We start from the raw sequence: 54,183 nt of genomic DNA on the forward strand, positions 1-54,183 counted from the left end.
ATTGAGCATTAGCAAGCCAAAGAACACCACTAATAACACAAGAATTGATATTTCCATTAGTGTAGCCCCTCAACTGTTGGCATTGTCTGATCGGTACTTAAGTAATACAGCTGACAGCAACCATAGAACGCAATAAGGCTGCCAGAGAACGGAATAATCATGTAGATGTAGGCCATGCGGATATTAAGCGCGGCCGACATCTGATTAAGCTCATAGGTTAAAGCCACCAGATTACCACCGCCAATCACCATTACCGCGACAGCAAAGACGACAACGGCGCTACTCACTAGCATGGCCAAACGCTGCCGATTGCGCGTATTAAAACGTTGCGTCACAATATCCAAACCCAAATGCACGCCGGTACGATAGGCCAGTGCTGCCCCTAACATGCCAATCCAAATCAGCAAGCAACGGGAGAGCTCTTCGGTAATAGAACTTGGGGTATTGAGCAGATAACGCGACACCACCTGCCAGCCCACAACCAGCACTATGCTTAACATTAAGCTGGCGAGGGTCCATTTTAAAGCACTGTCGATACGGCTAATCAGCTTATTCATTGATAGGCTCCTGCGGCTTGGCTGTGGTTGCACTTAGCTCGGCAATACCTTGTAGCAAAGGGCCAATTTGCGTTTGCAGCATTTGCTGATAAAAGGGCGCAACCGCCAGGCGAAACGGCGCTTTATCGGGATAGATCACTGTTACACCCGCCGCCTTTACCGCTGCCAGGGCTTCTTCCGAGGCTTGATGCCAGGCGGCTTTTTGATAGGCAATCGAATCGTTGGCGGCTTGTTGTACCCACTGCTGCTGCTGTGGCGTTAAATCTTGCCAAACATTCAGGCTCATTATCAGTACATCAGGTACAGCGGTATGTTCATCCAGCGAGAAGTATTTGCTCAGCTCATAATGGCGGGATAAATAGAAACTGGGTGGGTTATTTTCCGCGCCATCCACCACGCCTTGCTGAATGGCGGTATAGAGCTCCCCCCAGTCAATAGGGGTAGCAGCGCCGCCCAGCGCCTCAACCATCCGCACCGCGGTTTGGCTATTAAGCACCCGGAATTTTTTGCCACGTAAATCTGCCGGGGTGTCGATGCGGGTATTGCTGGAATAAAAACTGCGACTGCCGGCGTCATAGTAGCCCAGACCAAACAGGCGTGCCGTTTGGATCTCTTTTAACAGCCCTTGGCCAATGTCACTATCCAGCACCCGCCAAAAATGTTCGTTATCATCAAAAATGTATGGCACGCTAAACACTTGCATTGCCGGTACAAAACCTTCCAGCGGACTGGCCGACACCTTGGTCATCGCCAGGCTACCAATTTGTAACAGCTCTACCAGCTCGCGTTCGTTACCAAGTTGGCCACCACTGTAAATTTCGATGCGCATGCTACCGTCAGAATAATGGGCTAAGCGCTCGCCCATCAAGGCCATGGCTTTATGCACCACATGTTCCTGATCTAGTGTGTGCGCTAATCGAAGGACTTTAACATCCTGTTCAACCTGGCAGCCACTGAGTAAAGTAAGGCTTAACCCAAGCAGCATAGCGCCGACGGCCGACCAGCGGTTTCGTTGTTGTTTCATATTGTTACCCTGTTAATAGTCTTTGCAATTGCCGCCGGTTTTATTCTCTGTAAAGCTCAGCGACACAAGACGGTTAGCTAGCGCATCGCGCTGGCTGGGAATTTATCCATATCATGATAATCCAGGTTCTCACCTGCCATGCCCCAGATAAAAGCATAATTACTGGTGCCGCAACCACTGTGAATAGACCAGGCCGGCGAAACCACTGCTTGCTCATTCGCCACCCAAATATGCCGGGTTTGTTGCGGCTGCCCCATAAAATGGCAAACCCCCTGCTCTTCGGCCAAATCAAAATAAAAATAAGCTTCCATCCGGCGATCATGCTGATGCGCTGGCATGGTATTCCACACACTACCCGGCTTAAGTACCGTTAACCCCATCTGTAACTGGCAGGTTTCAACCACGTCGTTAATCATCAGCTGGTGAATGGCACGCTCATTGGAGGTGGCTTGCGAGCCCATTTGCAACACGGTGCATTTGTCCATCGTCAAATGCTTGGTAGGATAGCTATGATGCGCCGGGGCAGAGTTGAGATAAAATTTAGCAGGGGTGGCACTATCGCTGCTTTGAAAGCTGACATCCATTGCTCCCATGCCGATATAAAGCGCTTCTTTGTTGTGTAGCACATAGTCTTTGCCATCAACTGATACGGTGCCGCTGCCACCGACGTTAATAACCCCCAGCTCGCGGCGCTGTAAAAAGTACTCAGCTTTAAGCGCTTCAACAGTTGCAAGCTTTATCGCAGCTTGCACTGGTACAGCACTACCAACAATCACCCGTTCATAATGGGTGTAGCAAAGCACCAGCTTGTCGGCTTGCATTAAGTTCTCGACCAGAAAATGCTGACGTAATTGTTCGGTATCATATTTTTTAACGTCATCCGGATGTGTGGGATAACGGCTTTCGTAAATAACGGTCATAGTGCAGTCCTTAAAAGTATTCTGAATTTGTGATAAATGCTGTCAGTTAGTTTATTAACGGGCTAACCAGCCGCCATCAACCGCCAATACATGGCCGTTCACGTAATCACTGGCCGGGGAGGCTAAAAACACCGCAGCACCGGCCAAATCCTCTGGCTCGCCCCAGCGGTTTGCCGGGATCCGGGCTAGAATGGCACTGTTGCGCTGTTCATCCGCTTGCAGTGCCGCTGTGTTGTCGGTACGGAAATAACCTGGGGCAATGGCGTTAATCTGAATATTATGCTGCGCCCATTCATTGGCCAGGGCTTTGGTCACACCGGCAATGGCATGTTTACTGGCGGTATAAGCCGGTACAGTAATACCGCCGCTGTATGACAGCATCGAAGCGATATTAATAATTTTACCACTACGGCGTTTAATCATTTCGGCGCCTAACAGTTGCGCTAATAAAAAGGCCGCATCCAAATTTACTGCAATCACTTTGCGCCATTCCGCCATGGGGAACTCATGCGCCGGCGCCCGAAAAATAGTGCCCCCGCAATTGACCAAAATATCGACACTTCCCAGCTGTAACGCTTGGCTAGCGAGTTGCCGGACAGAATGTTCATCTGCCAGATCAGCGACCAACTCTTGCGCCGTACCACCGGCAGCGACAATGCTGTCGACCGTGGCTTGTGCGCCGCCAGCACGCGAGCAGGAACAAAGCACCCGAGCGCCTTTGGCAGCCAAGGCGATTGCTATTGCTTTACCGAGTCCCCGGCTGGCACCGGTAACCAGCGCAGTTTTACCCGCTACTGAAAATAAATCTGTCATTTTTTACTCCTTTTCGCCGCTGTCACTGGCATTTTTTGTTGCCACAAGCTCTGCGTTAATCGGTTAAGCCACTATTAACATTGTTCAAATATGGAACAGAGGCAATTTTTAAAAACCCATCAAAACTATTTAATTCAGCAACTTATTAAAGTTTTACTACTTTCAGCCCTATCAATTAGTGATTTAATTTACATCATTAATTGACAGAATTTAGTACTTGGTGTTAGCTTTTTGCCATCGGTGGCACAAAATTGCAAGCTTTTTTTGCCACCGGTAGACAAAACAGCCTATACAATAACGACATAACAATGTCGCCGAATTATCGACAGGGGAGCAGACAAGTTGCTCCTGACAAAGACGAAAATAGCCAGCATCAATTGGCAACAGACAAACACTCAGGACAAGGTGGACAACATGGCAAACCGCAGAATTTCGAACAGTGCAAACAGCACCTTTCGCCCCTCCAAACTATGCCGGGCTTTAACCCTGGCAGGTTTGGCCACGCTGCTAAGCACGCAGGCCCTGGCGCAAGCTCAGCCAACAGAGCAAACCGAACAACAAAAAGCTGAAGAACAGATTGAAGTTATCTCTGTTGTCGGCAGTTTCCGTGGCAGCTTAGCCAGCGCCCTTAATCAAAAACGTTTTGAAACCGGCGCTACCGATACCATCAAAGCAGAGGATATCGCAGACTTCCCTGATTTAAACCTAGCGGAGTCTCTGCAACGTATTCCGGGTGTGGCCATTAGCCGGGTAGCAGGTGAAGGACGGCAAATTTCGGTCCGGGGTTTAGGCCCAGATTTTACCCGGGTACGCATTAACGGTATGGAAGCGCAATCGACCAGTGGGGGTACTGATGCCATTGGCGGTGCCAACCGTGGCCGAGGTTTTGACTTTAACACCTTCTCATCAGATTTATTTAGCGAGCTAACGGTACGTAAAACTGCCTCTGCCAATGTCGAAGAAGGTTCATTAGGCGCTACCGTTGATTTACGTACTGCCCGCCCCTTTGATTATGATGCACTAACCTTTGCTGCCAACGTACAAGCTGGCTATAACGATAAGTCAGAAGAGATCGATCCGAAAGGCTCTTTTTTATTCAGCAATATTAACGAAGATGGCACCTTTGGTTACTTAATCTCTGCCGCTTTCTCTGAACGTAATATTCAGGATGAAGGCTTCTCAACGGTACGCTGGAATAATGTCAACGATTTTGGCAGCTATCGCGGTGCGACCTCTGGCCCGGAGTTAGACGCCATTAACGAAGGTTTTCGCCCTCGTTTACCGCGTTACGACTCTTACATTCATAATGTAAAACGCACTGGTTTAGCCACAGCGTTAGAGTACCGACCAAGCCAGGAAACCCGTTTTAATCTAGATATTTTATACTCAAAAGACGATTCCACCCGTCAGGAAGCCTTTATGCAAGGCATTCTGAACGGTAATGGCCAAACCGGTCCAATGAATGTATTGGATTACGAAATTGATAATACCAATACCGTTACTTATGCCTCTTTTGAAAACGCGCTGATCCGTAACGAGTTACGCTACGATGAACTTTCTACCGACTTCTTACAGTTCACCCTAAGTGGTCAGCATCAACTTACTGATAACCTAAAAATCGATGCGATGGTTGGCCGGGCGAAATCTGAATTTGATAACCCGATTCAAACCACGGTTGTTATGGAAAAAGGCGGGCAGAACTTTAGCTACGATTACCGCGGCAGCAAGCGCGGCAATCCAGAACTGTTATTTGGTGCTGGTGTATTTGACCCTAACGGCTGGACCACCAACAGCGTGCGTTTGCGCCCACTGGGTGCTGAGAATACCTTTGATAACGCGGCAGTTAATGTCGAATATATCCTTACCGACGCCCTAACCCTGCGCAGCGGCTTACACTATAAGAAGTTTGAGTTTGAAACCCGCGAAGCGCGCCGGCAATCTGAAAATGCGGCAGGTGTAGTGATGAGCCCGGATTTAATTAGGCAATACAGTGCCGGCGTAGGCCCCTATGCTAACTGGTTAGTACCAGACTTAGCCGCTATCGATGCCCGCTATAATATTTATAGCAATACTGGCGCCTTTGCTGTCAGCACCGATTTTCGGCGGGTAGATAACTACTCTGCCGAAGAGAAGACGGTAGGCGCTTATATTCAGTTAGCGTTTGACACTGAGTTTGGCGATACCGGTTTCCGTGGTGATATTGGTGGTCGTTTTATTAAAACGGATCAATCATCTACCGCTTGGGCTACTTTAGGTGGCACGCAGCAGCTGATTACTGCAGATCACGATTACAACGAGTTTTTGCCATCCCTTAACCTGGTGTTTGAACCGATGGATGACGTGATTATCCGCTTTGGTTACGCGGAAGTGTTAGCTCGTGCTGGCTTAGGTAGCATTCGCCCGAACGTGTCAGTATCCGTATCTGGCGGGGCCCGTTCTGTTAGCGGTGGTAACCCAACGTTAGAGCCCACTAAAGCCAAAACTTATGATCTGGGTTTAGAGCTGTACTTCGACAACGAATCACTGTTAGGTGTAGCGCTATTCCGGAAAAATATCGACAGCTATGTGCAAGGTTTACGTGAAACCAAACTCTTTACCGACACCGGCTTACCTATTCAAGCCGCTATTGACGCCTGTAATGCGGGTCCGGGCTATGGTACAGATTGTAACGAAAACATTGAATGGCAAACCAACACGCCATTAAATGGCCCTGGTGGCAACCTGTACGGCTTTGAAATTCAGTACCAGATGCCATTTAGCTTCTTACCTGAGTTTTGGAACCGCTTTGGTTTTATCGGTAACTACACCTATGTTAAAGCGCAAATGGACTACATCAACAATACCGGTGTAGTGCTGGCCACCCGCGATTTACAAGGTTTATCAGAAGCTACCCGCAGTGCGACACTTTACTATGAAGATGATAAGTTCGCAGCACGGGTATCATTAGCGGATCGCTCTAAGTATCTGACCAATGCCATTGGTCGTGACAATAACGATATGGAAGGCACCAACGCTACCCGGAATATTGATGCATCGTTATCTTATCAGCTAACCGATAACTGGAAAGTCACCTTCGAAGCGCTGAACCTGACAAACGAAGTGGATGATCAGTGGGTTGATTCTAGCGGTAATCGCTTAACTTACTACCATGCGACGGGTCGTCAATACTATCTGGGTGCTCAGTATAAGTTCTAAGCATGTATAGCGGCTAAAGGTGATACTTTGGCCGCCTTTCTATCCGTCATTTTTAAATGATTCTACTATCGCGTGCCACGGAAGGTCCGATTTTTCGGCAGGGATCACTGAATTAAAAACAGGGTTATTATTGTGAACAAGCGTATCTCTCACTCTCTTCCTATTCTTACGCTCAGCAGCTTGTTATTCGCCTGTGGTCAGCAACAAGCACCAGAAACGGTGAGCTCGCCAAATGCCAGCCCAACCATAACAGCAGCGGTTGCTACTATTGAAATCGCCAATCCCTCTGAGTTTGCCCGACCCCAACAACCGCTTTATTTTAGTTATCAAGATTTGGGTTTAACGGCCGAGCAAGCCACCGCACTAGTCGCCCGGGTAAACAGTAAGCTGGTGCCGTCGCAGCATATTGACCGTAGCGGCGATGGTAACGCTGACACCCTGTTTGTTGCCTTGGATTTTGCCGCGACTGAGCGCAAGCAACTGGCAATTTATGACGACGCTGCAGCCTTAACGCAAAGCAACTGGCCGGTACAAACCCAGGCTGAGATCTCGCATAAAATTGGCGGCGAATGGCAAGACGCTAAGTATATCGGTGGCACCTTTCAAAACGTCAGTACGCTGACACCGCCGCCGCAGTATACCGATCACTCTGAATGGATCCGCTATGAAGGCCCCGGCATTGAGTCAGATAAGGTGGGCTACCGTATTTATCTTGATTGGCGTAATGGCTTTGATATTTTTGGTAAAAAAACCAGCGATATGGTGCTGCAACAGGTAGGACTGGATGGCTACAAGTCATACCATGACATGGCCGACTGGGGCATGGATATCTTAAAAGTGGGTAAATCACTTGGCGCTGGTGGCTATGGTTACTGGGATGGTCAGCAAGTACAGCTGGTTTCCAAAGTCGGCCAGCATACGGCAACGGTTACTAATAATGGTCCGCTTTATTCTGCACTTCAGATTGCATACCAAGATTGGCAGATAGCCGATAAAACGCTAACGCTTACAGCAGACTTATCGATGACCGCTGGCAGCCGTTTAGTGCATACCCGGCTAAACCTATCCGATAATCTCGACAATATTGCAGTGGGCCTGGTTAAACTACCAGATACCCAAGTCATCCAAGGCAATGTTGACATTACCGGCCATGCCTGGACTTACTTAGCGACCTTTGGTAACCAGAGTTTGTCGGCTCCCGACAGTAAACTGGGTATGGCAGTGCTGTTTAAACGCGGTACCTTACTGCAGCAAACCAGTGATGATAACAGCAATGTGGCGGTGCTGCGCCCGGCCGGTAAGGCCTTAGAATACTATTTCCTGGCGGCCTGGGATGGTGAAGCCAACGGCATTAGTACCGAAGCAGAGTTTATTGCTTATTTAGAACAACAGGTTGAAGCTTTAACCTTAACGCCCAGAATGCGGTATAGCACAGCTGCGACACAAGCTGCGTTAGCTACGCCACTTACCGCAGAGCGGGCGCTGTACTGGGGTGAACAATTGGCCTCCAGTGAAATGATCCGCCAAACCCCCTACTATGCTTACGGTGGTTGGGACTTTGAACGCAGCCGGCCAGCAACCTTTGAGTACACTACCGGTCTATTACTGCAAGCCTATGATGATTTGTTGCAGCTAAAACCGAACCCGGAGTGGCAACAAGTGATTAGCGATGTCGTAAACTCTTTTGTGGCTGAAGATGGCAATATTCATACCTACGATATCAACAAATATAATATCGATAGCCTGAACACCGGCAATATGCTGCTACGTGATTACCTGCGTAACCCGACCGAAAAAGCCCGTAAAGCCCTGGATCTATTACGTCGTCAGGTAGAGGAGCATCCACGCACTGCGGGTGGAGCTTTCTGGCATAAAAAAATCTACCCGCATCAACTCTGGTTAGATGGGGTGTATATGGGCATGCCCTTCTATGCTTTCTACACCTCAGAATTTGAAAATGGTAAAGGCTTAGCCGAAGTGGTCAAGGAATTTACCTTAACCCGTGAACTGCTGCGCGATCCAAAAACCGGGCTGTACTTCCATGCCTGGGATGAGTCGAAACAAAAAGGCTGGGCCGATAAAGAAACCGGGCTATCACCCCATTTTTGGAGCCGCGGTCAAGGCTGGTTAACCATGGCACTGGTCGATGTGCTGGACTTCATTCCAGTTGAAAACACTGAGCTGCGCGCCCCTTTACTACAAATGATCACAGAATTGGCTGAAACCCTGAAACAATACCAACACGAAAGTGGTACTTGGTATCAGATCTTAGATATGCCTGAAGCTCCGGGAAATTATTTAGAGTCATCAGGTAGTGCCATGTACGCCTACTTTTTTGCTAAAGCATTAAATAAAGGCTACCTGCCAGCGAGCTATCAAGACACTGCTATCAAGGCGTTTAATGGCTTGTTGCAGGAATTTATTCTGGTACACCCCGACGATACCATTAGTTTAATTAACACGGTACAGGTGGCAGGGTTAGGCTTTGGTCGGGATGGCAGCTACCACTACTATATGAGTGAGCCAGTATTTCGTAACGATGCCAAAGCCAATGGCCCCTTTATTATGGCGGCAGTACAAATGGCAACACTACTGGGCTATAAAGCGCCCTAAGGCTGACTTTGTTTAATACTCTCTGGGTAAAGAGGTAAGCACCTCTCCTGTAGTTTGAGCCGACGTTTGTCGGCTCTTTTTTTACAGAAAGCAAAGCAGTAAGGAGGCTTATGTTTCGTTATGTTTCAATACTATTGCTCCTAACCTTACCGGCACTGGCGGCACAGCCGATTTATCTGACGGTAGCGCTGGATGACTCAGCCGATTTTCGTAGTATTCAAGCGGCAATTAACAGCCTGCCAAACAATGGCCAACAAGCTATTATTCAGCTTGCACCGGGCCTGTATCAGGAAAAACTCTATTTTACCCGTGATAAGGTCGCACTGATAGGCAGCGGCCGCGAACAAACTATTATCAAAATTGCCGAACTGCGTAATAACTGGCTAAAACAGCACCCCAACGATTGGGGTAGCGCGGTGGTCAATATCCGCGCCAGCGATATCGCTTTGCTGCGTCTTACCGTTAAAAACAGCTATGGTGAACTGACCGGTGATAACGAGCATCAGTTTGCTATTCGTGGCTTTGAAAGCGCCACCCGCATCATCACTGACGATTGCGCGGTGATTGCCGGCGGCGCTGACACTTTGAGTCTGTGGAATAAAACCGATGGCATGTACTATCACCGCAATTGCTACTTCGAAGGCTATACCGATATGGTCTGCCCCCGTGGTTGGGCATTTTTCACCGACAGTACCTTTGTCAACAAAAAAGCCTACGCCACCTTGTGGCATGATGGGGAATTAGCCGAAGCCCAAAAACTGGTGGTACGCGATTCACACTTTGATGGCGTGCCAGGCTTTATGCTGGGGCGCCGTCATTACGATGGTAAGTTTTATCTGATTAATAACAGCTACAGCCAGAACATGGCCGACAAGCCGATCTTCCGCCACACCTACCCCACTGAACCCGAGCGCGATCGCGCTAATCTTTGGGGTGATCGTAATTACTTTAGCCATCAGGAGCAAGGTAACGCTATTTATCCCTGGCTTGCCACAAACTTATCGCAGCATCCCGGGGCAATCAGCGCCGAGCAAATAACAGCCCGCTGGACCTTTGCTAATCGCTGGGATCCTGAAGCTGAACTGGGCCAGCTTTACTTACTCTTGGAGCAAAAATAATGCGTTATACACTGCTCGCAGTAGCTGGCTTAACAGCAACATTACTGTTTACTAGCACCTTAGCGGCGAAAGAACAGGCTTATCCCGCCTTAGCCAAAGCCAAATTACATCTGGTGGGTGACTCCACCATGTCGTTTAAACCCGATCTGGCCTATCCTGAGCGCGGCTGGGGTCAATTATTACCTGAGTTTATGTTGCCACAACTTAGCATCGTCAACCACGCGGCGAATGGCCGCAGCACCCGTCGCTTTATCAACGAGGGCCGCTGGCAGCTGTTACTCAGCGATATTAACGCTGGCGACTATGTGCTAATCCAATTTGGTCATAACGATCAAAAACACGACGATCCCGCCCGTTTCGCCGCCGCAGAGGGCGATTATCAAGTGTTTTTACGCCGCTTTATTACTGAGCTAAAAGCACGAAAAGCTATTCCTATGCTGGCAAGCTCCATTTGCCGGCGCAATTTTAGCGCTGAAGGTAAATTAAAACGGGATTTAGCAGAATATGCCAAGGCCGCCGCGCACGTTGCTATAACAGAGCAGATCGCTTTTTTCGATTTACAGCAACAAAGCTGTGATTTTATCGAACAACACGGGCCAGCTGGCAGCCAACCTTATTTTATTCAGGTGCCGGCCGATCTGTATGCAAAATTTCCTGAAGGAAAAGTAGACAATACGCACCTAACGCTGCAAGGCGCCAGCAAAATTGCCCAGCTCTTTGTTCGCGAGTTAAAAGCACAGCAGCATCCGCTAGCGGGGTATGTTTATCGGGAGCTGTTGTAAAGCTACGTAGCTTTAAGCCTCAACCTAAAGCAACCCAAGATGCAAAAACCGGCGATAAGCCGGTTTTTGTTGTAAGCCAAGCTGATATCAAAGCTATTACTCAGGCGCTTTTGATACACCCACCATGGCAGGACGTAATAAACGGCCATTTAACTCATAGCCTTTTTGCATCACAAAGGTCACGGTATTTGGCGCAACATCCGCTGACGGTTGGATACTCATCGCCTGATGTTGCTCAGGGTTAAACGGCTGACCAGCTGGGTCAATTTGTACTACACCGTATTTGGCAACTGTATCTAAGAAGCTCTTCATGGTCAGTTCAACCCCTTCGATAACGCCTTTAAAGGCTTCATCTTCGCGGTTGATAAAAGACAGGGCCCGCTCCAGGTTATCCACCACCGGCAGTAAATCACCGGCAAATTTTTCCAGGGCAAATTTATGGGCTTTTTCGACATCCAGGCTGGCACGACGACGGGCGTTCTCAGCTTCGGCTTTAATGCGCAGCATCAGCTCATGCTGATCGGCTAGCTGGCTTTGGCTTTTCGCCAATTCTTCTTCCAGTTTGGCAATAATGCTTTGCTCAGACGACAACTCAACCGTGTCAGCATTGGCATCGCTGGCGGCTGGATTTAGTTCTTCTACAGGCTCGGAAGGCTTATTTTGCTCAGTCATTGTTACAATACTCCAATTAATGTAGGGGTATTATGGGGATCAATTCTGCCGATTCAAGTTTAAATTTAATTGCGCAGCGCAGGATTCTACCAATGGGATTAATTGCGCATAATTCATCCGCCGCGGGCCAAGCAGTGCAATAAAACGATGAGGTAGTAACTGATAGCTTTGCGCGATAACACTCAGCTGCGCTAACTCGACAAAGCCAGATTCTTTGCCCAAGATAAGTTTTGGCTTATCGTCTTGTGTTACCGCTTGCAATAATTGTATTAAACCTGCAGGCTGCTCTAACATTTGTACCACTTGCTGCAAGGCGGGGTTGGTTTGATAGTCAGGTGTTAACAACAATTGATGTTGACCAAAAATAAGTGGCTGATGCTGTAAAAACTCATCCAGACTAAGCTGACCCAGCACCTTACTAATTAATGTCTGAGTTAAGCCCGTTTCTGTTTTTAACATATTGCCCAAACGGGCAATACCGTCTTGCCACTGATCACCAGCCAAGGCTGCATTTAGTAAACACAACACCTTGCTTAAAGTCGCAGTATCGATACTTTGCTCACAATTTAACACCCGGTGTAAAATATCACCGTCTTCATCGATCACCACCAGCAATAAGCGATCACTGGCCAGACGCACTAAATCAATTTGCCGCACCTCCCGCCCGGCAGCCTTCGGTGCACTGATAATAGCGACACAGCCCGTTAAGTTAGCCAGTAATTGCCCTGCTTGCTGACACAGTAAAGACACCGGCAATTGCGGCACTAAGCGGGTCGTCAATTCACGCTGCCATTTATCCGTAAGGGGCTCTAACTGCAGCATTTTATCAATAAAAAGCCGGATGCCAGCCGTAGTAGGTATTCGCCCCGCTGAAGTATGTGGCGAGCGAATAAGCCCCTGCTGTTCTAATTGCACCATAGTATTGCGCACTGTAGCAGAACTGACTGCCAAAGCCTGATGCTCCGCAATTAGCTTTGATGAGACCGGTTGGCCGTCCAGCAAATATTGCTCAACAATCAGCTTTAAAATCAGTTCTGTCCTGCTTAGTGCCACAACCATCAATATTACTCTTATAAAAAGTCTTAATGGAAATGGGGCTTTTTCTAATTAATTCAAGTAGGCATTTTATAGTTGCCAAGGCTGCCATATACTAATCACGACTATCAAAGGAATTACATCATTATGAGTTATGCTTTTGCCAAAATCGGTCTGATCGGCAAACCCCACCATACCGGTGCTAATCAAACACTGGCTAGCCTCTATCAGTTTCTACAAAAGTTAGGGCTAAGCGTCTATGTCGAAGAGCGGGTAGCACAAAGCTTGCAACTGGCCGGTGCAGAAGTGCTGGATTTAGTGGATCTTGGCAAAACCTGTGATCTGGCTATTGTGGTCGGTGGCGATGGCAATATGTTAGGTGCAGCACGGGTATTAGCGCGCTTTGATGTGGCAGTGCTGGGCGTAAACCGCGGCAATCTGGGGTTTTTAACCGATTTATCGCCCGAGAATTTTGAACAACCCTTAAAAGAAGTGTTGGCCGGCAACTTTGTGACAGAAAAACGTAACCTGCTGGAAATCTCGGTCCATCGCCATGGCAGTATTAAAAGCAGCAATAGCGCCGTTAATGAGGCGGTATTGCATGCCGATAAAGTGGCGCATATGATTGAGTTTGAAGCCTATATCAACAACGAGTTTGTATTTAGTCAGCGCTCTGATGGCCTTATTATCAGCACTCCTACCGGCTCTACCGCCTACTCACTTTCAGGCGGCGGCCCCATTCTAACCCCAGATCTGGATGCCATGAGTTTGGTGCCGATGTTTCCGCATACCCTAAGTAGCAGACCCTTGGTGGTCTCGGGCAATAGCGAAATCCGCCTAAAAGTGGCCGAGACCAACGACGCCCACTTACAAATCAGCTGTGATAGCCACGTTATTCTGGCGGTGATGCCCGGCGATGATATTTATATTCGCAAACATCCCAACCCGCTGCGCTTAGTGCACCCACCGGGTTACAGCTACTACCATGTGCTGCGCAATAAGCTGGGCTGGGGCAGTAAGCTTTATTAAAAAATTTTCTACGTTGCTTGCTTGCAAAACCCGCAATTACTGTATAAATTTACACTGTAACTAAAAACAGTATTCGGAGCGGGTTATGCTGTGTCATCTTCATATCAGTAATTTTGCCATAGTAAGGGCGCTGGAAATTGACTGGGCGCCCGGTATGTCTACCATTACCGGCGAAACCGGTGCCGGTAAATCTATTGCTATTGATGCACTCTCCCTCTGCTTAGGTGAACGCGCTGATGCCAGCGTAGTGCGCCCGGGCGCTGATAAAGCCGATGTAGTCGCAACCTTTGATATCAGTAAGCTGGCTGCAGCAAAAGACTGGCTACAGCAACAAGATCTGTTGATGGGTAATGAGTGCATAGTGCGGCGAGTGGTTAGTGCTGAGGGCCGTTCCCGCGGTTATATCAATGGCGTACAGGTACCGGCGCAACAACTTAAGTTACTGGGACAATATCTGCTGGCGATTCATGGCCAACATGCCCATCAACTTTTGCAAAAAGCCGATTATCAACGCCAACTGGTAGATGCCTTTACCGCCCAGCCCGCGTTACTGCAGCAAACCAAGCAAAGCTATCGCTACTGGCAACAGCTGCAACAAGAGTACGCCGAGCTGCAACAATCGCAGCAACAACGCGATGCCCAGCGTCAGCTATTGGAATACCAGGTCGCCGAATTAGATCAGTTTGCGCCACAAACCGATGAGTTTAGTCAGTTAGAAACAGAACATAGCCGCTTAAGTCATGGTAGTACTCTGCTTAGCCACAGCCAGCAATGCTTGCAGCAATTATACGATGGTGAAGAGCAAACCATTTACCGAGCGTTATCGCAGGTAAGCCAGCAACTAGAACAGTTAGTTCAGCTTGATCCAGCCCTTACCGATGTGCAACAAATGCTGAATGACGCCCTGATGCAAACCGAAGAAGCCAGCCGTGAGCTGCGCCGTTATGCTGATAAAGTAGAACTCGATCCAGAACGTCTGCAATGGATTGATGAACGCTTAGGCTTATGGCTTAACTTGTCCCGCAAGCATCAGGTAAGCTATGAAGGCTTGCCAGCCTTGCACGAACAGCTAGCGCAACAATTAGCAGAGCTTACCGATTGCGACAGCCGACTAAGCGAACTGGAGCTGGGCATAGCGCAAGCGGCAAAAGTGTATCAGGCAGCCGCAGAGAGTTTAACCACAGCACGAACAAAGGCTGCGGCAGAATTAAGCATCCTAATTAGCGAAAATATGCACGAACTTAGCATGGCCAATGCCCGCTTTGCTATTAATGTGCAGAGCCTGCCTTTGGCTCAGAGCAGTGCGAATGGTTTGGATTTGATCAGCTTCGATGTCTCCACCAACCCAGGCCAACCCTTGCAAGCGTTAAGTAAAGTAGCCTCTGGTGGTGAGCTTTCCCGGATCAGCTTAGCGATACAAGTAATACTGGCAGATAAAATCACCACCCCAACCCTAATCTTTGATGAAGTGGATGTTGGGATCAGCGGCCCTGTCGCAGCCGGCGTTGGCCGTTTATTGCGCCAGCTTGGGCAAAGCACGCAAATTATCTGTGTTACGCATTTACCACAAGTGGCAAGCCAGGGCCATCAACAGCTGTTTGTCGAAAAATATACCGACGGCCAGGCCACAGAAACCCGGATGCGCCAACTTACCGATGAAGAGCGTATTCAGGAAATTGCCCGCTTACTGGCCGGTGAGAATATTAGTGCTAATGCCTTAGCGAATGCCCGGGAACTTTTATGTGCGCCAATACCCAAACAACCTCAAGATGCAGATTTTAGTGCATCATAAAATTGGTTTGGCTATATCCTCTAAACAGGGTTTTTCTGCGGGGCTATCATAGGGTATGATGGCGCTATTCACTAAGAATTGACACTTAACATTGATGGCATCTATGAAAGCAGTAGTAAAAATTGCAGTTTTAATCGCGATACTAAGCTCAGTTAGCGCATGTAGTAGCTGGGTTTACCGGATTGATATTCCCCAAGGTAACTTTTTAGAACAAAAAGACGTAGATAAACTACGTGTCGCTATGACCAAAGAACAAGTCATCTTTGTACTGGGTAACCCCGTTGCCGCAAACCCTTTTGATAACGATACCTGGCATTATTTTTATGCGTTAAAAGGCGGCCGTGGTAATAATTTTGAAAAGCGTTTAGTGGTCGAGTTTAAAGATGATCGCTTAGTGGATATTAGCGGTGATTTTGATAAGAGTGCCGACTTTGATACGCCACTGGATATCTAAAACTACCGTTTAGCCTATCTTATTTAAGTGCAGTTGCTAGCAGGTTTCCAGTTCAGTAGAGCTTACAACTGCACTTATTTAAGCGCCGCCGCCTGTTATGGCGGTGTTCCTGGCAACTTAAGCTTTGCCCTGCTGCGCCAATCATTCCTTTTGCAACCTTAGCGGCCTGTTACCGCATAGCTTGCGGCATTATTCCTCTTTATTATTTTTCGCTATGCTATTTTGTTCTGCGCTAGTTTGCTCTGCACTAGCCATTTTTTGTTCAGCGACACGTCCACCTGTGGTTTTATCTGCCCGCCCTTCTTCTTTAGCCTTTTCGGCCCGGCGGCGACGCAAATCTTTAGGATCAGCAATCAGTGGCCGATAAATCTCAATACGGTCTCCTTCGCTCACATTATCGACTAGTTTTACCGGACGACTCCAAACGCCTACTTTTTGCGCGCGCAGATCAATTTGTGGGAATTGTTGCAAAATACCCGATTGTTGAATGATTTGCTCAACACTGGCCGCACTGCTTACCGAGAGCGTTAATAAGGCTTGCCTATCTGGCAAAGCATAAGCCACTTCTACAGTAATTCTGTCATTTGCCGCTTCACCGGCACTACTATTAACCATAAACCTGCTTTGCTCTCTCTGTAAACGCATTTACCATGGCAGCGGTAAGCTCTTGAAATACTTTACCAAAAGCGAACTGCACAAATCTATTGGAAAACTCAAACTCTAGTTGCAACACCACTTTACAGGCTTGCTCGTTTAGTGGCTGAAACTGCCAACCACCACGTAAATGTTTAAAAGGACCATCAACCAGCTGCATATCAATACGTTGATAAGGCACCAAAGTATTACGCGTAGTAAAAGATTGCCCTATGCCCGCCTTGGAAACGTGCAACTTTGCCACCATTTCATCTGTTGACTGGCTCACAATAGTCGCAGCGCTGCAACCAGGCAAAAATTGCGGATAGTCTGGCACACCATTTACTAGGTCAAACATCTGTTGCGCGCTGTAAAAAACCAAGGCACTGCGCTCAATTTGTGGCATACTCACTCCCCTTAAATCAAGCTGCAGATTGTATCAGAAGAACGCGAGGCAACAAAGTTGCAGCGCACAGCAGCTAACACTGACCGTGGTCAGCACGCTCGCTTGTCAGCTATATAAAGTGAATTATGAGTAAAAAACAAACCAACAAAAAGCAAAACAGTACCATTGCCCTAAACCGCAAAGCCCGCCATGAATACTTTCTGGAGGATCGCTTTGAAGCCGGCATCAGCTTACAAGGCTGGGAAGTTAAAAGTATCCGCCAGGGTAAAGTAAACCTGTCGGATTCTTATGTTATTTTAAATGATGGTCAGGCGTATTTATTTGGCGCACAAATTCAAGCACTAAATAGCGCATCCAGCCACGTAGTGTGCGACCCGGAGCGCAGCCGTAAGCTGCTGTTGCATAAACGCGAGATAGAAAAGCTTATTGGCTTGAAAGAACGCGATGGCTACACCTTAATTGCCACGGCTATGTACTGGAAAGCCTGCTGGGTGAAACTAGAGTTCCACCTGGCGAAAGGTAAAAAGAGCTTTGATAAACGCGATGATATTAAAGACCGTGATTGGTCACGCGAGAAAGAGCGGATGATGAAGCATTCTAAGCGCTAATACTGCTGCCGCAAGCCGGCAATTGCAGCGGCTTAGGCTTATTGTCCGTAAGTTGTTAGATTAAAACGCACGTTCGAGCGAAATACAAATATCCTTGAACTTTAGCCTTCAGGGCCCATCTTAGTAAGTAACTTGCACATTGTTTATGCAGCCAGTTTAAAGCCACTGGCTATTTGCTAACTGGCAGCGTACAATGCAGGTTCACTAAAGGTGTAAGTGATTTACCTCAGAATTCGGGGCTGATTCTGGATTCGACGGGATTCACGAAATCTTAGGTGCATGCCGAGGTGCGGTAGGCCTCGTAAAAAAGCCGCAAAAAACTAGTCGCAAACGACGAAAACTACGCAATCGCTGCTTAATAGGCAGTAGATAGCTCTTCCCCTCACGCATGCCTGTAAGCTGAGACTCTGGAAGATCACCCCTAACAGGATCGCATGGCGGCTTTGTCCGGAGCCAAGATGCTAAAACCAATCGGACTCGCCCGACGATAGCCTGCCAGCTGGCGCTCATAGGGTTAACTAAATAACTGGATAAGCATGTAGTACCGACGACGTAGGTTTTTCGGACGCGGGTTCAACTCCCGCCAGCTCCACCAAATAACAGAGGCCAGCAGCAATGCTGGCCTTTTGTTTTTTAAAAACGCTCCCTTCACTCATCTATTTGATCTTCATCCCATTGAACTAAGTACTAGATAGATGTCTAATATTGCTTTGGTGATTTAATACGCTGCTTTTTCTGGCAAGTTTAACGAAAAACCTCAGTAGACATATTCACTGTTACATTACAGAAACTTCGATTAATGGTAGCCATTTAAAAGGTTTAGCATGGATTCACTTTCTCAGATTGCTTTGGGTTCTGCCGTGGCCGTTGCGGTGATGGGGCGGCAAACCTCCGTGAAAAAGGCTGCACTATGGGGTGCTATTGCCGGCACCTTACCTGACTTAGATGTGCTCATTGATTATGGTGATGATCTTAGCAATATGGTGCAGCATCGCGGTTTTAGCCATTCACTGTTTTATCTGACCCTAGTCTCACCACTGCTGGCCTTGCTGATCTGTAAAGTTCATGGCGAAATGGCACATTACAAGCGCTGGTTAATGGCTATTTTGCTGGTGCTACTGACGCACCCTTTGCTGGATACCATGACCATTTACGGCACCCAGTTAGCGTTACCTTTTAGCAATTATCCTTTTGGCATTGGCAGTATTTTTATTATTGATCCCCTATATACCTTACCCTTGCTGGTCGGTTTGGCTTGGGTGCTGCTAAAAGGTCGGCGCTCCCTGGCAGCGAATACCGCGGGATTAGTGTTTTCCAGTTGCTATTTATTATGGAGTGTTGCAGCGCAGCAGCATGTTATACAAGCAGCTCAGCAACAACTCAGTGCCACCCAGCATAATCAAGTACTGGTTACGCCAACCGCTATGAATACGCTACTCTGGCGAGTATTGGTGATGACGGATACCGCTTACTATGAAGGGTTTTACTCTATTTTGGAAAAAAATACTGAGATCACTTTTAAGGCTTATCCACTAGACCAAAAGCTTTATCGGCAATATCAATTGCATCCCAATGTCCAAACGCTAGCCGCTTTTACCCATGGTTTTTATGCTATTGCCCGCGAACAAGAGCAAGTGGTAGTCACCGATCTGAGGATGGGGCAACAACAAAACTATGCCTTTAGTTTTGTTGTGCCAGAGCAGGCGGATATGAATACCCAGCGGCTGCCAAGAGAGTTACAACTCACTGACACATTAAGCTGGGTTTGGCGTACTTTGCGTGGTCAGCATACCGCTGGCCTTAACCAATTACCTCATAACCTGACCAGTCAGGTACCTGCGGTTGATTGCCGCCGCCCGGCTGCAGTGCAATGTAATAGCCATTAACGTTATCGAGTGGCAGGCAATTATCCAGCTCTAATAAGTCATCTTTATGTTGGCTATCGGCATCAGTTAACAATAGCTTTTTAGCCCGGGCTTTGGCCTCTGCCGCTGAGCTGGCAACACAGAGCATAAACTCGTGTTGCTCGGCTATTTTACCGGGGTAATAACCACCGAAATTAACAAAATACAATTGCTGTTGCTGCTCGGGCCGCTCGGCTACCAGCTTAAGCTGATAGCCGTCAATGGCGGTTAGCTCTAGATAGCTATCCAAATGCAAACCTTTCACCTCACCAAACCATTGCGATCTTAACTGTTCATAGGTATCGGCAATGGTCTTCCCTACCACAAAACGCACATCATGCAGCTCAATATTGGCACCCGGTGCAGTACCGCCCAGGTAAACCATAAATAATTTCATACGCTTCCTTATATCTATTACTTATAACCGTACACTTAACCCATCGGTTAATGCCCGTCGATAGGCGGCAAAAGCCGGGATGCACGCTAGCACAGCGGTCGCCAGCAAAATAGCGCCAGCCCAGTACAGGGTTTGCACACTAAAGGGGGTAATGCTAATAAAAAGCCCATAACTGGCAGCCAGGGTATCTTGTATCGCCCACAAGCTTATTACCAAAAAGAATGCTGCCATAAACATCGACATTAAGGTTAGCAACAAGACTTCAAGTTGAATAAGCCAAAACAGATACCAGGGGTTGGCACCGACTGCCCGTAAAATGGCCACTTCACGTTGCCGCTCGCGCATAGACGCGAGTAAAGTGGTCATCATGCCAATTAAGCCCGCGACCAATACCAATAAGGTGATAAGTAGCAGCATATTCTCTACCATACCGAGCATTTGCCACAGCTCTGCCAGCGCGACGCCGGGTAAAATGGCGGATAACGGCTCACCACGGAATTCATTAATTTGCCGCTGCACCACAAAGGTCGCCATACGGGAATTAAGCCCAACCATAAAGGCAGTAATAGCTTTGGGTGTTAAATCCATCTCCAGTGCCTGTTCAGCACTGACCTGACGGCCCGGCATCGGTGCACCTTGCTGCCAGTCGATATGGATTGCTTCTATCCCCTCTAAGCTGACATGTACGGTTTGATCTACCGGCGTGCCAGTGGGCGCCAGAATACCGGTAATGGTAAAGGGTTTGTCTTTATGCTCAGAAAAACTGACCGCACCTATACCATGCGCCAGGGTAATTTCCTGCCCCAGCGTATAACCCAGTTGTTTAGCCACTTCTGCGCCCAGCACCGCATCATAAACGCCAGCAAAGGGGCTGCCCTCAGCAAATTGCAAGCTTTGCTGATTAGCATAACGATAATGCTCAAAATAGCTCTGGTTAGTGCCCAATACCCGATAACCACGATGCGAATCGCCTAAAGATAGGGGGATCGTCCAGGCAATTTGCGGATGCTTGGCAATACGCTCATAGGTTTGCCAACTCACATTAGCCGTAGCATTGCCGATACGAAATACCGAGTAGAGCAATAAGTTTAACTGGCCGGATCGGGCACCAACAATCAGATCCGTACCTGACACCGTATTGGTAAAACTATTGCGCGCTTCTTTGCGAATATGGTCAATACCCAGCAACAGCACTAAGCTAATCGTCAATGACAACAGGGTCATTAACGCTGTGGCCTTGCGGTTCCATAAACTTAGCCTGGCTAATTTCATCAGCATGCCATTACTCCTTGCGCTAAATTGGCCATCTGTAATTCGTACTGAAAATACTGCTTTAATTGCTGATCGTGGCTGACAAAAATGACCGTAGTGCCACACTTATCCGCCTCAGCTAACAGTACCCGCATAAAAGCATCGCGATTATCAGCATCTAACGCTGAGGTGGGTTCATCAGCAATAAGTAGGGCGGGCTCAGTCAGTAAAGCGCGGGCTATGGCGACACGTTGCTGCTGGCCCACGCTAAGGGCACTGGCAGGTTGCTGCCACAGCAACGCGTCCAGACCTAAGGCTTCCAGTAAAGCGGCAGCGCGTTGTTGTAGTGCGATACCAGGTTTACCGGCAAAGCTAGCCCGCAGCAAGACATTATCTAAGACACTGAGGTACGGAATTAAATTAAGCTGCTGGAATACCACGCCTATTTGAGCTGCACGTAATTTATCGCGTTTGGCGGCGCTTAACTGATGCAAAGGTTGCCCCTGTACCCACAGTTCTCCCAGATTTGGCTTGGTAATCCCAGAGAGTAAATTCAATAAAGTGGTTTTACCGCTACCTGAAGCGCCACGGATAAATAAATGCTGGCCATGATCTAAGGCTAAAGCGGGTAGCTGCAATTGCCAGCTGTTTGGCTTATACCAAAAACTAACGTCTTTGAGTTCAATAGCAGGAATTTTCGGCTTGGTGGTCACAGGTACTCCCTTGTGCATGCTATGATAGCCCTAACAAATGTTGTTTATTATGCAAAATTAAGAGGCGAAGCTCCAATGTTCAATAAGTTGTCTGTTGCGTTTTCCGGGGTGCTGGCCGCATGTTTAGCCTTTAGCTTGCACGCCAGCGAAGTTAAAACCATTGAATGGACTGATTTAATGCCTGAGGAAGATTTAAAGGCATTAATGGCCATGCCAGAAGTAGCACATGATTATAGCCAGCCTTCGCCCTTTGATGATAACTACAATGGTGAAGATCCCAGCGCACAGATTTGGCAGCAAATTCTGCAATCCGCCAAAGTAAAACCAGAATATAACAATAAAAAGATCCGCATACCGGGTTTTATTGTACCGCTGGAGTTTGACGACAAACAAAATGTCACCAGTTTCTTTCTAGTACCCTATTTTGGCGCCTGTATCCATGTGCCGCCACCACCACCAAATCAGATCATTTATGTTAGCGGTGCCTCTAACCTGAGAGCCGATATGATTTACTCGCCGTTTTGGATAACAGGCACTATCACGACCGACAGTATCTCACACGATTTAGCCAATGCAGCTTATAGTATGAAAGCCGACAAGGTTGAAGAATATACTTGGTAACATCAGAGCACACTAAAGCCGGGAGTTCCGGCTTTAGTGTTAATCGCAACCACTTTTTATTTGCGGCAGATTGTTACGGCAACAATCAGAGCTGGTCAAAAACTTTGTTAAAAAATAGCTATATAGCCTTTGAATGGCAATAGCTAAACCGCCAATTTAGAAACGTATAGCGCTATTACTTAGGGTTGCCGCAGCAGCCCCTTGTTTACCATTCAACACCCATTGTACCGCTATTTTTTCTAACGCCGGGGTTAAGCTGAATAATCCCAGATCAAGCTGTTGCAACATCGCTGGGCGCTGACATAACAAACTAATATTGGCATAAAAATCACCATGCCCGCTGTAACCCGGTTCAGTAAGATCGGTATTAGCATCCCCCCCCTGGATCTCACAGCTTGCCTCACGGTTCAGAGCAAACCAAGCTCCTTGTGCCAGATTATCTAACGCCAAAGCCACTTCTTGCTTTTGCTCAGTGCTACTCGGGGCATGCTCAAAACCCACAATATTATAAGCAGCAGATTGCAGCGCTAACTGCAGTTCATTCCCTTCTAACACCAGTGTTAAGGTTGCAGCACCATGCACATGAGCACCAAGCTGAGTGAAATCACTGTCATGGTCGTGTTCGTGTTCATGGTTGTGGTGATGTGTATGCGGTTCCGCCTGGGCATGCTTGTGCTCATCGGTATGTTTATCGTGTTGATGCTTATCATGTTGGTGCTTATGCTGTTGGGCAGGACTGCTAGAATCGGCCACGGTATGGGCGGCAACTGGCGCATTAACAGCTAACCATAAGGCTGAGAGCGCCGCAAAAGAGAAACTTTTTTGCATCTGAAAATACCCCTAATAATTTTTAACTCATCATACTTAATTTTTGAACTGTCGCAATGCCCTAGCTGATCTGAGTGAGTACTCAAAGCCGTACTGTAGCTATCACTCGATCAAACAGATGTATATGCCAAAACTTATCGTAATACTAGGCGATCAGCTTAGCCCTGCCCTTGCCAGCCTGCGTCAGGCGACACCTGATGACATCATTCTATTGGCAGAGGTACAAAGTGAAGCCACTTATGTTAAACATCATAAGCATAAGATTGTTTTGTTGTTTAGCGCTATGCGGCACTTTGCCGCAGTATTGCGACAACAAGGCTTCAATGTTTGCTACATTGATTATGGCAGCCACCCTAATATTCAGAGTATGACGGATGCAATACAGTTCACTCTAATCCAGCGTCAGATAACACAGATTGTGATTACCGAGTGCGGTGAATATCGGTTACAACAGGAAATACTAAACTGGCAATCGCACTTCGAGCTGCCGGTTTCTGTGTTGGAAGATGATCGTTTTATTTGTAGCCTTAGCATGTTTGCGCAGTGGGCCAGCGATCGGCAGCAACTGCGGATGGAATATTTTTATCGGTTAATGCGTCGTCATACCGGTTTGTTGATGAGCAGCAATCAACAGCCCGTTGGCGGCCAGTGGAATTTTGATAAGGAAAATCGCAAAGCCTGTCCGCCAGATATAGCACAAATCCCACCGTTAACTTTTGTGCACACGGAGATCACAGTCGAAGTTATCAAACTGGTGAATCAGCATTTTGCTGACCATCCGGGCATCACAGAAAATTTTCAGTATGCGGTGACTGGCAAAGATGCCCGTAAAGCTTTTTTACACTTTGTCGAGCAACAACTGGCGAAGTTTGGTGATTACCAAGACGCGATGTTAATTGACCAGCCCTTTTTGTTTCATAGCATTTGCTCGATGTATCTTAATGCAGGTCTATTGGATGTGCGTTGGATGTGTCAAAAAGTAGAAGCGGCTTACAAGGCGGGTCTGGTCAGTATCAATGCCGCTGAAGGTTTTATTCGGCAACTTATCGGCTGGCGCGAATACGTCAGAGGCTTATATTGGCTGAAAATGCCCGACTACAGCAAAAACAATTATTTAGAAGCACAGCGCCCGTTACCTGGTTATTATTGGCACGGCAAAACCAAGATGCGCTGTATGCAACAAGCCATAAGCCAAACGCTAGAATTTAGCTATGCACACCATATTCAGCGCTTAATGGTTACTGGTAACTTTGCCTTGCTGGCGGGGCTAAGTGTAAAGGAGATCACAGACTGGTATCTGGCTATCTATGCGGACGCCTACGAATGGGTAGAGTTACCTAACACGCTGGGCATGGCGCTCTTTGCTGACGGGGGGGTGTTAGCCTCTAAGCCTTACGCTGCCAGCGGTGCCTATATCAACCGCATGAGTAATTACTGTAAAAGCTGCCACTATAAAGTCAAAGATAGCTTAGGTGAACTGGCTTGCCCCTTTAATGCACTCTATTGGGACTTTTTAGATCGCAACAGCGCTACGCTGGGGCAAAACGCCCGCTTACAATTGGCGTATAAAAATTGGTCGGCCAAAGGTAACGAGCAACAGCAGGCTATTCGCGCTAAAGCACAGCAGCTATTAATTCATCTGGAGCAGTTATGAGCACGCTGGTGTTATTAAACCATTGCTTACGGCTAAAGGATAATCCGTTATTGGCTCAAGCCTCGGGCGAGCTCTGCGCTGTGGTTACGCTCGAAAAAACGCAATTTTTTGGCAAACAATATGGCTTGCACCGCGCCAACTTAACACGGCTTCGCCAACAGATGTTGCTGATAGCAGATTTAAAGCAGCAGCTGGCCAAACACCACATTGGGTTAGTCACCCTGTTTGGTAACAGTACAACTGAACTACTGCAACTAGCCAAACGTCTCAAGGCAACAAAGCTGTTAGCAGCTGAACCTACGGCACCAGAAGAATACCACCTGTTTCAACAACTGGCGACCCAGCTTAAACTAAACTTAAATGATGCTAATAGCCTATTGGCTAATCAGCTAAGACCCGACTTAGTCATGCTGTCAGATCGGTTTACCAGCTTTCGCAAAAGATTAGAGCCATTGCTGTTAGTCAGTGCCCCTTTAACCGATTTTTCACCATCGGGTTCACAGCAATGGCTCTCACCAGAAACAGCCTGGACATTGAGCGAGAGCTGGCAGCAGCTGACTGACTTCGCGCCAGCTCTACCACAAAGTCAAAAACTAAGCGGCCCACTTTATGCCTGTGAAAGCGCCAGCTGGCAACGTATTGAGCATTATCTTTGGCAGCAAAAACATATCCTGCATTACAAAGAAACCCGTAATGGCTTAGTTGGTGAGAACTATGCCAGCTTTTTTTCTATCCCTTTGGCACTGGGTAGCTTATCTGTGCGGAGCCTGTGGCAGCAAATCGAACTTTTTGAACAACAAGTTGCTGCAAATGACTCCACCTATTGGCTGAAGTTTGAACTATTGTGGCGGGAGTTTTTTCGCTGGCAAATGCGTAAGTATCAAACAGCTTGGTTTAGCGCCAATGGGATTAAGGGGCCTAAACAATTCTTGCCACCCCAGCTTAACGTAAAAATGCGATTGCGTTTTGCGCAGTGGTGTCAGGGACAAACTGGCGTACCCTTTGTCGATGCTAACATGCGCTTATTAAATCAAAGTGGCTTAATGAGTAATCGTGGCAGGCAAAATGTCGCCAGTTATTTGATCCATGATTTGGGCTTAGATTGGCGCTTGGGCGCCGCCTATTTTGAACAGCGCTTACTGGATTATGATGTGGCCAGTAATTGGGGCAACTGGGCATATATTGCCGGCTATGGTAACAGTGAAGCCAGGCCCTTTAACATTATCAAACAAGCGCTGAGCTATGATGCAAATGCTGATTTTGTAAAGCAACTATTGCCCGAAATTATTGCTAGTGGCAAAGCAGCACACCGTCCTAGCTCAGGCAGTATCCTGGCGAGTCACAGTCGGGACTGGTTTACCGAGTTAGACTAGGCTACTTTATGCATCTACTCTGGCTAAAGCGTGATTTACGGATAAGTGATCACGCCGCCTTATACCATGCCGCCAAACATGGTCAAGCAGTGTTGCCGGTGTACATTGTTGAACCGGACTATTGGCAGCAACCTGATACCTCATTGCGGCATTGGGCTTTTATTCATGAAGCTTTGGTTCAGTTGCAGCGACAATTGTCTGCACTAGGGCAGCCTTTGCTGGTGTTCTATGGCGCCGCCAGCCGCGTTTTCAATGCGCTATTACAACGGTTTCCAATCAGTGCTGTCTATAGCCATGAAGAAACCGGTAATCTCTGGAGTTATCAGCGTGATATCGCTGTTGCCAGGTTTTGGCAACAGCGCGGCATTCCCTGGTATCAATTTAAACAGTTTGCAGTATTCAGGCCTCTTACAAACCGTGATCATTGGTTTAAGCAAGCCGATGCCTGGCTCACACAATCGTTATATCCCACACCTGATAGCCTACCCTTTATTTGCCATAGCAATTGGCAAGCTCCGTTGCCATGGCCTGAACGTTATCAAGATCTGGCACTGTGCTCTCAGCCACAGCATGCCCAGCAGGTCACTGAAACATTACAAAGTTTCTTGAGCGCGCGGGCGCAATTTTATCGTGGTGGCATCTCTTATGCTTCCAAGGCCGCAAACAGCTGCTCTCGTTTAAGCCCCTATTTAAGTTACGGATTGCTCAGTATGCGTGCCTTACAACAACAAAGTTGGCAACAGCGTTGTGCTGCTGAGTCAGAGCGTCAAAAACAAGGCCTGGACGCTTTTTATAGCCGTCTACGCTGGCATTGCCACTTCATCCAAAAACTGGAAGATGAGCCTGAAATTGAATTTAGAAATATGCACCGGGGGTTTGATGGGCTGCGCGAAACTGATTTTTCTGCAGCCTACTTTCATGCCTGGGCTACAGGCAATACCGGTTACCCACTGATCGATGCGGCTATGCGGTCGTTACTGCATACAGGTTGGCTGCATTTTCGGGGCAGGGCCATGTTAGTGGCCTTTGCCTGCTATCATTTATGGCTACACTGGCGGCCAGTTGCGCTGCATTTAGCTCGTTGCTTTGTTGACTATGAGCCGGGCATTCACTACCCACAAATACAAATGCAAGCCGGCACCACCGGCATTAACCCTAACCGCATGTATAACCCGATCAAGCAAAGCATACAAAAAGATACTGATGGTCATTTTATCCGGCAGTGGTTGCCCGAGCTGCGTCAAATCCCAACAAGCTGGCTACATCAACCCTGGTTGCTGAATAAACAACAACAGCTGCAGTATGGTTGCGTACTCGGCCGCGATTACCCCGAGCCAGTTGTTGCTGCCGAGCACGCTATTCGCTTCGCCCGGCAACGGCTAAAAACCTGGTTAGCCACGCACCGCCATTGTTGGTCGGACGAAAAAAAACGCATTATGATGCGCCATGCCAGCCGTAACAGACCCGTAGAACGGCGAAAAGCCGTTTCTAAGCAACAGCTATCCTTATTTAGCGAATAAAGTTAATCAGCTTTTTTAGCCAGCAATGCTACTATCAAGTTAGCCGCTAAATCGCTTCTTCGTCTTCTTCGCCGGTACGGATCCGAATAACTCTTTCCACGTCGAACACAAAAATTTTACCATCACCAATACGGCCGGTTTGTGCCGTTTTCATGATGGCCTCAACACAGCGTTCAACCTGATCATCAGGTACAACAATGTCTAATTTCACTTTAGGCAAAAAATCTACCATGTATTCAGCACCGCGGTAGAGCTCAGTATGGCCTTTTTGCCGGCCAAAGCCTTTGACTTCCGTTACTGTCATACCGGTAATGTTGATCTCAGCCAGCGCTTCGCGCACATCATCCAGCTTGAAAGGTTTGATAATTGCTTCAATTTTCTTCATGGTTTCGACCGCCGCGTTATCCTTTAGATAGCGGCAGTATAATACAAGCTGCCTTTTGCTTCAGCTGTTTGCACGACTTTGTTGATCTTCTTTGCTAAAGATACGTTAATATACAACTAGCGCAGTTTTCGCATCAGCAACAACGATTCAGTCAATGAGGCTACTATGAGTATTGCACAACAAATCATTCAGGAAATGCGGGTGTTGCCGCAAATTGACGTAGAGTATGAAATTCGTCGTCGTGTTGATTTTATAAAAAAACAGCTTCGCACCGCAGGTTTGCAAACGCTGGTATTAGGGATTAGTGGTGGGGTTGACTCCACGACTTGTGGTCGTTTAGCTCAGCTGGCAGTAAATGAATTAAATGCTGAGGCCACTGAGGCTAATTATCGTTTTATCGCTGTCCGTTTACCCTATGGCGTGCAAAAAGATGAAGACGAAGCGCAATTGGCGCTACGTTTTATCCAGCCAAGCCAGGCAGTAACGGTCAATATTAAAGCCGCTGCCGATGCACTGCACCAAGATACGCTAAGTGGTATTGACGTTTTGCCATTGCCCAGTGAGGCCATGATTGACTTTGCCAAAGGCAATGTTAAAGCACGTTGTCGTATGTTAGCGCAATATCATATTGCTGCCCTGCAAGGTGGGTTAGTGTTAGGCACTGATCACTCTGCAGAAAATATCACTGGCTTTTATACAAAATGGGGTGATGGCGCCTGCGATCTAGCACCGCTATTTGGTTTAAGTAAGCGCCAGGTAAGAGCTGTAGCGCGGCAACTTGGCGCACCAGAATTATTAGTTGAAAAAACCCCTACCGCCGATCTGGAATGTTTAGCACCACAAAAAGCAGATGAGGCAGCGTTGGGTTTAACCTATCAGCAAATTGATGACTTTTTAGAAGGTTTAACGGTAGCACCAGAAGTCACAGCGAGGTTGGTACAAATCTACCAAAAAACCCAGCACAAACGACAAGCCATCCCAACGGTTTATGATTAAAACCAACAATTAAACAAAAATTACATTTAATTTACTTTTTGACATTTAGAGCTACACTTTAAGTCTGTCTGGTGACGGAGTGTAGCTTATGTCTATTCGTGGTCTAACTTTGGTAGAAATGCTGATAACCATCGTTATCCTCAGTATTTTGTTAAGTATCGCAACGCCATCCTTTACCGAACTGCTGCATAAACAACGGGCCAGCAGCTATATGCAGCAATTTAGCCGTCATTTACATTATGCAAGGATTAAAGCCAGTATTAGTCAATTGCCTGTGCAAGTTTGTCCGACCACAGCAGGTAAGTGTCAAGGTAACTGGCAACAGCACCCCATACAGCTGACACTCATCAATCCGCTGAGTGCTGACACAATATTACTAAGAGAAATTCCTAAGGTCCCCACGCAACATCGCCTTAGTTACAATCGCCAACAGATACAATTTCGGCGCGACGGCAGTTTAGATGCGTTGGAAAATGGCACTTTTTATTACTGTCCTCCAGCACCTTACCAATGGCATTACCGCTTGGTACTAAATCAAGCTGGGCGAAACCGCCTAAGTCAGCATCCCGAGAGTTGCCCGGTTTAGCCCCGGTTTACCCCCAGCAACTAATTGGCTCAGCGAGTTCGCTATTACGTTGCCCTAACTGATTAAGGCTAAACCGCCGACATTGACTGTCTTGCTGTTGCGGCCCCTGTGCTGTCATCAGTAAATTATAAGCCTGATTATTGGCATAAAGCTCCACTTGCACGCGGTAGCGGCCAGAAGGACTTTCGCCCGTCGGTAGCCCTAATCGCACTAATTCTGTACTGTACTCGCCATAATCAGCCAATAGTTGCTCCTGCCGGTTAGCGATGGCTAACAAGGTTTTGACCGCTTCAGCTCTGTAGCTACGCAACACATACTGCTGGTAAGCCGGGTAAGCGATAGCGCTCAGAATCCCCAAAAGTAGCACCACAATTAGCATCTCGAGTAAACTAAAACCTAATCTGGCCATCAGTAGGCTCCTCGCTCATTTCGGTATGTAGCAAGCCTTTTCCATAGGGGGAATTTATCTAAGCTAAGCGGCTCTGTGCAGTTATGACACTCTGCACTAATTTTCAACAGGTTGGGCTTTATTACGGTTTGCTGCTGTTCACTCCTTAATACCAGTTTTAATTGTTTATTAGCCTGTTGTTGCAAAGCAAGAGCTGCATCAGGAAGATAAGGTATTTGCTGGCTTAGCGTATTATAAACACTGGCTGCCGTATGCAAATGCATCGCATACAACTGCTGGGTGTTGTCTCTGGGTACACAATCATCAGCGGTGTGCGTTGAGGCAACTGCAGCATAGATTACACCGGCCACTACTTTTGGGGCTGTACTAATCTTCCCAGGTAATTGCACTTGCCAACCAGCTCTGGACAAAAGTGCTCGCCAATCAGCTGCTGACAGTGCCTGGCTTTGTGCTGTTTCATTGATTAGCGTTCTATCGGCTAAATGGGCAAAACGGGTAATAGTGCCAGTTGACGGTCCCATACTAAATCTTAACATCAGGATACTGTCATGCCCCGTCACCCGATCGCGAGCCACTAACAACAGCAATTGCTGATCAGCATGGCGCCATGCCAAAGGCGCTAAGCTACTGGGAAGTCTCGTTCGCAGTAAGGCTGCTGTCGCAATAAAATCTAAACCACTATCACTTAAATCGGCCATTAGTTGGGGTTTACTAAAAACGCCCTCTAAGATTGAGAAACGCCAGAGTATGCCCTCAGTACTGATAAACCAAACATGGTCTGCAAATCCATCCAGATTCGAGTCTTCCACTAAGGGGCTGGCTTGCACTTGCAATGGTTTGCTGCCTAGCAATAGATCTAAGCTGGCAAGTGGCATATGGCGTTGCAGCAACCGTAATTGCAATTGCTGCATGCCAGATTCAAGTTCTGCAACAGCGATCTCTGCCACAGTGTTTTGTTGCTGATGTTTTAACGACACCCGCACCGGGTCGGGTAACAAGGGTGGGCATAGCGCAAAAACGTTAGACCAGAAAAAACCGCTAATGAGTATAAGCCATTTCATAAAGCCGCCTCCGGTAAGCGAACGCGTTTTCTTAGTACCAAGCTGTTATAGCGACTAACCAGCGGTGTATTATTACTTTGCATGCTGGTCTCAAGAAACAATAGTTCGCATTGTAAAGCGGCATCTGACCAGGCAGCATAAACACCCGGGCAAGCAGGTAAATTGATGGTGTTTAGTGGCAATTCTGCGGGATCCAAACCGTTTAACTGAGATAAATGCCGCTGCAAAGCATGATATTCCAGTTGCAATTGCTGCTGGGCCGCTTGCGCCGACTTCATACTAAGCTGGCTGATATATAAATTGCTCGCCACCATCAACAACATAATCATCAAAAATAACAACGCAGTGAGTAAAACCATCCCTCTATTTTTCATAGATCCTCCGATGCTTTAACCTAAGTCTTTACCGTTAATATCCTCACCTATCCGCCAAGACGGTATTTTCAAAATAAACTGCACCACTCAGTAGCAAGCGGCGATAATGATCACCCGGCGCAGTATAACTTAGGCTGCCGAGTTGGTAATGCCGGTCGTTTATATAGCTCCGATCGGGCTCTAACGAACGGAGCAGCACATGGTACTGCACAGCAACTATCCGGCTTTGTTGCTGTAACCAGTGATTAGGGGTCATTTGGCTAGTTGCCAAACTGTAATTTGGACGTCCATCCAAATCACTGTCGATTAGAAACTCGAAATGTAAACGTTCAACGCCGTCAATAATGGAGTCTGTAGCCATATTTGCTGCACCAGCTGCATTTCTAACCAGTCTTTTTCGCATTAATACCGGAATGCTTTGCCCTGCTAATTGCTGTTGCTGGATGTAAAGCACCGAATGCTGATAGGGGAACAAAAGCATGGAACTGCCGCTGGCAGTATCTATGTCTACAAAGCGACTTTGCTGCCAATCGGCTTGCAAATAAAAGCGATTGTTACGCATTTCATTTCGAGTAACCTGAATACCTATGCTGCGCTTTAATTGCAAAAACTCGGTATTTGGCAATAAATTATTTAAACAGTTAAGCTGACGAGAACCGGTAGCCGTGTTAGAAAATAGTGTAATAAAAGGCTGCTTAAATTGAGGGAAACTACCAGTATCAAGGCCAGCTTCAAAACAATCGTTGCTGGGTGCCATTATAGCGCTACCGGCATTGTTAATATCCAGCAAGCTTTGCCCACCCCAAAATCCGCCATTTTGTAATTCGTTGTTCAGTAGATTTAAAACTAATTGGCCATTTTGTTGTAACAACGCCAATTGCCGGGTTTGGGTAGAAGAAGATTGCAAAGAACTAAACGCAGTTAAAATAAGCATTAGTAGTAGTAACGCCAACACCATAGCGATCATTATCTCTACTAACGAAAAGCCTCCATGCTTAGCTGTCATTTGCTACTCCTTAGATTACCTCAGTTGCAATGCTGAACGCCCTGCTGTTGCTGCACAGGCTTGTCCCTGGCTTACTGCCATTGCCGCATGCTGCCGCCAACTGGCGGTTAATTCAATTTGGCCGCCTTGCTGCTGCAAACAAAACTCAGGGGAAAATAGCAGGCCGTAACCAGACTGTTCTGATTGCCATTTTTGTTGCCAGCGCGCAACCAGATACTGACGTGAATCCTGATACGAGCAAGGCGCAGCATCATTGCATGACGGCATATTTAAAGAATGATTAGAGGAAAAAGTGCTACCCGCCAAGGTAGAAAAAGCGGCTAACTTCTCAGTAATTTCATGTGACAAGGCAACAACAGTGGTGCGCTGGCTAGCATCGGTAACAACTTTTAGTGCTAACAGCTGCCCTGCCAGTACCCCCAGCAACCCGACTTTTAGAATAAGCAAAGTGATCAAAACTTCGATCAATGTTGCACCACGCTGGTGTTCCATAACGACCTCGGTTATAAACCCTTGGGATTATAACTTTAGCGCATTAGGTTAACTTTTCAAGACTATTTAAACCAAAAGATGTAAAAAAAAGGTTGCAAAAAACCAGAAAAACTTTATACCAATACTATCTGACAGTCGCAATTTAGGTATCGTTAATCTTTTCTGACACCTAGTGCTGTTACAATACCGTAGAACTTGCACCTTACTATAAGGACTGCGGCTGTACCCTATTAAAAAATATTAATAATAGGGCGCCAACTCGCAACGAATAAGCTGTGTTAGTTGCTACTAATTGACTTCACTCCAGCTAGTGACCCGAATTGATGTCGAACCTGAGCCAACAGAACCGTTGTTGGTATCAGTAAATTGCCACAGATCTTTTGCCCCAGCACCAAGTAACTCCCTCGCCTCAGCAACTAACTGGCGGTTAAATTCAATTTTAGCATTACCACCACCTTTCAGATCCAGATCAATGGTGGCTTCTGCTGAACCGAATGTCCAATCAGATGGACCGCCTGCAACCTTATTCTCAACCATGTGGGCAACTACTAAAGTCCCTCTTAGCCCGTTATTACCCAAACCATTCAGCCGCACTTGACTACCGGTGACGATGACCAAACCGTCGAAGGTCGCTTGACCGCTGAACACAACATTTCCCTCAACAATCAAAATCCCTTTACCTGTGGTATTACCTGCAAGCTCACAGCTTGCCGGGCATTTCAAAATATAGATTTTCGAAGCTGCTGTCGGAAAAGACTTGTTATTAATATTAGTTTCATTTAAACAATTATTGGTAATGGCACACTCTGCTTTCACGGTGTCAATAAATAACCGCATTTCATTTGCATCACCAAAAGGACCTGTAAACTCAACTTGTTTGACACCACCAACATAGTTGGCTTCACGACTATCCTTCGTCGAATCAAGGATTTTCTGTACATTCCCCTCAGTATTAGTCGCAATAGCCGGCGCAACCACAGAGCCCGATATCATTTCGCCTACTATCTTAAACTGCGAGCTACTGGCGGCAGTCATGTTTTTAATAGTGCCAATAATATTCATTGCTGCCAGATTCCCCTCACCAGAACCTCGCTGCATAATACTTTGAATACACCTTTTAACCCCAGAACCATTATGAATACCACAGCTGACGACTAAGGCCCTATTGCTCACAAAACTTATACTATCAATATACCAGTGTAAGCCAGTTACAACATTGTCCTTTAATCCTTCCAACTTAACCTTGTCTGCCGACCAGCTTGTGTCTGTAGTAGGCCACTTTGCAATATTTGTGGGGATCATAAAGAAATTATGTGAGGAGACTAGCCCACTTTCAGCTTTCATCATTGCTTCTGAAATTTGCTTCTGATTCGCCGCTAATCGTTCGCCCAATAGAGAGTTACTGACGCCTGATACGCCAACGATAGTAATGATTAAAAGTAGTAACAAACTCACAACCAGTACTGAACCACTCTGGTAACTTTTCATAATGTAATCCTCAATCTCAGCTACCAAACTTTCTAATTAGGATATTGTTGCGTACCCCAATTCGAAAATTAACTGTAATATTATCGGTTGCAGTAGCTCTCATCGTTAACTGCACATTAACGCCAATCGCAGTTGGGCAATCAGTCCCGCCCACTGAAATACAGGACGAACTAAAAGCCACTATGTCTTCAGATAAAACTTCGGCAGTGCCTAACCCTACCTGACGAACCAACGTATTGTTCGGATCCAGCCGGTATTCTGTCGTGCCATCAGGACCAATCAAAACAAGCGTTGGTGCTGAGCCTACAATATTTCCGGCGCGAATGTCCGTGGCTAACAGATCAGTCACTAAGCTTAAATCGCTTTGTAATCGATTAAATCGCTGCGCCTCATTGTATGCCTGCTGGCCACTGATAAAAATCTGTATTCCCCCACCCAGCACGACGATCCCTATGGTTAAAGCGATTAGCAGCTCTACCAGTGTCACGCCAAGCTGATGTCTGTTCCGCATAGTTTGCTTCATGGATAGAGGTCCATTTCATAGACAAAGGTTTCAACTGCATTTTCGCCAGCAAAACGATTCTCTTGCCATCTAACCGAGATCCTCCAGCTACCACTGCCAAGATCTTCAATAGCGCTTGCAGTATTACTGGCTGGTAAAGTGTTATTCCAAGCCTGCAGCCATTCAGCCTGAATCGCTGCAACTGATTTCGCGGGGGTGTCCCCTAAGTTAATCCACAAGCGCTCTGACGCATCCATCGCGATAATACTGGCCAAGGTTCGCTGATAAGCAGAGTGACTATTCTGCACTGTCTTAAGTTGCAATGCCGCCATGCCCAGCAAACCAAAGGCAATAATGAGTACGGCAATTAACACCTCTAATAATGAGAACCCTGTCTCGCCTTTTATCCTAAGTAAGTGCCGATTTAACACTACGAACCTCCGCATTGGCCTGACTCGATTTTAATTGAGCCTCCAGCTTCAATAAGTAATCGACGGTTATTACTATAATAAGACAACTGAAAACAGTTTTGATTGCTCTGCCTGCGACCTCTTAGATCAAAAACGATGTCACTCGCGCTTGCACCAGCAAGCGAGACTGAAGTCGTTGTTTTATCTATACTTCGCAAAACGGTGGTTGTTCCCGGTTGGACAACTTCCGCTTTCCAACCATTACCAGGTGTGACTGTTACAGCAACGTTGACTCTACGTTTTATTGCTTCGGTCCTGGCATAATGCATTAAACCCAACAATTCATTAGCTTGGCTTCTCAGCGTATTTTGTCTCAACATCTCAAGAAAAGAAGGTGTTGCTATGCCCAGTACAATAGCTAATACCGCAATGGTAACCATCATTTCAACTAAGCTAAAAGCGCCCTGACGTTTATGCATAGATGTTCACCAACATCCCGTTGCTGGATCTGAGGTTCTTACTCCAGCTTGATTAACTGAGAAACTTTTACAGGTATCTTTTGCCTGTCTTGAGCCAGATACTGGTGCTGCTGTAACGGTATAGGTCGTAGCCGCTTTAGTTAGCGTTAAGGTATAAAGTCCTGCTGGAGAACTGCTAGAGGGCAAAGAGTAGCTTGTGTAGGAGTTATTCTGTGTGTAATGTCTCTCAAGTTGTTGCACAACATTCATCAGCGCGTCCCTCGCATCCGTCCGCGCAGACCTCAGCACATAATTCTGATAAGCAGGAAACGCAATAGCCGCTAAAATGGCAATAATTGCTACTACAACCATCAATTCAACTAGAGTAAAACCTAGTTGTTGAGTCTTTCTGTTCACATTACATCGCATTCTGGCAATCCATAAGCACCGTCTTATAAAGCAAAGATAACAGTTAATGCGAGGAGCGCCAGCAAGAATGGATAAAGGGTAGATTTTTCTGACTAGCGGTTGTACCAAAACTACCGGCGATAGCACTAGCGGGTACTGGAGTTACTATACTTTATTTAATGCTTGTTTTACCAAACTCAAAGCACGTCGGCTAATAGGTAGATTGAACCTGCCATGGGCCAACTCTGCCAAGCAAGGATTATTTGCAGGGTGACGTATAGCAGTAAGATGTAACGGATTAATAAGGGTTTGCCGATGAATACGGAGTAATTGAGGGTAAGATGCCGCCAATTGATTCAAACTTTGATCCAGCAAGACGTCATCACCCTGCATGTACATTCGCACATATTTATCTTCAGCAGAAAAATACAGCACCTGATCTAGCGTTATACTTTTACTCAAACCAGATTGTTGGTAGCGAATAACAGACGGCCCTGACTGATATTTCTGTAAGCGGTTCAGTTGGTAGGCTCTTTGTAAACTCTGTTTCAGTTGGCTTGTCGTCACTGGTTTCAACAAATAATCAACGGCGTGGACATTGAAGGCTGCCAAAGCGTGCTCAGAATAGGCCGTAACAAAAATTACCGCTGGAGGTTCAGGTAACTTGGCAAAGAACTCAGCTAAAGACAAACCATCCTCACCGGGCATAGCAATATCTAACAAGACCAAATCAGGTATCCGGTTAGTTGCCATATTTCGCGCTTCGGCAGCTGAAGCGGCCTCAGATACCTCTGCATTAAGCCCGGTTTCCATCAACAGTCGTTTTAAGCGGCTGCGTGCTAGAGGCTCATCATCTGCTATTAAGACATGCATAGTGCTAATCCTGATGTCTCAGTGGCAACAACAGCGTAACGCTGAAGTATTGCTCTTTTGCCACAACTAACATCAGTGCTGCTTCGCCAAAAACATAAGCTAAGCGCTGTCGGATATTCTGCAGAGCCATACCACTATGTTGATCTTTTGTTGAGGCGCCGCACAAGGGATTTGTTATCTCAATCTTAAGCTGTTGCTTAGTGAGTATCATGGCAATGATAATTTCTCCCCCCGCTGTCGTCGGTTCGATTCCATGTAAAATAGCATTTTCTAACAAGGGTTGTAGCGTTAATGCGGGTAGTTTTAGCTCCGGTAGCGGTTCCACTAACTGCCAGGTTACAACCAATCTATTTCCCAATCGCCACTGCTCTAGTGATAAATAGCGCCGACATAACTCCAGCTCTTCTGTCAACGGAATCATCATCGTACTTTGCATAGCTGCACGAAACAAAGCTGCGAGATCAAGTAACGCGGCCTCCGCTGCTACTGCATCTTGATGAATCAACTCTGCCATCGAGTTTAGCGCATTAAATAAGAAGTGCGGTCTGATCCGCGCTTGCAGTGCTGTCAATTCTGCTTGGCTATAAGCCGTGATCCTCTTGCTTTGCTCGTCAGCCATAATCAGGAATTGAATAACCAAAAGCGCCACTATAAAACAGATTAACAAATTGTTTGTTAGAATCACTAAGAGGTCAATGTCAGGTGCTAGTTGCTGAAAATACCAAAAGCTGATGACTGTGCATCCAGCGGTAATACTGAGCAAGATCGCCTGGGTGAGTAAAGCTAACTGCCATAAACTTACCTTGCTAAGCAATGGCGTAAACAGACTAAAAGCCAGGCAACTGATTAATGCAATCCATTGTACAAACAAGCTAATAAAGCCAAGCCGGTACCACGGAGATGAATCAAGGGTAAAGGGGGCAAAGGCAAGTAACAACGCCAGTCCCTGGGCAAAAACAATAACCCGCAACACTTGAACTGGCGCTCGAAAATCGGGGAGGCGCCTGCTAACCTGAATCTGCGGGTTCAACATTAGCTAGCCTCCTGGCTGATTAAAATTAACGCAACTCCGCCGGTATAGCAAATACCACATTCTCTTCCCGGCCAGTGGTTTCGGTAACGCTATTGCCACCCCACATTTTTAGCTGGGCAATAACATCCTGCACTAGTACCTCTGGCGCAGAAGCCCCCGCGGTAACGGCAACACTATCAACGCCATCCAGCCAACTTTGCTGAATATCGTTAGCGGTATCAATTAAGTAGGCAGTACAACCGAGCTTTTCAGCCAATTCGCGCAACCGGTTGGAGTTACTACTATTTTTAGCACCCACCACCAGCATTAACTGTGCTTTTGCTGCCAGCTCACGCACCGCGTCCTGACGATTTTGCGTGGCATAACAAATATCATCTTTGCGTGGACCTTCAATTTCTGGAAAGCGCACGCGCAGCGCATCAATCACATCAGCCGTATCATCTACCGACAAGGTGGTTTGACTGCTGTAACACAGCTGCAGTGGGTTTTTCACTTGCAATTGCTGTACATCTTCCACCGACTCTACCAGATAGATGCCTCCCTGGGCATTGTTATACTGCCCCATGGTGCCTTCTACTTCTGGATGGCCGGCATGGCCGATTAAGATACATTCGACGCCTTTGCGGCTGGCGCGGGTCACTTCCATATGCACCTTGGTAACCAACGGACAAGTGGCATCAAAGACCTTTAAGCCGCGCTGTCTGGCATTTTCGCGCACTGCCTGAGATACCCCATGGGCACTAAAGATCACAATTTGATCATCGGGCACTTCATCCAGCTCGTCCACGAAAATGGCGCCGCTGCGGCGTAAACCGTCTACCACAAACTTGTTGTGTACCACTTCATGCCGTACATAAATAGGATGCGGAAACAATTCCAGCGCCCGCTCGACAATGCTAATGGCACGATCAACACCAGCGCAAAATCCGCGTGGATTGGCTAATAAAATATCCATGCTTAGCTTACCTGCACTATTTCCACGTTAAAGGTCAGGGTTTGCCCAGCCAGTGGATGGTTAAAATCGATAGTGACCGAATCGCCTACCACTTCGCGCACTAAGCCCGGCAGCTCAGAGCCATCAGGCATAGCGAAGCCAATAATAGTCCCCACTTTCGCCGGTGCATCAGCAGAGAACTTACTGCGATCAACATAATAAATATTGTCGGGATTAGGCATACCGTAAGCATCTTCCGGTGCTAGGGTAAAGGTTTTTTTATCACCTATGGTTAGCCCCAACAATTCGGCCTCAAAAGCCGGCGATAAGCTGCCATCGCCCATCTGTAGCTTAGCGGGTTTGTTATGCACCCGGGTACTTTCTGCAGCGCTGCCGTCGGATAATTTAATATCAAAATGGAATACCACTGTGCTGCGTTCACTAATCACGCTTTGCTCACTCATTTGTTTTCTCCGGCATCATTGCTAAAACTATCCCAAATTAGCAATGCAGCACCAATACAGATCACTGAATCGGCAATATTAAAAACAGGATAATGCCAACGGTCATAATATAGATGAAAAAAATCAATTACGTAGCCGTAGATGCTGCGATCAATCAAATTACCGATGGCACCCGCGAACACCAGGGTTAACGCCAAACTTAGCTTGGTTTGGCTGCGGTTCAAACGGCTCATCCAAACAGCAATGACGACACTGATCACCACGGCAATACCGGTAAAAAACCAGCGCTGCCAGCCGCCAGAGTCACTTAAAAACGAGAAAGCAGCGCCGTAATTTCTAACATAGGTTAAGTTAAAAAAGGGCAGTAAATCGATCGAATCACCCAAGGCCATTTGCTGATGCACCAATTGCTTGGTTAGCTGATCCAAAGCAATCAACAGCAGAACCAACCACCACCAGCGCCAGGCTGTTTGCTGAAATAACCGCATTAAGCAAATTCCCTTGTTTCACCTTCGCCACTGACATTACTCACGCAGCGCAAACAAATACCCGGGTTAGCGCTATCAGCACCTACATCATGCCGATGGTGCCAGCAACGTTCACACTTAGCAGCAGTAGAGGCATTAACCAAGACGCTTAAGCCTTTTATGTCAGTGGCAACTGCAGCAGCATCAGCCGTTTCGGTACTCACTTTCGCTGTTGAGGTAATCAGCACAAAACGCAGCTCATCGCCCAAACGGCCTAAGGCATCGGCCAGCTCTGGCGCCGCGTACAAGGTCACTTCAGCTTGCAATGACGCACCCAGTTTCTCTTCACGCCGCGCACTTTCCAGCACCTTATTCACCTCATCCCGCACTTGCAATAATTGCTGCCAGTAGGCATCGCTAAATTTGCCCGCTGGAATACCGGCAAAGCCCTGATACCAGACATCAGTAAACACAAAGGGCGTACTCTGGCCCGGTAAGGCTTCCCAAATCTCTTGCGCAGTAAAGCTCATGATGGGAGCCATCCAGCGCACCATCGCCTGGGCGATATGATAGAGCGCGGTTTGGCAACTACGACGAGCCTGGCTGTCTTTATGCGCCGTGTACTGGCGATCTTTAATCACATCTAAATAGAAGCTGCCCAGCTCAACCGTACAGAAGTTCATCAGTTTTTGGCTCACCTGATGGAACTGATAGTTATCATAAGCATCTACAATTTCTTGTTGTAGCTGTGCTGCACGGTTTACCACCCAAAGATCCAGCTCGACCAATTGGTTAAATGGCAATAAATCTTTAGCTGGCTCAAAACCATTGAGATTGGCTAATAAGAAACGTGCAGTATTACGAATACGACGGTATTTATCCGCGGCACGGTTTAAGATCTCATCCGATACCGTCATCTCAGAGGTGTAATCAGTAGTCGCTACCCATAAACGTAAGATATCGGCACCCAGTTTGTTCATTACATCTTGTGGCGAGACCACATTACCCAACGATTTGGACATCTTGCGGCCTTCACCATCTACGGTAAAGCCGTGGGTCAATACCTGTTTATACGGTGCCAGGCCTTTGATGCTTACGCCGGTCATTAACGACGACATAAACCAGCCACGATGCTGATCCGAACCTTCCAGATACAAGTCGATTTGCGCAGCGCCATTAAACTCTGGCCGGGCATCGACGACTGCGGCATGGGTAACACCAGAGTCAAACCACACATCCAGTGTATCCGTTACCTTGCTATATTTAGCTGCATCAGCACCTAATAACTCGGCGGCGTCTAAATCGAACCACGCCTGAATACCACCCAGCTCGACTTTTTGGGCAACTTGCTCAATTAAATTGGCGGTATCCGGGTGTAAGGCGCCGGTATCTTTATCGACAAACAAGGCAATAGGTACGCCCCAGGTACGCTGCCGCGAGATACACCAATCAGGCCGGCCGGCAACCATATTTTCAATGCGCTGTTGCCCCCAATCAGGGATCCAACGGGTTTGTTCGATTTGCGCAAGTGACGTCTGACGCAGCCCTTGCTGCTCCATACTAATAAACCACTGCGGTGTCGCGCGGAAGATAATCGGCGTTTTATGGCGCCAGCAATGCGGATAGCTATGCTTGTAGGCTTTGTGTAGCAGCAAGGCACCGCGTTCTTTTAACGCCTCGACCACCGAGTCGTTGGCTTTAAATACATGCTGACCAGCAAATAGCGGCGTATCGGGCAAATAAACGCCGTTAGCACCTACCGGGTTAGCCACTTCCAGGCCATATTTTTGGCCTACTACAAAGTCTTCCTGACCATGACCTGGCGCCGTATGCACACAGCCGGTACCGGAATCGGTAGTAACGTGCTCACCAAGTACTACAGGTACAGTAAAGTCATATAACGGATGCTGTAATCTCACCAGATCTAGCTCAGCCCCTTTGCAGAAACCTAAGGCATGGTAGTGCTCGATATTGGCACGCGCCATCACATCTTTAACCAGATCTGTGGCTAAAATTAAGCGCTCGGCACCGTTCGGGCCCTGTTCTACCTGCACTAAGGAGTAACTTAATTCGGCATTAATGGCCACAGCACGGTTAGCTGGAATGGTCCAGGGCGTAGTAGTCCAGATCACCACAGAGATCGGGCCCTGACCACGATGTTCCGCCGGATGATCAAACTTATCCGCTACCGCAGCATCAACTACCTGAAAACGTACATCAATTGCAGGCGAGATCTTATCTTGATACTCTACTTCAGCCTCTGCCAGGGCAGAACCACAATCGGTACACCAATGTACTGGCTTAAAGCCTTGCAATAAGTGACCATTACCAATGATCTTGCCTAAACTGCGGATAATATTGGCTTCAGTAGCAAAATCCATGGTGCGATAAGGCTTATCCCAGTCACCAAAGACACCAAGACGAATAAAATCGGTGCGCTGCGCGTCAATTTGCGTTAACGCATATTCGCGACATTTTTGCCGAAACTCTGCTGGGGTTAATTTTACCCCTGGCTTGCCGTATTTTTTCTCGACCACCAGCTCAATGGGTAAACCATGACAATCCCAACCTGGCACATAGGGGGCATCAAAGTCAGATAAGGTTTTGGCTTTAACAATAATATCTTTCAGAATTTTATTAACGGCATGACCGATATGGATATTACCATTTGCATAAGGAGGGCCATCATGCAGGATAAAGGTTTTTTTACCTTTTTTGGCCGCGCGGATCTGGCCGTACAAATCGGCTTCGGTCCACTTTTTTAGCATCTGCGGCTCGCGCTGCGCCAAATTAGCGCGCATGGCAAAAGCCGTCTCCGGTAAATTCAAGGTATGCTTGTAATCGCTCATCCGTTTCGGTTCCATTAAGTGAGTGTGTTCAGCGGCTTAAGCTGCTGACTAAAATACTGTTTAGCCGCTGCTGCATCGGCAGCGATCTGCTGTTTTAACGCATCCAGACTGGCAAAGCGCTGCTCTGCTCTAAGCTTGTGCCGCAGCACAACCTCAATCTGAGTGCCATATAAGTCTTTGTTAAAATTAAATAAATGTGCTTCTAGTTGCTCGCGCACGCCCTGCACTGTGGGGCGATTACCAATATTGGCTACACCTTGAAATTCACCATAGCAGGTGCGGGCGCTAATCGCATACACGCCAGAAACCGGTAACTTACGCCGGTACAACCACACATTGGCGGTCGGGAAGCCTAAATCACGACCAAGCTTACGGCCATGTCTTACCCGCCCAGTTAGCGTAAAAGGCCGTCCTAACATGGTTTCGGCCAGTTGCAGTTGATCTTGCTCCAGCGCCTGGCGAATTAGAGTACTGCTAACCCGCTGCTCGCCTAATTTCAAACTGGAGGTGCTATTAAGGCCAAAACCAAATTGCTGTGCCGCCTCGGCCAGCAAGGCAAAATCACCGCTACGGTTTTTACCAAACTGAAAATCATCGCCAACAATTAAATGCCTCACACCCAGTTTGTTTAGCAACAGGTTCTCAATAAACTGCTCCGGTGCTTGTGCCGCAAAAGCCCGATTAAAACCAACGCAAAGCAGGCGATCAATTCCCAAAGCTGCCAGCGCCTGATATTTCTCCCGAAAACGGCTAATCCTGGCAGGGGCCGCGCTGCCGGTAAATAACTCCAGCGGTTGCGGCTCGAACACCATCACACAGGAAGGCAACTGCTGTGTCAGGGCCAGTTGCTTTACTTGCGCCAACACGGCTTGATGCCCTACGTGCACCCCATCAAAGTTACCAATGGTCAACACACAGCCCTGATGCCGGGGTAAAATATTATGGATACCGCGAATTAACTCCATGCCTGCCTTACATTTTGCCAGCAATTGTCTATAAACCCGACATTATACCCCGTTCACCCTTGTCTTTCAGCAACAGTTTTAGCCTTAAAATCTGCCGGCCTGATCCCCAATAGTAACAACAGGACAAAATATCCGACAACGGCACCCACACAAAGCATAGCGAGTTGGAGAATTTGCCGGCTTAAGGTGAACCCTGTCCATACTGATAACGCAGGACTAAAATAGTACAGGGCTACCGACATCAGTATGCTAGCCAACGCAAATTTGGCCAGAAAAACCATAGTACGGCGGCTTAATTGATATACCCCACGGTGTTTTAAACCCCGATATAGCAAATAAGCATTTAAACTGGCAGACAACGCTGTGGCCAGCGCCAAGCCAACATAACTCATAAAAGGCGCCAACATTAGGTTAAGTCCCATATTGGCGACCATGGCGATAATACCGATACGTACAGGTGTTTTTATATCCTGCCGGGCATAAAAGCCGGGGGCTAATACCTTAATCAGCATATAACTTAACAAGCCACAAGCATAAGCCACCAGACTGTAAGACACCATTAACACGTCGTTTTCGGTGAACTCCCCCCGCATAAACAACACCGCAATAATGGGCTGTGCTAATACCATCAATGCAAACATTGCAGGCAGACCAAACATAGCAACAAAACGCAAAGCCCAATCAAGGGTGTAAGCAAATTTGCTAGCGTCAGCACCAGCATGATGACGTGATAAGTTTGGTAAAATAACGGTAGCAATGGCAATACCAAACAGACCTAACGGAAACTCAATTAGGCGATCAGAATAATATAGCCAGCTGACTGCGCCGGTTAATAAAAAGGAGGCGATGACCGTATCGAGCAATAGATTAATCTGGCTGACTGAAACACCAAACAATGCAGGTAGCATTAAAGTACGGATCTTTGTGACATTTTCATCACGCCAGCCCCAGCGTGGTAAAACCAATAAACCGGCTTTAGCCAAAAACGGTAACTGAAACAACAGCTGCACCGCACCACCAATAAATACGCCCCACGCAAGCGCCAGCGAAGGCTCAGTTAGTGTTGGTGCCAGATATAGCGCACAGCCAATAATGGCAATATTTAAAAATACCGGTGTAAAAGCGGCTACCGCAAACTTATTGTAGGTGTTGAGAATGGCACCGCTTAGCGCCACTAAAGAAATAAACCACAAATACGGAAAGGTAATTTTTAGCATCAAGCTGGCCATTTCAAACTTGTGGGCATCAGGGCCATTATTGAGCCATTCAATAAACCAGCCCATGCCGAATAACAATGCCAGTAACGGCGATGCTATTACCCCGAATAATGTGACTAACGTCACAATAACCCCAAGGGTACCGGCAACTTTAGCCACCAGCTCTCGGACAGCATCGTCACCATGTTTGGCTTTTACCTCACTCAGCACCGGCACAAAAGCTTGTGAGAACGCACCCTCGGCAAATAAACGGCGTAAAAAGTTAGGAATGCGATTGGCAAAGAAGAACACATCGGCTGCAGCACCGGCACCAACAAAGTTGGCGACGACCACATCGCGAACTAAGCCAAGTACCCGTGAAATCAACGTCATAAAGCTAACAATTAGCCCCGATTTTAGCAATTTTCCAGACACGCCCAACTCCTTAAATGGTTGCAATGCTATTTTCACCCGTTAAGCCAGCCAATTACCAGTAGTAAGCTCAATTTAATTCCTCGCCTTTTCGCGGAAAGCATTTGACAATGGCACAGTAAATAGGCATATTATGCGGCCTTTAAAGAGTCCGGTTTTAGTTTTTAGGAGTGTTACCTTGGCTAACATTAAGTCTGCTAAGAAGCGCGCAATACAATCAGAAAAACGTCGTCAGCAAAACGCCAGTCAACGTTCTATGATGCGTACTTTCATCAAGAAAACCTACGCAGCAGTATTAACTGCTGACGCAGTAGCTTCTCAGGAAGCGTTAAACAAAATGGTACCTGTTATTGATCGTATGGCGGCCAAAGGTCTGATCCATAAGAACAAAGCAGCTCGTCATAAAGCTCGTTTAAACGCCCATGTAAAAGCGTTAAAAACTGCTTAATTGACAGTAACAAACAAAAAAGCCAGCGCAAGCTGGCTTTTTTGTTTGTTACTGTCAAGCCGTAAACCTATCTTCGCGATAGCCACTTACTGCGTTATTGCAGCCATATTTCACTGCAATAACGAGAACTAAGCCTGCTAGCCTAATCCTGACAGTATAATTTGTGCAGTAACGCAATTAACGCTTCGGCCTCACTGCTGTTTAGCTGATAAAATACCGTTTGTGCTTCTTTGCGCGTTTTAACTAACTTATGTCGGCGTAACAATGCCAAATGCTGCGATAAAGCTGACTGGCTCAAGTCCAGTTTTTCATTAATCTCACCAACCGACATTTCGCCTTCTAACAAATGACATAAAATTAACAAACGTCGCTCGTTAGAAACAGCTTTAAGTAATTTTACAGCCTCTGCCGAATTTTTCAGCATATCCTCTAAATTCATGTTCTCACACCGTTTACTTGACTGAAAATACGTTGGCTACACTATTTTAAAATAATGCCCAGCCAGCTCTGACCACTAATTACAATAATGGTTGCACCAGATTAGATATCCGTTCTGCAGTAAAGGGTTTTACTACGAACGCTTTGGCACCACCGGCAACCGCAGCTTTCAAATTATCCACACTGGAGTAAGCTGAAATCATAAAGATATGTGAATGCTGATCACAGCGCCGGAATCGCTCTAACAGTACCTGACCATTTATGTCTGGCAGCTGAATATCTAAAAAAACTAACTGCGGTTGCTCCTGCAAAAAAATCGCTTCAGCATTAACGCCATCTGATGCTTCAAATACTTGGTGTACCCCAAGTTCCTGCAGAATCGTCTTCAGATACGCCCGTACTGTGACAGTATCATCAACGATCAAGGCATTTATTGCGCTGGTGGGTCTCGTGGCAATGGGTTTTAGTTCATTTGCTTGCATCCCTGAAGCGGCTCCTTGTTGGCAATCCCTTAAACATGTTAGATTCGATGCTGACATAAAACAGCAAAACGGAATTAAAACATGAAATTGTGGTTAACAACAATATTAGCAGCTTTTAGCATGAATGTGCAGGCTGAGTCGTTAAAACTAGATAAAGATCTCGCCTATAAGTTGGTAGAATCACTCACCGTAGAAGTTGGCCCCAGATTAGCAGGCACTGAAGCTGACATGCGTTCGGTGGTTTGGGCTGAACGCCAGTTTCAGCAACTTGGGTTTGACAAAGTATGGCGTGAACCTTTTGATATGCTTTATTGGGAACGCGGGCAGGCAAATTTAACAGTGGCAGCTCCTTTTAACCAATCGTTGGTGGTTACCGCTTTAGGCGGCTCTGTAGGCACACCTTTTGACGGTATTAGTAGCCAGGTGGTAATGTTTAACACTCTGGAGGAACTAACCCAGGCCAGTACCGCTGATGTGAAAGATCGTATCGTCTTTATTAATCATGCGCTAGAAAAAGATATTCGTGGTGGTTTTTACGGTCAGGTCGTTGGTGGCCGGGCGCGTGGCGCTGTAGAAGCGGCAAAATTAGGTGCAAAGGCTATTATTATCCGCTCAGTTGGTAGCAGCAACAATCGTTTCGCCCATACTGGCCAAATGCGTTACGAGGAGGGTGTTGAGCGTATACCAGCTGCAGCCATATCCGTGCCTGATGCGCAACAACTAAGTAAAATGCTGGCCATTAATCCAGAGCTGACGCTAAGTCTGCAAATGAGTAACAACTTACCCGGCACTGTCACCAGCCACAATGTGATTGCCGAAATTACCGGTAGTAAAAGACCCGACGAGATTGTGTTAATTAGTGCGCACTTAGATTCCTGGGATGAAGGCACTGGTGCTTTAGATGATGGCGCGGGTGTCGGTATAGTGATGGCGACCGCCGCTTTATTAAAACAAGAAAAACCAGAGCGTACTATCCGCGTGGTCCTATTTGGTAATGAAGAAGGCGGTCTGATTGGTGCAAGGGCCTACGCAGCACGCCATCATCAACAACTGGCTAAGCACGTATTTGCGTCTGAGTCTGATTTTGGCGCAGGCCGTGTCTGGCGTTTTGATACTGGCATGGGCGAGCAGGCCCTAGGCTTTGCCAGAGAACTGCAAAAGAAATTAACGCCGCTGGGTATTGCTATGGGCCCTAATACCGCTTCAGGCGGCCCGGATGTGTCAATTTTAAAAGCACAAGGCGTGCCAGTTGCTAGCTTAATGCAAGATGGTACTGATTACTTTGATTATCACCATACGCCAAATGATACCTTAGATAAAATTGATCCGACGGCGCTGAAACAAAATCTTGAGGCCTGGTTAATTATGACCCGGGAAATTGCCAATAGTCAGGTAAATTTGCGCCTGTAATAAGCTGCTGGCATTACACATGTAACCTGGCTGCGCTGAAGATGACAGCCAGGTTACAGCCATTAAAAAAACTAATCTGGAATCTGCAATATTCCTCAGTTGAGTAAATACTCAGCACTGCTCATAATGCGCGCAATTAAACACCGCGCCATTGGAGCTACAACATGGAAAATCTGATCTACGACATTATTAGCTGGGTTGGCTTAACCATCTGTATCGGCGCATTTTTTATTAAAGACGTTTTTTGGTTAAGATTAGCTACATTAATAGGTTGTAGCCTATTATTTGTATATTACAGCCACATCGCTATCCCGCAGGGCGCGATCTCAAACCTGTTGGTACTGTTAATCAACGCATATTATTTATTACGTTTTGCAAATGCCCGGAAAAAAGCGCAAGTGGCTGCTACCGAAAATGAACTGGCTGCAACAAAACTAAGCACTCAAGCAGAATAAGACACTTTTTCCACACCTTCTAGCAGGCTATACTACGTAGCCAGTAGTAGGTGTTGGAGTAAGGCATGCAACATGATGAGTTTGAGCTGTTTCTGCAAGAGATGGCTGATGTAAAACCTTTACCACAAGATGCTGTTTTACAACAAAATGGCGATTTTAGCCCCACTTTAGCCCAACAAGCACGGCGTAAAGCTGCCGAACAGGAAATGGAATACGATCCACACTATTTAAGTATGGAATATGTTGACCTGGTTAAACCTGATGACGTTTTCGCCTACTGCAAAGATGGTGTACAACAAGGTGTTTATCGTAATCTACGGTTAGGCAAATATCAGTGTGATGCCACGCTCAACCTATTGGGCAAAACACTGCAAGAAGCACGTAGCTTATTACAACAATTTATTACCGATTGTCATCAACGTGGGGTGAGAACTTTACTGATCCAGCATGGTATGGGCCGCAATAGCAAGCCGCATCCGGCCATCCTTCGCAGTTATGTTTTTAAATGGTTACCTAGCTTTAGTGAGGTCTTAGCTGCTCATACAGCGCAAAGACAGCACGGAAGTTATAGTGCTACCTACGTGTTATTGCAAAAGAACGCCGAGCAAAAACGCGAAAACCGCGAACGCCACACTAAGAAGTAGGCTTTCACTAGAAACTGCAAATAAACAATTAAGGGCTGTATAAGACAGCCCTTAATTTATTTACAGCAACCAGGTTACTGCTTCAGCCTTGGTCAAAAATGCTGACAATGCCATCACTAGCACAGCAATAGCAAGTGTGGTAAAGCCAAAACCACGATTGGACGCTTTACTCATAAATAACCCTCAACCCACTTTATTATTGTTATAAAAAGCTACTAATATGCTACCAAGATTATTAGCGGAATCAGTGTAGTAAAGATATCGCTAAGTTACAATAGCTGTATGTTTAACCAGTCTTTGCCGGTTATCAATAACCTTGGGTTAAATCGACTTGATTTAGTAGTGGCAACCCCCGCTGACTACGCCGGTAGTTTTCGGCAATCTGCGCCACCACCGTCTCAACCCGCGTAACGGCTGAGGTGTGGGGCGTGACTAAAATAGCCGGATGCGACCAAAATGCATGTGTTGGCGGCAATGGCTCTTCTCGAAAAACATCTAAACACGCAGCCTGTAACTGACCGCTATCTAATGCAGCCAATAAGGCGTCATCATCCACGATAGCACCACGCGCAACATTAATGAAAATCGCGCCTGGTTTCATCATCGCAAACACCTCAGCATTTAACATACTTTCAGTTTGCGCAGTAAGTGGTAACAAACAAATCACCAGATCAGCGTTAGCGAGCGCGGTGGTAAGCTGAGCGCTACCGGCATAACAGGTTATACCCGGTAAATTCTTCGGGCTTCTGGCCCAGCCACTTACCTGATACCCTTGTTGCTGAAAATGCAAAGCGGCGGCTGCACCCAGTTCGCCCAACCCCAGTACACATAGCGACTGCAGTTTACGTGGGCTTTTGGGTTGCCAACGTTTTTGTTGCTGTTGCGCACCAAAGGTATCTAGCCGCAAACGATAATAATTCTCTATGCCGGTTAGGTACTGTAGCATTGCTGCGGTTAATGCTGGATCCACAATACGCGCCAGCGGTAGCGCTGGTAACGTATCATCGGCCAAAATACCGTCAACACCTGCCCCAAAGCTTTGTAAGGCTTTTAAGCCAGGCAAGGTCGCCACCACCCCGGCCGGTTGTTTCCAAAGCACGGCAAAGGTAATGTCTGCCGGATTGGTTAAGTTAGGCCAAATTTCAATTGGGGTAGCGGGTAACGCTTGTTGCAGCCGCTGTTGTAAATCCTCCAATTTTCTATCTGGGATAATTAATGCTATTGCCACCTGAACGTCCTCGTACTCATTGCAGGTGCTGACTCTACCACATTCAGCAAAGCCTGTTGAAGCGGCCTGCTCAGATTCAAAAAAAAGCCATAAAACCGCCACCGCATTGTCATATTCGACGATTAGCCTTGGCAGCAGCGCAAGTGCCTGGGAGCCTATCTATGCTAAATGTCGAACAAATGATTCAGCAGCAATTACCAACGGTATCGCAGAAACCCTGGCTATATGGCCCGGTAAAAGGCATGTTGAGTTATCTGCTACACGAGCAGGAGTTTCAGGCGTTCACAAAACGTTACCCGCATTTGCAAGGGCTAGAGTTTGTTGAGCAGGTGCTGGATTATTTTAACTTTAGCTATGCCGTGCGTGATAACGAACTAGAGCGGGTTCCCTCTTCCGGACGTGTAGTCATTATTGCTAATCATCCTATTGGCTCATTAGATGGACTAGCCTTACTCAAATTAGTCAGTGATATCAGACCTGATGTTAAAGTCTTGGCGAATCAGCTACTGATGGCTATAAAACCGCTGCACAACTTATTATTGCCCGTTAATAATATGCAAGGAGGCACTGAGCGACGCCGCTTGGATGCCATTCAGCAACATCTGGCGGCTGAAGGTGCATTAATTTTATTTCCGGCTGGAGAAGTATCTCGCTTAAAACCCAATGGTATACGCGATGGTAAATGGCATAGTGGTTTCCTACGTTTTGCTACTCAAGCCAAAGCGCCAATTCTACCGGTGCATATCGATGGTCGTAACTCAATGTGGTTCTATAGTGCTTCTATGCTTTATAAACCGCTGGCCAGTATCTTACTGGTTAAAGAGATGTTTAAACAAAAGCAAAAAACTATCAGTATGCGGATTGGTGAACAAATTCCTTGCGATAGCTTTAGCAACTTAGCGCTAGAGCTACCTGCCAAGGTAAAGTTGTTCAAAAAGCATCTGTACCGCCTGGCTAAAGATAAACCAGCTTTATTTAAAACGCAGAGCGCAGTCGCTCATCCAGAAGAACGCAAGGTCCTGAAAAAAGCCATTGAGCTTTGTCAATTACTTGGTGAGACCGGTGATGGCAAACTAATCTATTTATACCAACATCAGCAAAGTTCTCCTATTTTGCGCGAAATTGGCCGCTTACGCGAACTGGCATTTCGAGCGGTAGGCGAAGGCAGTGGCTTACGCCGGGATATTGACCGCTTTGACAGCCATTACCAGCATCTCATTCTTTGGGATAAAGAAGATTTAGAAATCGTTGGCGCTTATCGTTTTGCTGATACCGCTAAGACAATCGCCGAGCATGGGACTGATGGACTTTATACCTCATCTTTATTCCATTTTAGCGATAAAATGCAGCCTTATATGGCACAAGGACTGGAGCTTGGTCGTAGTTTTGTGCAACCACGTTATTGGGGCAAACGTAGTCTGGAATATTTATGGTATGGCATTGGCGCCTATTTACGGCAAAACCCACAGTTACGGTATTTATTTGGTGGCGTTAGTTTATCAAATAGCTATCCCAAAGCAGCCCGCGATCTGATGGTTTATTTTTACTCCCTCTATTTTAGCGATGACCAACACACGGCAATTTCTAATAGCCCCTATCATTTGCCGCAATCGGTGTTACAAGCGTTACAAAATCACTTCAGTGGTAATAATTACACAGAAGACTTTGTGCAATTAAAGCATTTGCTTGCTAATATGGGGGTGAGCATTCCCACTTTATATAAGCAATATAGTGAGCTGTGTGAACCGGGCGGCGTGAAATTTCTGGCCTTTGGCACAGATCCTGATTTTGCGGATTGTATCGACGGCCTGGTCTTGGTCGATACCACCCAGATTAAAGCAAATAAAAGAGCAAGGTATCTGGAATAACAGGCCGCAGCGGACAAGTGTAAAGGTTGCGTAAAAGTTAGCCAAAGTTCAGCTGTTATTCAGCCAGCCCCCTCTATAAGTTGGTTATTTGCTATACATACTTCTGCAGTGCCTCAAGCGCTGACAGTAGGGAGGGGATTATGCAAGTTTATCGTACTTTGCACCAATTACTGCTTGTAACATTGTTAGTATTCGCCAGTGGCTGCGCCACGGCAACGCAAAACCAAACCGCCTCCGCAGACTTTAGTCAGGCCGAGCTGGATCAGATGCTGGCGCCTATTGCTTTATATCCTGATAGCGTGCTCACTCATGTCCTGATAGCGGCCACTTATCCGCTGGAAGTAGTACAAGCGGCACGATGGTTAGAGCAAAATCCCAGACTATCAGGTGAAGCAGCGGTAGATGCCGCCAGTGGCCAGGATTGGGATCCCAGTGTGCAAGCGCTGGTGGCTTTTCCGCAGCTGTTAAAACGCTTAAATGAAGACTTAACCTGGACCCAACAGCTTGGCGAAGCCTTTATTAGTGATGAGCCGGCACTGCTTGCCAGTATCCAACGTCTACGGCAACGCGCTTATGCCCAAGGCTCCTTAAACAAAATGGAGCATGTTGTAGTGGAACGGGAGCGCGAAATCATTGTGATTGAGCCAGCGCGACGCGAAGTCATTTATGTTCCCTACTACGATACCCGGGTAGTTTATGGTAACTGGTGGTGGCCTGCCTATCCTCCGGTTTATTGGTATGAACCGGTAGGCTATCGTAGCCATGTTACTTTTTATTGGGGAACGGGTTTTCATATCCGCCCGTCTTTCTATTTTAGCGTCTTCGATTGGCATCGCCGCCATGTAGTAGTGCATCACCACTATTATCATCAGCCGCCACGTTACTATCCAAGACGTCATCACTTCCAACATGCATCTCGCTGGCAGCATGATCATTATCATCGTCGTGGGGTACATTATCAGCATAGCAAATTACGTGATCGGCAAGATTTCTATCATAGCCGTCCTGATCAGCGCAGAACATCGCCGGCCAGAACGACTGAGCATCAACGGGAATGGCGTGCCGAGCAATCTCGCTCAGGCAATGGTCAACAACGACCAGGCCAAGACCGTCAGGCACAGCAGCAGAATCGCACAGAGCAAAACTCAGGTTTACCCTCTTCACGCAGAATGCAGGAAGCTGAAAGAGCACAGCGGCAACTCAGAGAAGCGCAGTTCTCTGAACGGCAACGTAATGTACAGCAACGGCAGCAAGCATCTGAAAGTCGCCAACAAACTGCTCCCGTAGGCCGAATTGCACAGCAATGGGCGGAAAACGAGCAACGGATGCAACCTATCTTGCCAGCAGCAACAGAGCAAGACAGGTCGTCAAACCGAAGATTGCAACAAGAGCAACGCGCACAACCAGTTAGCAGGCCACAGCAGGAGCAACGCGCCCAACCAGTTAGCAGGCCACAGCAGGAGCAACGCGCCCAACCAGTTAGCAGACCACAGCAGGAGCAACGCGCACA

General features: G+C 47.0%; 56 protein-coding genes and 1 other RNA gene (1 of these 57 running past the window's edge). 22 read left to right on the forward strand and 35 right to left on the reverse strand.

Annotated features, from left to right (window positions below):
- From IE163_RS13735 to IE163_RS13755, 5 genes are all read right to left on the reverse strand, one after another.
- A protein-coding gene (locus IE163_RS13735; protein ID WP_189433550.1) for a TRAP transporter large permease crosses the window boundary here: on the reverse strand, window positions 1–57 show its 5' portion. It extends 1,239 nt beyond the left edge of the window; the window shows 57 of its 1,296 coding nt (coding positions 1–57); the start codon lies at window positions 55–57; its stop codon lies beyond the left edge, outside the window.
- Entirely contained in the window at window positions 57–557 is a 501-nt protein-coding gene (locus tag IE163_RS13740; protein WP_189433551.1) for a TRAP transporter small permease, read from the reverse strand. The genes IE163_RS13735 and IE163_RS13740 overlap by 1 nt, the downstream gene beginning before the upstream one ends.
- Window positions 550–1,581 carry a TRAP transporter substrate-binding protein gene (locus IE163_RS13745; protein WP_373297896.1) on the reverse strand — a complete coding sequence of 344 codons (1,032 nt, stop codon included), beginning with the start codon at window positions 1,579–1,581 and terminating at the stop codon, window positions 550–552. The genes IE163_RS13740 and IE163_RS13745 overlap by 8 nt, the downstream gene beginning before the upstream one ends.
- A 77-nt stretch (window positions 1,582–1,658) precedes the next feature.
- Window positions 1,659–2,501, reverse strand: a complete 843-nt coding sequence (kduI, locus tag IE163_RS13750; protein WP_189433552.1) for a 5-dehydro-4-deoxy-D-glucuronate isomerase — start codon at window positions 2,499–2,501, stop codon at window positions 1,659–1,661.
- A 54-nt stretch (window positions 2,502–2,555) separates the two neighbouring features.
- Window positions 2,556–3,314: an SDR family oxidoreductase gene (locus IE163_RS13755; protein ID WP_189433553.1), complete on the reverse strand. Its 759-nt coding sequence runs from the start codon at window positions 3,312–3,314 to the stop codon at window positions 2,556–2,558.
- A gap of 414 nt (window positions 3,315–3,728) precedes the next feature.
- Between IE163_RS13755 and IE163_RS13760 the strand changes: the two genes are divergently transcribed.
- From IE163_RS13760 to IE163_RS13775, 4 genes are all read left to right on the forward strand, one after another.
- Window positions 3,729–6,509: a TonB-dependent receptor gene (locus tag IE163_RS13760; protein WP_189433554.1), complete on the forward strand. Its 2,781-nt coding sequence runs from the start codon at window positions 3,729–3,731 to the stop codon at window positions 6,507–6,509.
- Between the two features lie 132 nt (window positions 6,510–6,641).
- Complete coding sequence (locus tag IE163_RS13765; RefSeq protein ID WP_189433555.1) at window positions 6,642–9,122, forward strand: glycoside hydrolase family 88 protein; 2,481 nt, start codon at window positions 6,642–6,644, stop codon at window positions 9,120–9,122.
- A 110-nt stretch (window positions 9,123–9,232) separates the two neighbouring features.
- The gene (locus IE163_RS13770) at window positions 9,233–10,240 is read left to right on the forward strand and encodes a pectinesterase family protein (RefSeq protein ID WP_189433556.1); all 1,008 of its coding nucleotides are present in this window, start codon (window positions 9,233–9,235) and stop codon (window positions 10,238–10,240) included.
- Window positions 10,240–11,022: a rhamnogalacturonan acetylesterase gene (locus IE163_RS13775; protein WP_189433557.1), complete on the forward strand. Its 783-nt coding sequence runs from the start codon at window positions 10,240–10,242 to the stop codon at window positions 11,020–11,022. The genes IE163_RS13770 and IE163_RS13775 overlap by 1 nt, the downstream gene beginning before the upstream one ends.
- A gap of 96 nt (window positions 11,023–11,118) precedes the next feature.
- On the opposite strand, the gene grpE is transcribed toward IE163_RS13775, so the two are convergent.
- Window positions 11,119–11,694: a nucleotide exchange factor GrpE gene (gene grpE / locus IE163_RS13780; protein ID WP_189433558.1), complete on the reverse strand. Its 576-nt coding sequence runs from the start codon at window positions 11,692–11,694 to the stop codon at window positions 11,119–11,121.
- 39 nt (window positions 11,695–11,733) lie between these two features.
- Complete coding sequence (hrcA, locus tag IE163_RS13785) at window positions 11,734–12,753, reverse strand: heat-inducible transcriptional repressor HrcA (RefSeq protein ID WP_189433559.1); 1,020 nt, start codon at window positions 12,751–12,753, stop codon at window positions 11,734–11,736.
- Between the two features lie 123 nt (window positions 12,754–12,876).
- Between hrcA and nadK the strand changes: the two genes are divergently transcribed.
- The 3 genes from nadK to IE163_RS13800 all read left to right on the forward strand — a co-directional run bounded on the left by nadK (window position 12,877) and on the right by IE163_RS13800 (window position 16,004).
- The gene (nadK, locus tag IE163_RS13790; RefSeq protein ID WP_189433560.1) at window positions 12,877–13,758 is read left to right on the forward strand and encodes an NAD(+) kinase; all 882 of its coding nucleotides are present in this window, start codon (window positions 12,877–12,879) and stop codon (window positions 13,756–13,758) included.
- An 85-nt stretch (window positions 13,759–13,843) separates the two neighbouring features.
- A complete protein-coding gene (gene recN, locus IE163_RS13795) occupies window positions 13,844–15,550 on the forward strand; it encodes a DNA repair protein RecN (protein ID WP_189433561.1) in 1,707 nt (568 codons plus the stop codon).
- Between the two features lie 94 nt (window positions 15,551–15,644).
- On the forward strand, window positions 15,645–16,004 hold the full coding sequence (locus IE163_RS13800) for an outer membrane protein assembly factor BamE (RefSeq protein WP_189433562.1): 360 nt from the start codon (window positions 15,645–15,647) through the stop codon (window positions 16,002–16,004).
- Between the two features lie 189 nt (window positions 16,005–16,193).
- Here the strand turns inward: IE163_RS13800 and IE163_RS13805 are convergent, their stop codons facing one another.
- Entirely contained in the window at window positions 16,194–16,619 is a 426-nt protein-coding gene (locus IE163_RS13805; RefSeq protein WP_189433563.1) for an RnfH family protein, read from the reverse strand.
- Window positions 16,612–17,043 carry a type II toxin-antitoxin system RatA family toxin gene (locus IE163_RS13810; protein WP_189433564.1) on the reverse strand — a complete coding sequence of 144 codons (432 nt, stop codon included), beginning with the start codon at window positions 17,041–17,043 and terminating at the stop codon, window positions 16,612–16,614. The genes IE163_RS13805 and IE163_RS13810 overlap by 8 nt, the downstream gene beginning before the upstream one ends.
- Window positions 17,044–17,168: 125 nt before the next feature.
- Between IE163_RS13810 and smpB the strand changes: the two genes are divergently transcribed.
- The 3 genes from smpB (at window position 17,169) to IE163_RS13825 (ending at window position 19,537) form a co-directional block, all read left to right on the forward strand.
- Window positions 17,169–17,651 (forward strand): SsrA-binding protein SmpB, encoded by a 483-nt coding sequence (gene smpB, locus IE163_RS13815; RefSeq protein WP_189433565.1) that lies wholly within the window; start codon window positions 17,169–17,171, stop codon window positions 17,649–17,651.
- 235 nt (window positions 17,652–17,886) lie between these two features.
- Window positions 17,887–18,246, forward strand: a transfer-messenger RNA (tmRNA) gene (gene ssrA / locus IE163_RS13820).
- A gap of 229 nt (window positions 18,247–18,475) precedes the next feature.
- Window positions 18,476–19,537, forward strand: a complete 1,062-nt coding sequence (locus tag IE163_RS13825) for a metal-dependent hydrolase (protein ID WP_189433566.1) — start codon at window positions 18,476–18,478, stop codon at window positions 19,535–19,537.
- Here the strand turns inward: IE163_RS13825 and IE163_RS13830 are convergent.
- The 3 genes from IE163_RS13830 to IE163_RS13840 are packed head-to-tail and all read right to left on the reverse strand — an operon-like array spanning window position 19,452 to window position 21,916.
- Entirely contained in the window at window positions 19,452–19,952 is a 501-nt protein-coding gene (locus IE163_RS13830) for a DUF1543 domain-containing protein (protein WP_189433567.1), read from the reverse strand. The genes IE163_RS13825 and IE163_RS13830 overlap by 86 nt on opposite strands.
- A 21-nt stretch (window positions 19,953–19,973) precedes the next feature.
- Window positions 19,974–21,230 carry an ABC transporter permease gene (locus IE163_RS13835; protein ID WP_189433568.1) on the reverse strand — a complete coding sequence of 419 codons (1,257 nt, stop codon included), beginning with the start codon at window positions 21,228–21,230 and terminating at the stop codon, window positions 19,974–19,976.
- On the reverse strand, window positions 21,224–21,916 hold the full coding sequence (locus IE163_RS13840; protein WP_189433569.1) for an ATP-binding cassette domain-containing protein: 693 nt from the start codon (window positions 21,914–21,916) through the stop codon (window positions 21,224–21,226). Before IE163_RS13840 ends, IE163_RS13835 begins: the two co-directional genes overlap by 7 nt.
- A 75-nt stretch (window positions 21,917–21,991) precedes the next feature.
- Between IE163_RS13840 and IE163_RS13845 the strand changes: the two genes are divergently transcribed.
- On the forward strand, window positions 21,992–22,537 hold the full coding sequence (locus IE163_RS13845) for a DUF3299 domain-containing protein (RefSeq protein WP_189433570.1): 546 nt from the start codon (window positions 21,992–21,994) through the stop codon (window positions 22,535–22,537).
- Between the two features lie 156 nt (window positions 22,538–22,693).
- Here IE163_RS13845 and IE163_RS13850 read toward each other — a convergent pair whose 3' ends face one another.
- Window positions 22,694–23,365, reverse strand: coding sequence for a ZrgA family zinc uptake protein (locus IE163_RS13850; protein ID WP_189433571.1), 672 nt, complete (start codon window positions 23,363–23,365; stop codon window positions 22,694–22,696).
- A gap of 124 nt (window positions 23,366–23,489) precedes the next feature.
- Here IE163_RS13850 and IE163_RS13855 point away from each other — a divergent pair, with 124 nt between their 5' ends.
- From IE163_RS13855 to IE163_RS13865, 3 genes are read left to right on the forward strand one after another with little or no spacing between them, the layout of a single operon-like run.
- On the forward strand, window positions 23,490–25,019 hold the full coding sequence (locus tag IE163_RS13855) for a cryptochrome/photolyase family protein (RefSeq protein ID WP_189433572.1): 1,530 nt from the start codon (window positions 23,490–23,492) through the stop codon (window positions 25,017–25,019).
- Window positions 25,016–26,392 (forward strand): DASH family cryptochrome, encoded by a 1,377-nt coding sequence (locus tag IE163_RS13860; RefSeq protein ID WP_189433573.1) that lies wholly within the window; start codon window positions 25,016–25,018, stop codon window positions 26,390–26,392. Before IE163_RS13855 ends, IE163_RS13860 begins: the two co-directional genes overlap by 4 nt.
- Window positions 26,393–26,400: 8 nt before the next feature.
- Entirely contained in the window at window positions 26,401–27,912 is a 1,512-nt protein-coding gene (locus tag IE163_RS13865; RefSeq protein WP_189433574.1) for an FAD-binding domain-containing protein, read from the forward strand.
- A 46-nt stretch (window positions 27,913–27,958) separates the two neighbouring features.
- On the opposite strand, the gene glnB is transcribed toward IE163_RS13865, so the two are convergent.
- Window positions 27,959–28,297 carry a nitrogen regulatory protein P-II gene (gene glnB / locus IE163_RS13870; protein WP_189433575.1) on the reverse strand — a complete coding sequence of 113 codons (339 nt, stop codon included), beginning with the start codon at window positions 28,295–28,297 and terminating at the stop codon, window positions 27,959–27,961.
- Window positions 28,298–28,462: 165 nt separating this feature from the next.
- On the opposite strand from glnB, the gene nadE reads away from it, so the two are divergent.
- Together nadE and IE163_RS13880 are read left to right on the forward strand one after the other, a co-directional pair.
- Window positions 28,463–29,293 carry an NAD(+) synthase gene (gene nadE, locus IE163_RS13875; protein ID WP_189433576.1) on the forward strand — a complete coding sequence of 277 codons (831 nt, stop codon included), beginning with the start codon at window positions 28,463–28,465 and terminating at the stop codon, window positions 29,291–29,293.
- 88 nt (window positions 29,294–29,381) lie between these two features.
- Window positions 29,382–29,879 (forward strand): GspH/FimT family pseudopilin, encoded by a 498-nt coding sequence (locus IE163_RS13880; protein ID WP_189433577.1) that lies wholly within the window; start codon window positions 29,382–29,384, stop codon window positions 29,877–29,879.
- Window positions 29,880–29,886: 7 nt separating this feature from the next.
- Here the strand turns inward: IE163_RS13880 and IE163_RS13885 are convergent, their stop codons facing one another.
- The 18 genes from IE163_RS13885 to murJ all read right to left on the reverse strand — a co-directional run bounded on the left by IE163_RS13885 (window position 29,887) and on the right by murJ (window position 45,703).
- The gene (locus tag IE163_RS13885) at window positions 29,887–30,288 is read right to left on the reverse strand and encodes a type IV pilin protein (protein ID WP_189433578.1); all 402 of its coding nucleotides are present in this window, start codon (window positions 30,286–30,288) and stop codon (window positions 29,887–29,889) included.
- Window positions 30,288–31,349, reverse strand: coding sequence for a hypothetical protein (locus IE163_RS13890; RefSeq protein ID WP_189433579.1), 1,062 nt, complete (start codon window positions 31,347–31,349; stop codon window positions 30,288–30,290). The genes IE163_RS13885 and IE163_RS13890 overlap by 1 nt, the downstream gene beginning before the upstream one ends.
- Window positions 31,346–31,723, reverse strand: a complete 378-nt coding sequence (locus IE163_RS13895; RefSeq protein ID WP_229833575.1) for a hypothetical protein — start codon at window positions 31,721–31,723, stop codon at window positions 31,346–31,348. The genes IE163_RS13890 and IE163_RS13895 overlap by 4 nt, the downstream gene beginning before the upstream one ends.
- Window positions 31,724–31,766: 43 nt before the next feature.
- Window positions 31,767–32,729 (reverse strand): PilW family protein, encoded by a 963-nt coding sequence (locus IE163_RS13900; protein WP_189433580.1) that lies wholly within the window; start codon window positions 32,727–32,729, stop codon window positions 31,767–31,769.
- A 15-nt stretch (window positions 32,730–32,744) separates the two neighbouring features.
- A complete protein-coding gene (gene pilV, locus IE163_RS13905; protein WP_189433581.1) occupies window positions 32,745–33,221 on the reverse strand; it encodes a type IV pilus modification protein PilV in 477 nt (158 codons plus the stop codon).
- Between the two features lie 288 nt (window positions 33,222–33,509).
- Window positions 33,510–34,709: a PilX N-terminal domain-containing pilus assembly protein gene (locus tag IE163_RS13910; protein WP_189433582.1), complete on the reverse strand. Its 1,200-nt coding sequence runs from the start codon at window positions 34,707–34,709 to the stop codon at window positions 33,510–33,512.
- 16 nt (window positions 34,710–34,725) lie between these two features.
- On the reverse strand, window positions 34,726–35,220 hold the full coding sequence (locus tag IE163_RS13915) for a PilW family protein (RefSeq protein WP_229833576.1): 495 nt from the start codon (window positions 35,218–35,220) through the stop codon (window positions 34,726–34,728).
- 8 nt (window positions 35,221–35,228) lie between these two features.
- Window positions 35,229–35,642, reverse strand: coding sequence for a type IV pilus modification protein PilV (gene pilV, locus IE163_RS13920; RefSeq protein WP_229833577.1), 414 nt, complete (start codon window positions 35,640–35,642; stop codon window positions 35,229–35,231).
- A complete protein-coding gene (locus IE163_RS13925) occupies window positions 35,642–36,100 on the reverse strand; it encodes a GspH/FimT family pseudopilin (RefSeq protein WP_189433585.1) in 459 nt (152 codons plus the stop codon). Before IE163_RS13925 ends, pilV (IE163_RS13920) begins: the two co-directional genes overlap by 1 nt.
- Before the next feature lie 6 nt (window positions 36,101–36,106).
- Window positions 36,107–36,508 carry a type IV pilin protein gene (locus IE163_RS13930; protein ID WP_189433586.1) on the reverse strand — a complete coding sequence of 134 codons (402 nt, stop codon included), beginning with the start codon at window positions 36,506–36,508 and terminating at the stop codon, window positions 36,107–36,109.
- Window positions 36,509–36,652: 144 nt separating this feature from the next.
- Entirely contained in the window at window positions 36,653–37,360 is a 708-nt protein-coding gene (locus IE163_RS13935; RefSeq protein WP_189433587.1) for a LytR/AlgR family response regulator transcription factor, read from the reverse strand.
- A 4-nt stretch (window positions 37,361–37,364) separates the two neighbouring features.
- A complete protein-coding gene (locus IE163_RS13940) occupies window positions 37,365–38,393 on the reverse strand; it encodes a sensor histidine kinase (protein WP_189433588.1) in 1,029 nt (342 codons plus the stop codon).
- Between the two features lie 25 nt (window positions 38,394–38,418).
- Window positions 38,419–39,348, reverse strand: a complete 930-nt coding sequence (gene ispH / locus IE163_RS13945) for a 4-hydroxy-3-methylbut-2-enyl diphosphate reductase (protein WP_189433589.1) — start codon at window positions 39,346–39,348, stop codon at window positions 38,419–38,421.
- A gap of 2 nt (window positions 39,349–39,350) precedes the next feature.
- Window positions 39,351–39,791 carry an FKBP-type peptidyl-prolyl cis-trans isomerase gene (fkpB, locus tag IE163_RS13950; RefSeq protein ID WP_189433590.1) on the reverse strand — a complete coding sequence of 147 codons (441 nt, stop codon included), beginning with the start codon at window positions 39,789–39,791 and terminating at the stop codon, window positions 39,351–39,353.
- Window positions 39,788–40,279, reverse strand: coding sequence for a signal peptidase II (gene lspA, locus IE163_RS13955; protein ID WP_189433591.1), 492 nt, complete (start codon window positions 40,277–40,279; stop codon window positions 39,788–39,790). Before lspA ends, fkpB begins: the two co-directional genes overlap by 4 nt.
- Complete coding sequence (gene ileS / locus IE163_RS13960; RefSeq protein WP_189433592.1) at window positions 40,279–43,107, reverse strand: isoleucine--tRNA ligase; 2,829 nt, start codon at window positions 43,105–43,107, stop codon at window positions 40,279–40,281. The genes lspA and ileS overlap by 1 nt, the downstream gene beginning before the upstream one ends.
- Window positions 43,108–43,121: 14 nt before the next feature.
- A complete protein-coding gene (gene ribF, locus IE163_RS13965) occupies window positions 43,122–44,072 on the reverse strand; it encodes a bifunctional riboflavin kinase/FAD synthetase (protein ID WP_189433593.1) in 951 nt (316 codons plus the stop codon).
- A 53-nt stretch (window positions 44,073–44,125) separates the two neighbouring features.
- Window positions 44,126–45,703 (reverse strand): murein biosynthesis integral membrane protein MurJ, encoded by a 1,578-nt coding sequence (gene murJ / locus IE163_RS13970; RefSeq protein ID WP_189433594.1) that lies wholly within the window; start codon window positions 45,701–45,703, stop codon window positions 44,126–44,128.
- A 175-nt stretch (window positions 45,704–45,878) separates the two neighbouring features.
- Between murJ and rpsT the strand changes: the two genes are divergently transcribed.
- The gene (gene rpsT, locus IE163_RS13975) at window positions 45,879–46,148 is read left to right on the forward strand and encodes a 30S ribosomal protein S20 (protein ID WP_189433595.1); all 270 of its coding nucleotides are present in this window, start codon (window positions 45,879–45,881) and stop codon (window positions 46,146–46,148) included.
- Between the two features lie 142 nt (window positions 46,149–46,290).
- On the opposite strand, the gene IE163_RS13980 is transcribed toward rpsT, so the two are convergent.
- A complete protein-coding gene (locus IE163_RS13980) occupies window positions 46,291–46,587 on the reverse strand; it encodes an ArsR/SmtB family transcription factor (RefSeq protein WP_189433596.1) in 297 nt (98 codons plus the stop codon).
- A gap of 79 nt (window positions 46,588–46,666) precedes the next feature.
- A complete protein-coding gene (locus IE163_RS13985; protein WP_189433597.1) occupies window positions 46,667–47,068 on the reverse strand; it encodes a response regulator in 402 nt (133 codons plus the stop codon).
- Window positions 47,069–47,149: 81 nt separating this feature from the next.
- Between IE163_RS13985 and IE163_RS13990 the strand changes: the two genes are divergently transcribed.
- The 3 genes from IE163_RS13990 (at window position 47,150) to smrA (ending at window position 49,577) form a co-directional block, all read left to right on the forward strand.
- The gene (locus tag IE163_RS13990; protein WP_189433598.1) at window positions 47,150–48,478 is read left to right on the forward strand and encodes a M20/M25/M40 family metallo-hydrolase; all 1,329 of its coding nucleotides are present in this window, start codon (window positions 47,150–47,152) and stop codon (window positions 48,476–48,478) included.
- Between the two features lie 164 nt (window positions 48,479–48,642).
- The gene (locus IE163_RS13995; RefSeq protein WP_189433599.1) at window positions 48,643–48,933 is read left to right on the forward strand and encodes a hypothetical protein; all 291 of its coding nucleotides are present in this window, start codon (window positions 48,643–48,645) and stop codon (window positions 48,931–48,933) included.
- Window positions 48,934–48,998: 65 nt separating this feature from the next.
- Entirely contained in the window at window positions 48,999–49,577 is a 579-nt protein-coding gene (gene smrA / locus IE163_RS14000) for a DNA endonuclease SmrA (protein ID WP_189433600.1), read from the forward strand.
- 307 nt (window positions 49,578–49,884) lie between these two features.
- Here the strand turns inward: smrA and IE163_RS14005 are convergent, their stop codons facing one another.
- Complete coding sequence (locus IE163_RS14005) at window positions 49,885–50,805, reverse strand: 2-hydroxyacid dehydrogenase (RefSeq protein WP_189433601.1); 921 nt, start codon at window positions 50,803–50,805, stop codon at window positions 49,885–49,887.
- Between the two features lie 161 nt (window positions 50,806–50,966).
- Between IE163_RS14005 and olsF the strand changes: the two genes are divergently transcribed.
- Window positions 50,967–52,673 carry a bifunctional ornithine lipid synthase OlsF gene (olsF, locus tag IE163_RS14010; RefSeq protein WP_189433602.1) on the forward strand — a complete coding sequence of 569 codons (1,707 nt, stop codon included), beginning with the start codon at window positions 50,967–50,969 and terminating at the stop codon, window positions 52,671–52,673.
- A gap of 140 nt (window positions 52,674–52,813) precedes the next feature.
- On the forward strand, window positions 52,814–54,183 hold a 1,370-nt coding region (locus tag IE163_RS14015; RefSeq protein ID WP_189433603.1), incomplete at its 3' end, for a DUF3300 domain-containing protein.

This window comes from Alishewanella longhuensis (assembly GCF_014653435.1).
Taxonomy (GTDB): domain Bacteria; phylum Pseudomonadota; class Gammaproteobacteria; order Enterobacterales; family Alteromonadaceae; genus Alishewanella; species Alishewanella longhuensis.

Excerpts from the sequence above, each read along its gene's own strand:
- IE163_RS13740 (WP_189433551.1), bottom strand. The coding sequence starts at position 557 with ATGAATAAGCTGATTAGCCGTATCGACAGTGCTTTAAAATGGACCCTC.
- IE163_RS13745 (WP_373297896.1), bottom strand. The coding sequence starts at position 1,581 with ATGAAACAACAACGAAACCGCTGGTCGGCCGTCGGCGCTATGCTGCTT.
- kduI (WP_189433552.1), bottom strand. The coding sequence starts at position 2,501 with ATGACCGTTATTTACGAAAGCCGTTATCCCACACATCCGGATGACGTT.
- IE163_RS13755 (WP_189433553.1), bottom strand. The coding sequence starts at position 3,314 with ATGACAGATTTATTTTCAGTAGCGGGTAAAACTGCGCTGGTTACCGGT.
- IE163_RS13760 (WP_189433554.1), top strand. The coding sequence starts at position 3,729 with ATGGCAAACCGCAGAATTTCGAACAGTGCAAACAGCACCTTTCGCCCC.
- IE163_RS13770 (WP_189433556.1), top strand. The coding sequence starts at position 9,233 with ATGTTTCGTTATGTTTCAATACTATTGCTCCTAACCTTACCGGCACTG.
- IE163_RS13775 (WP_189433557.1), top strand. The coding sequence starts at position 10,240 with ATGCGTTATACACTGCTCGCAGTAGCTGGCTTAACAGCAACATTACTG.
- grpE (WP_189433558.1), bottom strand. The coding sequence starts at position 11,694 with ATGACTGAGCAAAATAAGCCTTCCGAGCCTGTAGAAGAACTAAATCCA.
- hrcA (WP_189433559.1), bottom strand. The coding sequence starts at position 12,753 with ATGGTTGTGGCACTAAGCAGGACAGAACTGATTTTAAAGCTGATTGTT.
- nadK (WP_189433560.1), top strand. The coding sequence starts at position 12,877 with ATGAGTTATGCTTTTGCCAAAATCGGTCTGATCGGCAAACCCCACCAT.
- recN (WP_189433561.1), top strand. The coding sequence starts at position 13,844 with ATGCTGTGTCATCTTCATATCAGTAATTTTGCCATAGTAAGGGCGCTG.
- IE163_RS13800 (WP_189433562.1), top strand. The coding sequence starts at position 15,645 with ATGGCATCTATGAAAGCAGTAGTAAAAATTGCAGTTTTAATCGCGATA.
- IE163_RS13805 (WP_189433563.1), bottom strand. The coding sequence starts at position 16,619 with ATGGTTAATAGTAGTGCCGGTGAAGCGGCAAATGACAGAATTACTGTA.
- IE163_RS13810 (WP_189433564.1), bottom strand. The coding sequence starts at position 17,043 with ATGCCACAAATTGAGCGCAGTGCCTTGGTTTTTTACAGCGCGCAACAG.
- smpB (WP_189433565.1), top strand. The coding sequence starts at position 17,169 with ATGAGTAAAAAACAAACCAACAAAAAGCAAAACAGTACCATTGCCCTA.
- IE163_RS13825 (WP_189433566.1), top strand. The coding sequence starts at position 18,476 with ATGGATTCACTTTCTCAGATTGCTTTGGGTTCTGCCGTGGCCGTTGCG.
- IE163_RS13830 (WP_189433567.1), bottom strand. The coding sequence starts at position 19,952 with ATGAAATTATTTATGGTTTACCTGGGCGGTACTGCACCGGGTGCCAAT.
- IE163_RS13835 (WP_189433568.1), bottom strand. The coding sequence starts at position 21,230 with ATGCTGATGAAATTAGCCAGGCTAAGTTTATGGAACCGCAAGGCCACA.
- IE163_RS13845 (WP_189433570.1), top strand. The coding sequence starts at position 21,992 with ATGTTCAATAAGTTGTCTGTTGCGTTTTCCGGGGTGCTGGCCGCATGT.
- IE163_RS13850 (WP_189433571.1), bottom strand. The coding sequence starts at position 23,365 with ATGCAAAAAAGTTTCTCTTTTGCGGCGCTCTCAGCCTTATGGTTAGCT.
- IE163_RS13855 (WP_189433572.1), top strand. The coding sequence starts at position 23,490 with ATGCCAAAACTTATCGTAATACTAGGCGATCAGCTTAGCCCTGCCCTT.
- IE163_RS13860 (WP_189433573.1), top strand. The coding sequence starts at position 25,016 with ATGAGCACGCTGGTGTTATTAAACCATTGCTTACGGCTAAAGGATAAT.
- IE163_RS13865 (WP_189433574.1), top strand. The coding sequence starts at position 26,401 with ATGCATCTACTCTGGCTAAAGCGTGATTTACGGATAAGTGATCACGCC.
- glnB (WP_189433575.1), bottom strand. The coding sequence starts at position 28,297 with ATGAAGAAAATTGAAGCAATTATCAAACCTTTCAAGCTGGATGATGTG.
- nadE (WP_189433576.1), top strand. The coding sequence starts at position 28,463 with ATGAGTATTGCACAACAAATCATTCAGGAAATGCGGGTGTTGCCGCAA.
- IE163_RS13880 (WP_189433577.1), top strand. The coding sequence starts at position 29,382 with ATGTCTATTCGTGGTCTAACTTTGGTAGAAATGCTGATAACCATCGTT.
- IE163_RS13885 (WP_189433578.1), bottom strand. The coding sequence starts at position 30,288 with ATGGCCAGATTAGGTTTTAGTTTACTCGAGATGCTAATTGTGGTGCTA.
- IE163_RS13890 (WP_189433579.1), bottom strand. The coding sequence starts at position 31,349 with ATGAAATGGCTTATACTCATTAGCGGTTTTTTCTGGTCTAACGTTTTT.
- IE163_RS13895 (WP_229833575.1), bottom strand. The coding sequence starts at position 31,723 with ATGAAAAATAGAGGGATGGTTTTACTCACTGCGTTGTTATTTTTGATG.
- IE163_RS13900 (WP_189433580.1), bottom strand. The coding sequence starts at position 32,729 with ATGACAGCTAAGCATGGAGGCTTTTCGTTAGTAGAGATAATGATCGCT.
- pilV (WP_189433581.1), bottom strand. The coding sequence starts at position 33,221 with ATGGAACACCAGCGTGGTGCAACATTGATCGAAGTTTTGATCACTTTG.
- IE163_RS13910 (WP_189433582.1), bottom strand. The coding sequence starts at position 34,709 with ATGAAAAGTTACCAGAGTGGTTCAGTACTGGTTGTGAGTTTGTTACTA.
- IE163_RS13915 (WP_229833576.1), bottom strand. The coding sequence starts at position 35,220 with ATGCGGAACAGACATCAGCTTGGCGTGACACTGGTAGAGCTGCTAATC.
- IE163_RS13925 (WP_189433585.1), bottom strand. The coding sequence starts at position 36,100 with ATGCATAAACGTCAGGGCGCTTTTAGCTTAGTTGAAATGATGGTTACC.
- IE163_RS13930 (WP_189433586.1), bottom strand. The coding sequence starts at position 36,508 with ATGCGATGTAATGTGAACAGAAAGACTCAACAACTAGGTTTTACTCTA.
- IE163_RS13935 (WP_189433587.1), bottom strand. The coding sequence starts at position 37,360 with ATGCATGTCTTAATAGCAGATGATGAGCCTCTAGCACGCAGCCGCTTA.
- IE163_RS13940 (WP_189433588.1), bottom strand. The coding sequence starts at position 38,393 with ATGTTGAACCCGCAGATTCAGGTTAGCAGGCGCCTCCCCGATTTTCGA.
- ispH (WP_189433589.1), bottom strand. The coding sequence starts at position 39,348 with ATGGATATTTTATTAGCCAATCCACGCGGATTTTGCGCTGGTGTTGAT.
- fkpB (WP_189433590.1), bottom strand. The coding sequence starts at position 39,791 with ATGAGTGAGCAAAGCGTGATTAGTGAACGCAGCACAGTGGTATTCCAT.
- lspA (WP_189433591.1), bottom strand. The coding sequence starts at position 40,279 with ATGCGGTTATTTCAGCAAACAGCCTGGCGCTGGTGGTGGTTGGTTCTG.
- ileS (WP_189433592.1), bottom strand. The coding sequence starts at position 43,107 with ATGAGCGATTACAAGCATACCTTGAATTTACCGGAGACGGCTTTTGCC.
- ribF (WP_189433593.1), bottom strand. The coding sequence starts at position 44,072 with ATGGAGTTAATTCGCGGTATCCATAATATTTTACCCCGGCATCAGGGC.
- IE163_RS13980 (WP_189433596.1), bottom strand. The coding sequence starts at position 46,587 with ATGAATTTAGAGGATATGCTGAAAAATTCGGCAGAGGCTGTAAAATTA.
- IE163_RS13985 (WP_189433597.1), bottom strand. The coding sequence starts at position 47,068 with ATGCAAGCAAATGAACTAAAACCCATTGCCACGAGACCCACCAGCGCA.
- IE163_RS13990 (WP_189433598.1), top strand. The coding sequence starts at position 47,150 with ATGAAATTGTGGTTAACAACAATATTAGCAGCTTTTAGCATGAATGTG.
- IE163_RS13995 (WP_189433599.1), top strand. The coding sequence starts at position 48,643 with ATGGAAAATCTGATCTACGACATTATTAGCTGGGTTGGCTTAACCATC.
- smrA (WP_189433600.1), top strand. The coding sequence starts at position 48,999 with ATGCAACATGATGAGTTTGAGCTGTTTCTGCAAGAGATGGCTGATGTA.
- olsF (WP_189433602.1), top strand. The coding sequence starts at position 50,967 with ATGCTAAATGTCGAACAAATGATTCAGCAGCAATTACCAACGGTATCG.